General features: G+C 35.9%; 38 protein-coding genes, 1 tRNA gene, 1 other RNA gene, 3 pseudogenes and 1 other annotated feature (2 of these 44 cut by a window edge). Of the genes and pseudogenes, 6 read left to right on the top strand and 37 right to left on the bottom strand.

The annotated features are described in order from the left end of the window. From recD2 to gndA, 5 genes are all read right to left on the bottom strand, one after another. Positions 1 to 2,124, bottom strand: partial view of an SF1B family DNA helicase RecD2 gene (gene recD2 / locus CYJ72_RS00455; RefSeq protein ID WP_101812995.1) — the 5' portion only. The gene continues 477 nt to the left of window position 1, outside the view; 2,124 of the gene's 2,601 nt are visible here — the first part of the coding sequence; the start codon lies at positions 2,122 to 2,124; its stop codon lies off the left edge, out of view. A 1,311-nt stretch (positions 2,125 to 3,435) separates the two neighbouring features. After that, complete coding sequence (locus CYJ72_RS00450; protein ID WP_101812996.1) at positions 3,436 to 5,586, bottom strand: ATP-binding cassette domain-containing protein; 2,151 nt, start codon at positions 5,584 to 5,586, stop codon at positions 3,436 to 3,438. Between the two features lie 136 nt (positions 5,587 to 5,722). Beyond that, complete coding sequence (locus CYJ72_RS00445; RefSeq protein ID WP_284630069.1) at positions 5,723 to 7,240, bottom strand: sensor histidine kinase; 1,518 nt, start codon at positions 7,238 to 7,240, stop codon at positions 5,723 to 5,725. Between the two features lie 2 nt (positions 7,241 to 7,242). Then, on the bottom strand, positions 7,243 to 7,944 hold the full coding sequence (locus tag CYJ72_RS00440) for a response regulator transcription factor (protein ID WP_066126449.1): 702 nt from the start codon (positions 7,942 to 7,944) through the stop codon (positions 7,243 to 7,245). A gap of 169 nt (positions 7,945 to 8,113) precedes the next feature. Further along, entirely contained in the window at positions 8,114 to 9,559 is a 1,446-nt protein-coding gene (gndA, locus tag CYJ72_RS00435; RefSeq protein WP_066126448.1) for an NADP-dependent phosphogluconate dehydrogenase, read from the bottom strand. Positions 9,560 to 9,708: 149 nt separating this feature from the next. On the opposite strand from gndA, the gene CYJ72_RS00430 reads away from it, so the two are divergent. Further along, the gene (locus tag CYJ72_RS00430) at positions 9,709 to 9,846 is read left to right on the top strand and encodes a DUF4044 domain-containing protein (protein WP_141749294.1); all 138 of its coding nucleotides are present in this window, start codon (positions 9,709 to 9,711) and stop codon (positions 9,844 to 9,846) included. A 45-nt stretch (positions 9,847 to 9,891) separates the two neighbouring features. Here the strand turns inward: CYJ72_RS00430 and CYJ72_RS00425 are convergent, their stop codons facing one another. The 23 genes and pseudogenes from CYJ72_RS00425 to pepT all read right to left on the bottom strand — a co-directional run bounded on the left by CYJ72_RS00425 (position 9,892) and on the right by pepT (position 36,088). Next, positions 9,892 to 10,449, bottom strand: coding sequence for a TIGR01440 family protein (locus tag CYJ72_RS00425; protein ID WP_284630064.1), 558 nt, complete (start codon positions 10,447 to 10,449; stop codon positions 9,892 to 9,894). Positions 10,450 to 10,464: 15 nt separating this feature from the next. Continuing rightward, complete coding sequence (locus CYJ72_RS00420; RefSeq protein ID WP_066126446.1) at positions 10,465 to 10,971, bottom strand: ECF transporter S component; 507 nt, start codon at positions 10,969 to 10,971, stop codon at positions 10,465 to 10,467. Next, positions 10,961 to 11,758 carry a hydroxymethylpyrimidine/phosphomethylpyrimidine kinase gene (locus tag CYJ72_RS00415; protein ID WP_284630062.1) on the bottom strand — a complete coding sequence of 266 codons (798 nt, stop codon included), beginning with the start codon at positions 11,756 to 11,758 and terminating at the stop codon, positions 10,961 to 10,963. The genes CYJ72_RS00420 and CYJ72_RS00415 overlap by 11 nt, the downstream gene beginning before the upstream one ends. 362 nt (positions 11,759 to 12,120) lie before the next feature. After that, positions 12,121 to 13,479, bottom strand: a complete 1,359-nt coding sequence (gene tnpC / locus CYJ72_RS00410) for an IS66 family transposase (RefSeq protein WP_431606499.1) — start codon at positions 13,477 to 13,479, stop codon at positions 12,121 to 12,123. Beyond that, positions 13,430 to 13,645 (bottom strand): IS66 family transposase, encoded by a 216-nt coding sequence (locus CYJ72_RS00405; RefSeq protein WP_101814107.1) that lies wholly within the window; start codon positions 13,643 to 13,645, stop codon positions 13,430 to 13,432. The genes tnpC (CYJ72_RS00410) and CYJ72_RS00405 overlap by 50 nt, the downstream gene beginning before the upstream one ends. 55 nt (positions 13,646 to 13,700) lie before the next feature. Further along, positions 13,701 to 14,045, bottom strand: a complete 345-nt coding sequence (gene tnpB / locus CYJ72_RS00400) for an IS66 family insertion sequence element accessory protein TnpB (RefSeq protein ID WP_234982891.1) — start codon at positions 14,043 to 14,045, stop codon at positions 13,701 to 13,703. Positions 14,046 to 14,358: 313 nt separating this feature from the next. Next, complete coding sequence (locus CYJ72_RS00395) at positions 14,359 to 16,059, bottom strand: hypothetical protein (protein WP_348651910.1); 1,701 nt, start codon at positions 16,057 to 16,059, stop codon at positions 14,359 to 14,361. Positions 16,060 to 16,064: 5 nt separating this feature from the next. Beyond that, positions 16,065 to 16,808, bottom strand: coding sequence for a hypothetical protein (locus CYJ72_RS00390; RefSeq protein ID WP_284630058.1), 744 nt, complete (start codon positions 16,806 to 16,808; stop codon positions 16,065 to 16,067). A 273-nt stretch (positions 16,809 to 17,081) separates the two neighbouring features. Continuing rightward, complete coding sequence (gene trxA / locus CYJ72_RS00385; RefSeq protein ID WP_066126997.1) at positions 17,082 to 17,393, bottom strand: thioredoxin; 312 nt, start codon at positions 17,391 to 17,393, stop codon at positions 17,082 to 17,084. Positions 17,394 to 17,828: 435 nt separating this feature from the next. Next, positions 17,829 to 19,469 (bottom strand): peptide ABC transporter substrate-binding protein, encoded by a 1,641-nt coding sequence (locus tag CYJ72_RS00380; protein ID WP_284630055.1) that lies wholly within the window; start codon positions 19,467 to 19,469, stop codon positions 17,829 to 17,831. Positions 19,470 to 20,003: 534 nt separating this feature from the next. Further along, a complete protein-coding gene (locus CYJ72_RS00375; protein ID WP_284629705.1) occupies positions 20,004 to 20,966 on the bottom strand; it encodes an IS30 family transposase in 963 nt (320 codons plus the stop codon). A gap of 360 nt (positions 20,967 to 21,326) precedes the next feature. Then, positions 21,327 to 22,127, bottom strand: coding sequence for a formate/nitrite transporter family protein (locus CYJ72_RS00370; protein ID WP_066127308.1), 801 nt, complete (start codon positions 22,125 to 22,127; stop codon positions 21,327 to 21,329). A gap of 591 nt (positions 22,128 to 22,718) precedes the next feature. Continuing rightward, a complete protein-coding gene (locus tag CYJ72_RS00365) occupies positions 22,719 to 23,492 on the bottom strand; it encodes a DUF937 domain-containing protein (RefSeq protein ID WP_284630050.1) in 774 nt (257 codons plus the stop codon). An 83-nt stretch (positions 23,493 to 23,575) separates the two neighbouring features. Next, positions 23,576 to 25,318 (bottom strand): ABC transporter ATP-binding protein, encoded by a 1,743-nt coding sequence (locus tag CYJ72_RS00360; protein ID WP_284630048.1) that lies wholly within the window; start codon positions 25,316 to 25,318, stop codon positions 23,576 to 23,578. After that, on the bottom strand, positions 25,315 to 27,045 hold the full coding sequence (locus CYJ72_RS00355) for an ABC transporter ATP-binding protein (RefSeq protein WP_284630046.1): 1,731 nt from the start codon (positions 27,043 to 27,045) through the stop codon (positions 25,315 to 25,317). Before CYJ72_RS00355 ends, CYJ72_RS00360 begins: the two co-directional genes overlap by 4 nt. Positions 27,046 to 27,442: 397 nt before the next feature. Next, the gene (locus CYJ72_RS00350; RefSeq protein WP_284630044.1) at positions 27,443 to 28,405 is read right to left on the bottom strand and encodes an IS30 family transposase; all 963 of its coding nucleotides are present in this window, start codon (positions 28,403 to 28,405) and stop codon (positions 27,443 to 27,445) included. 348 nt (positions 28,406 to 28,753) lie between these two features. Next, positions 28,754 to 29,452 carry a ribonuclease III gene (rnc, locus tag CYJ72_RS00345; RefSeq protein WP_284630042.1) on the bottom strand — a complete coding sequence of 233 codons (699 nt, stop codon included), beginning with the start codon at positions 29,450 to 29,452 and terminating at the stop codon, positions 28,754 to 28,756. Positions 29,453 to 30,109: 657 nt separating this feature from the next. Then, complete coding sequence (locus tag CYJ72_RS00340; RefSeq protein WP_284630040.1) at positions 30,110 to 31,285, bottom strand: M20 family metallopeptidase; 1,176 nt, start codon at positions 31,283 to 31,285, stop codon at positions 30,110 to 30,112. Positions 31,286 to 31,304: 19 nt separating this feature from the next. Beyond that, a complete protein-coding gene (locus CYJ72_RS00335; RefSeq protein WP_284630038.1) occupies positions 31,305 to 32,159 on the bottom strand; it encodes a transporter substrate-binding domain-containing protein in 855 nt (284 codons plus the stop codon). A 22-nt stretch (positions 32,160 to 32,181) separates the two neighbouring features. Further along, positions 32,182 to 32,916 carry an amino acid ABC transporter ATP-binding protein gene (locus tag CYJ72_RS00330; RefSeq protein ID WP_284630036.1) on the bottom strand — a complete coding sequence of 245 codons (735 nt, stop codon included), beginning with the start codon at positions 32,914 to 32,916 and terminating at the stop codon, positions 32,182 to 32,184. Then, positions 32,909 to 33,619 carry an amino acid ABC transporter permease gene (locus tag CYJ72_RS00325; protein ID WP_284630034.1) on the bottom strand — a complete coding sequence of 237 codons (711 nt, stop codon included), beginning with the start codon at positions 33,617 to 33,619 and terminating at the stop codon, positions 32,909 to 32,911. Before CYJ72_RS00325 ends, CYJ72_RS00330 begins: the two co-directional genes overlap by 8 nt. Positions 33,620 to 33,686: 67 nt before the next feature. Next, positions 33,687 to 33,916: a binding site (T-box leader), on the bottom strand. Positions 33,917 to 34,062: 146 nt separating this feature from the next. Beyond that, positions 34,063 to 34,830, bottom strand: a complete 768-nt coding sequence (locus CYJ72_RS00320; protein ID WP_284630032.1) for a hypothetical protein — start codon at positions 34,828 to 34,830, stop codon at positions 34,063 to 34,065. A gap of 16 nt (positions 34,831 to 34,846) precedes the next feature. Next, a pseudogene (gene pepT, locus CYJ72_RS00315) lies at positions 34,847 to 36,088 on the bottom strand (peptidase T). Positions 36,089 to 36,673: 585 nt separating this feature from the next. Here pepT and CYJ72_RS00310 point away from each other — a divergent pair. Together CYJ72_RS00310 and CYJ72_RS11615 are read left to right on the top strand one after the other, a co-directional pair. Beyond that, on the top strand, positions 36,674 to 36,892 hold the full coding sequence (locus CYJ72_RS00310) for a hypothetical protein (RefSeq protein WP_284630031.1): 219 nt from the start codon (positions 36,674 to 36,676) through the stop codon (positions 36,890 to 36,892). A 358-nt stretch (positions 36,893 to 37,250) separates the two neighbouring features. Then, positions 37,251 to 37,448 (top strand): annotated as a pseudogene (locus CYJ72_RS11615) (tyrosine-type recombinase/integrase); the annotation flags it as partial. A gap of 34 nt (positions 37,449 to 37,482) precedes the next feature. On the opposite strand, the gene istB reads toward CYJ72_RS11615, so the two are convergent. Together istB and istA are read right to left on the bottom strand one after the other, a co-directional pair. Then, complete coding sequence (gene istB, locus CYJ72_RS00305) at positions 37,483 to 38,241, bottom strand: IS21-like element helper ATPase IstB (protein WP_284630029.1); 759 nt, start codon at positions 38,239 to 38,241, stop codon at positions 37,483 to 37,485. Next, the gene (gene istA, locus CYJ72_RS00300) at positions 38,238 to 39,704 is read right to left on the bottom strand and encodes an IS21 family transposase (RefSeq protein WP_284630027.1); all 1,467 of its coding nucleotides are present in this window, start codon (positions 39,702 to 39,704) and stop codon (positions 38,238 to 38,240) included. Before istA ends, istB begins: the two co-directional genes overlap by 4 nt. 385 nt (positions 39,705 to 40,089) lie before the next feature. Here istA and CYJ72_RS00295 point away from each other — a divergent pair, with 385 nt between their 5' ends. Beyond that, positions 40,090 to 40,461: a transposase family protein gene (locus CYJ72_RS00295; RefSeq protein WP_284630025.1), complete on the top strand. Its 372-nt coding sequence runs from the start codon at positions 40,090 to 40,092 to the stop codon at positions 40,459 to 40,461. 38 nt (positions 40,462 to 40,499) lie between these two features. Then, positions 40,500 to 41,531 (top strand): annotated as a pseudogene (locus CYJ72_RS00290) (ISL3 family transposase). A gap of 181 nt (positions 41,532 to 41,712) precedes the next feature. Here CYJ72_RS00290 and tnpC (CYJ72_RS00285) read toward each other — a convergent pair. From tnpC (CYJ72_RS00285) to CYJ72_RS00270, 4 genes are all read right to left on the bottom strand, one after another. Then, entirely contained in the window at positions 41,713 to 43,254 is a 1,542-nt protein-coding gene (tnpC, locus tag CYJ72_RS00285) for an IS66 family transposase (protein WP_284628775.1), read from the bottom strand. A gap of 67 nt (positions 43,255 to 43,321) precedes the next feature. Then, positions 43,322 to 43,672 (bottom strand): IS66 family insertion sequence element accessory protein TnpB, encoded by a 351-nt coding sequence (gene tnpB / locus CYJ72_RS00280; protein WP_084801928.1) that lies wholly within the window; start codon positions 43,670 to 43,672, stop codon positions 43,322 to 43,324. Between the two features lie 199 nt (positions 43,673 to 43,871). After that, positions 43,872 to 54,245, bottom strand: a complete 10,374-nt coding sequence (locus CYJ72_RS00275) for a Cna B-type domain-containing protein (RefSeq protein ID WP_284630024.1) — start codon at positions 54,243 to 54,245, stop codon at positions 43,872 to 43,874. A gap of 595 nt (positions 54,246 to 54,840) precedes the next feature. Then, positions 54,841 to 55,779, bottom strand: a complete 939-nt coding sequence (locus CYJ72_RS00270) for a DDE-type integrase/transposase/recombinase (protein WP_284630022.1) — start codon at positions 55,777 to 55,779, stop codon at positions 54,841 to 54,843. Between the two features lie 674 nt (positions 55,780 to 56,453). On the opposite strand from CYJ72_RS00270, the gene CYJ72_RS00265 reads away from it, so the two are divergent. Continuing rightward, positions 56,454 to 56,576 (top strand): hypothetical protein, encoded by a 123-nt coding sequence (locus tag CYJ72_RS00265; protein ID WP_284630021.1) that lies wholly within the window; start codon positions 56,454 to 56,456, stop codon positions 56,574 to 56,576. Between the two features lie 62 nt (positions 56,577 to 56,638). Here the strand turns inward: CYJ72_RS00265 and ssrA are convergent. The 3 genes from ssrA to CYJ72_RS00250 all read right to left on the bottom strand — a co-directional run. Beyond that, positions 56,639 to 57,004: a transfer-messenger RNA gene (gene ssrA / locus CYJ72_RS00260) on the bottom strand. A gap of 75 nt (positions 57,005 to 57,079) precedes the next feature. Then, positions 57,080 to 57,152 (bottom strand) — tRNA-Lys (locus tag CYJ72_RS00255). 337 nt (positions 57,153 to 57,489) lie between these two features. Further along, positions 57,490 to 57,671: the end of an APC family permease gene (locus CYJ72_RS00250; protein WP_284630019.1), read on the bottom strand. 1,210 nt of this gene lie beyond the right edge of the window; 182 of the gene's 1,392 nt are visible here — the last part of the coding sequence; its start codon lies beyond the right edge, outside the window — the gene reads right to left on this strand; it ends in the stop codon at positions 57,490 to 57,492.

The raw sequence follows: 57,671 nt of genomic DNA, 5'->3' as shown, positions 1-57,671 counted from the left end.
AGTGATAGCTGTATAAAGAAGGTCCCTTCTCAACATCCTTGAATACATATCAACCAATGGGAGAATAACTAAGGGATATTCACTCCCTTGTGATTTGTGAATTGAACAACAGTAAGCTAAAGTTAATTGATCTAAATCACTACGCTTATAAGTTAATTCACGTTCATCAAAGGAAACAATGATCTCTTCTACATTTGAATCTGTTTCTGCCCCGGTCATGATAGCTGTTATTTTACCAATATCACCATTATACACATCGGCTTCAGCATTATTAACTAATTGTAAGACCTTATCGCCTACTCTAAACACCGTATCGAAATATTGAATTTCTCTTTTACCTTTTTTAGCCGGATTCATAATGGCTTGTAATTGAGTATTTAATTCATTAATACCGGCTGCTCCTTTATACATCGGGGCCAGCACTTGCATATTAGTGCCATCAAAATGTTTATTTTGGGCTTTCGCAACAATTGTTTGCACGACTTGTGCTACTTGGTCGGGTTGACAACGAATAAAAGAACGATCATTTTGCTTTTCTAAAAAGTTATCCGGTAAAGCACCATTCTTAATACTATGGGCTAATTCAACAATTGTACTGCCCTCGTTTTGCCGATAAATGGTATTGAGTTGAATCGTAGGTAAACATTTAGAGTCTATTAAGTCATTAAAAACTTTCCCTGGACCTACTGATGGCAGTTGGTCTTTATCTCCTACGAAGACTACTTGCATATTATATGGTACTGCTTGCAGTAACCAATTCATTAACCAAGTATCGACCATCGACATCTCGTCTACTATCAAAAGATTGCCTTCTAACTCTTCTTGGGCTGAAAAGTCTTCATAATCAGAATCGCGATTGAATCCCAACATACGATGAATGGTCATCGCAGGTAAATCTGTCATCTCATTCATTCTTTTTGAAGCTCTTCCCGTAGGTGCCGCTAATAATATCGGGGCAAAATCTGGTTTATGTTTCAAATCTTCTAATGAATACTCATGTAAGGTAGCATGAAGATGAATCAATCCTTTAACAAGCGTTGTTTTCCCTGTTCCAGGACCACCGGTAATAATAGACATTGGTGAATTAATCGCCAATTTTAACGCCCTTTGTTGTTGTTCATCGTATTGAATGGCATTTAACTCCATCACTTCCGCTAATGCTGAATCAATATCCGCTTCATCAAAATAATCAGTCATTGAATATTGTAAATGATTTGATAATTTAGACACAATGCCAACCTCAGCGTAATATAAACTGGGTATCATAATGCCTTCAGCTAAATTCATTAAGCGTTTTTCTAAAATCGCTTTGTCTAAGGCTAAATTCATTAAACTGTCATCTAATAAAAAAGGACGAGCACTTTCTAACATTTCCCGACTCTTCATTAAACAAGCCTCGCGCTCAACATAGGTATCGCCATTATTATTACAGTGTTCATTAACGACCGTATAAATGCCGGCGATGATGCGATCCACAGAATCCGCTTCAAATCCTAATTTTTCAGCCAAATTATCGGCTTTATTAAAGCCAATCCCCTCAATGGATTCAACCAGCTCATAGGGATTTTCCTTAATCTTTTCAATCGCTGAACTTTTATATTTTTGATAAATCTTATCTGCTAATTTAGGACTAAAGCCCCACTCAAATAATTGCATAAACACGCGCTCAGTGCCTTGGTGTTTGAGTAAGTTTTCTCTTAAAGAAACTTGAACTTTTTGGTTTAAACCTTTGACCTTTTTCAAAGCATTAGGATCCGCAACAATAATATCAATGGCATCCATACCTAATGCATCCACGATATTTTTAGCCAGCTTAATCCCAATACCAGGGAACCGTTCACTAGATAAATAATCAATTAAACCTTGCTCTGAGGTAGGGGCTAATTGTTGATAACGCGTCACAGCGAATTGTTCACCGTACTTTGGATGGTTTGTAAAATGGCCATAGAACTCATAATTCGTATCATAATGTAGTGTCGCAAATTGACCGGTAATAACTAATTCTTCTGCTGTCAAAGCATTTGACAATTCATCGTCTACGTTAATACGAACCACTTTATATAAATTACTTGGGTTTTCAAAATAAATAGCGTCTATTGTCCCAACAATTAATACTTCGTCCATCATGCACCTCCTCATATAAGCCATATTATAACATATCTATTAGTAAAATTAAGAAAGAAATATTTTTGGATTGCCTAAGAAGTAACAATTCGATTATTTTTGGCTTCGTCACTCCAGACACAAGCCCATGAGTATCTCTTAACCTAGGAATTAGGACACAGATTGAGACCACTCATCACCGTTTATCATTTAAACCTATTTAACTTCTGTCGTTCTTTTTCCACTAAATATTTATAGCCTATTTATTATGAGTCCACACAAAAAGTTGTAGAGCCTATATGTTTAGCAAAATATTGGTATTACAAATGCTGATTAGATAAAAAATAGAGGCTGGACAAAAACTTTTTAAATTCTGTTCAGCCATATCTATTTAATTCAAAGCGCAGTGGTTGAGTGGTCTCAAACTGCGTCTTAACGAGATTGAACATAATCTTGAAAAATCCAGTCAAGTCATTGCTCGATACTTAAAAGCGCAGTGGTTGAGTGGTCTCAACCTGCGTCTTGCGACTTGTTTGAGGCCTACTCAACTGTGCGGGGGTGGACAGACGAAGCGAAAATTATTCAATTTCTACTTCTGGTCCACTCCCAACTGTGCGGGGGTAGGCCGACGAAGCGAAAATTGTTCAATTTTCTACTTCTGGTCTACTCCCAACTGTGCGGGGGTGGGCAGACGAAGCGAAAATTATTTAATTTTCTACTTCTTGCCCACTCCCCAAAAATTCTGTGATCCACACCAATTGACAAAGAGCCAACTCCGTGACCTACACCATTTAAAAAGAACCATTATTACCCTCTAATACTGATTACATTGGACCTAGCATCTGCCCTACAAATATGATGAGCGGCAGTATTAAAATTAAAAGTAGATTTAACACTATAAATAACCCGTCATTTTCTTTAATCCCCAATATTAAACCTACCAGGCCAATCATTGGGCAGATAAAGATAGAAACCAGTCCAGTTGGTCTTAGATTAGTGTAAGTTTCAAAGATGTCTATTGGCAGTAAGTAATAAATCAACAAAATTTGCTATTCCCAGTAGAAACATTTTCCTACTTAAATTCTTCATAAAACATCCGCCATTATTTAAATTATCTTCTCTCTCTACAATACAATTTTAATTAAACTTTTCTTCAAATTTGTCAGTATAAATGATTGCGATGATGATATCAACAAGGTTCAGTTAAAATACAAAACCATTGCTTGTCTTCCCTGATGGAGTCACAAATTAAATAATTAAGGGCTAATCCTTTCAAAATACAATTCACCTCTTGAAAAAACTCTCAATTTATTCATGGAAAGCTTTTGCATTTTATTTTCCTAATAAAGAGTTATACAATTGTTTTTCTTTCACTCTGGTAACATTCCATATTAGCGCAACCAGTAAACATATGTTGACTAAATAAAATAATGTCGCAATCACAACGGGATTAAATAATTGATTGATGCCATTTAAATATAATGTATTTTTAAAGTGAATTAAATAGATGACGCTTGATAAGATATACGCTACTACAAAACCAATGTAAAACAAAATTAAGTGTTCGTAGATGAGTATCCGTTGAACTTCACCACGTGAATAACCTAAACTAAATTGTATCGCCAATTGGTCGGTATGTTTCTTAAAACATTGACGATTAAACAGACTTAATAATAAACCTAATATTAAAGATACTAAGCTAGAAATACCAATTAATATAATTTTCTCCCTTTGATAATCTTCAGCGATTGTTCCGTTTTTAAAACTATATTGACTTAATTGAACGTATTGAGGAAATAATCTTTCTAATTCTTCCGTAATTACTTGCTGATCAGCATCAGATTCTAACTCAATAATCATGGTGGCATAACCTGATCCATAAGCTTTTTCAAATTCCTCAAATGAATTGAACATTTCAACAGTACTATTTCCCTTCACCAATCCACTCGAATTATACATCATCTTTAACGAATTATAATAATCCATCAGATTATCTCTTTCAATATTAATAAGAAAATGACTCCAAGGAACATAGATAGGAAAGTACAGGTCACTTGTATTAGCAGTATCTAAATGATAAACACCAGAAATAATGTAATCACTCTTTTTGACATCCAATTGATTATCTACTGCAACGGTCTCAAAAGAGACGGTTTCTCCCACCACTTTATTATAATCTTGATGTTGGAAATAAGATTGGATAAATATATCTGGTACTAAAATTTGGTTAGAATCATCATCTGGGTATTCCCCTTCAATAATGGTTAACTTTTCGGGATTAAAGCTGCTACTGGATTGTTTGGGTATCGTGAGCATTTTAAAGCCAAAACCAATATAAAATTCGCCCTTTTTATATTTAAATTGATCTTTTATTTGGTCGGATAATTGATCTTGATTATAGATTAAATTTAATCCATAACCATCACGATCTTTTTCTAAAAATAAATTCTTATCAGTATTATCGACTGATTTGACTCCTTTGATATTTTTTACAATATCAATATCTTCGTCAGAAAAGTATAGTTTAGATCCATCCGAAAGTTTTGACGTTGTTCCTTTACCAAGCAACACCCTTTGAGCATTGGGAATTAATTCCCCCGTATCAATTACAATCGTATTTTCAGTTACCGTTGTAAAAAGGCGTTCAAAACGATTGGTTATGCGACTAAATTGAAAACTAAACAGCATAAATAATAGCGAAAACACCACTGCTACTGGAATTAACATTAAAATATTTTCAAGTTTCTTGGCTTCTAACAGTGAACATGCTTGTAAATAAGGTGTTTTCTTGACAATGTTTGCTTTTTTACACGTTTCAGCAATAGGTTGTGTCGCCTCATCACTAGATTTAATTTTAACGATTTTCTGGTTTTTAAACTGAAATATATCATCCGAATTTTCAATAATGGACATATTATTACTTAAGATAATAATCGTTAACCCTTTTGCCTTTAAATGATGAATATATTGCATTAAATATTGAATGTTATTCAACTCTAAGCCATTAGTCGGTTCATCTAATAATAAGATTTTGGGTTTAAGTAACAGTGATCGAGCAATGGCTAGTTTCATTCTTTCAGAGGTACTTAGCTCCGAAACCCTTTTATGTTTTACATCTTCTAAAGATAAGGTAACAAGTTGTTCATTAATCTCTTCTTCAGGAAAAAAACCTAATTTTGCCAAGTTATCCCACACTGTCATTAAATCATTTAATTTCTGTTTCTGGTAAACAATTTGCATCTCCTGATTCCTGACACGGTGCCAATCTTCTTCAGAAAAATCATGAACATTTTGATCGAAAAGTAAATAATCCCCTTCAAAATCACTGTCTAACCCAAATAAGATTCCCAATAAGTTATCTTTTTGAGCTTCATCGTCATAATAAATTGTATATATTTTACCAGGGGATTTAATGGAAAAACTAGCGCTATCCAAAAGTAGCGTTTCTTTTTCAGTTTTTGTTACTTTTCGAAATTCAATCATGTTCTTACCCCTTTTTAAAAAGCAATTTCAAATCAATTATAACCTAAATAAATAATTGAACAATAACTTTTGATAAATAAAATAAATGAAATCACTTCCACTTATATTTTAACAGAAAGTTATTGTTCACAAGATACTATAATGTTTTTCGAATTGCTTTTTGTTTACTCTTATAAATTTGACGTTGGTCGGTTAAGATTGGAAATGTGACATAAAAAATAGAGCCATGACCTAGTGCACTTTCGACTTTAATTGAGCCCTTGTAGCTTTTTACTAATTGTTGAGCAATACTTAAGCCGAGTCCATTACCACCTTTATCACGCGATCGTGCTTTATCAACACGGTAAAATCGGCTAAAAACGCGCTCTTTGTCTTCTTCAGACATTCCTTCCCCAAAATCTTGAACGGCAATTTCAATTTCGGAAAGACTAGTACTGACTGAAAGATGGATTTCTTTACGGTCTTGACTATATTTGACAGCATTATCAATCAAAATAATGAGCAGTTGCTCAAAGTGATTACGAAACATTTTAATATACAAATCATCAGGATTCTTTTCACTATCTAAGTAAAAATTAAATTCTGGGTAAAGCATCACAAAATTGCTGTGAATCTGTCTGATGGTCGAATAGACCTCCGTAATTTCGTCTTTATAATCCATTTCTGCGTGATCGGCCCTCATCAAATCAAGCATTTCTTGCACAAGGCCCTTCATCCTTGATATTTCTTGTAAAGAAGCAGAAATCGACTCTTCTAATATTTCTGGATCATCCTTGCCCCATCGATTTAATAATTTTAAATGGCCTTCCACTATTGCGACCGGTGTTCTTAACTCGTGAGAAACATCTTCTACGAATTGTTTTTGATTTCTGACATACAAATCGATTTTATCTAGCATACGATTAATATGTAAAGTCAAATCACTCCATTCATCCGTCGAACGTGGGCGTCGCATGCGCATTTCAGATAAATTTTCTTCTTCTACCAAATCTAAAGCATTATTTAAATAATTTAGCGGTCGTAAAAATAGACGCGATAATACAAAGGCAACTAAAGCTGCTACCAATAACAGCACGAGTATTGAAATAAAAAAGATATGTCTTTGATTCTTTTCCAGTTCAATTAAGGCTCGTGGTTGCACAATATATTCTAGGACACCTAAATTTTCTCCTGTTTGGGTCGAACGGATTGTAGTACGACCAACATAACTGAGGACATCTTTGATTTGAGTTTCCACTAATTGTTTGTTACTCTCTACCGTTGGGACATCCAAATGTCTATTGCTGAAGATTAATTGATTGCGCTCATTAAATAAGCGTATTGTTAAATCATCATTTAAACCGGTGCTAATATACTGGTACAATTCTTTCGAGATGTTTTGTGATTGTTGATTGTTATTAAGTGGTTTATTATCTAAATCAGTACTGGATGGTCTTTGATATAGGTGATCAAAGGCTTGAATATATTCAGTCATGCGGTCAAAATTTTCTTGATAAACGGCTTTGATCGCTGAGCGTTGTTCTTGATGATAATAATAATAATTAAAATTTAAGGTCGTTAACGCGACAACAAAGAAACCTAAAAATAATAAAACGCCCCATTTCCATTTTAGGGAAATGGGTTGTTCTCTTTTAAACCATTTTCTAATATTCATCTTTACGTTCTCATAACATAACCAGTACCACGAACTGTTTGAATATAACTTTCCTTATTTGGTAAGTCAATTTTATTACGTAAGTAACGGATATAAACATCCACCACATTGGTTTCCACTTCTGATTTATATTCCCAAACTTCATCTAATAAAACTTCACGTGACATTACCATATTCAAGTTTTCCATTAAGAATAATAATAATTCATATTCACGTTTAGTCAGATCAATTACTTCATCACCACGACGCACAATCCGATTAGCTTTTTCGATGACTAAATCACGATAGGTAACCGTCGGTTGTTGAGGTGAACGTTGTTCCTCTTCTGATTCAATTCGACGGAATAATGCACGTAAACGAGCCAATAGTTCTTCAATCGCAAATGGTTTTACGATATAATCATCCGCCCCTTGATCTAAACCAGATACACGGTCCATAACAGAATCACGGGCAGTCATAATAATAATTGGCGTATCTTTTACTGGTCGAATACGACGACATACTTCAAGGCCGTTTAATTCTGGTAACATTAAGTCTAATAATATAACATCCCAATCTTCTTCTAAGGCTGCTTCTAATCCACTGCGACCATCATTACAAATTTTGGTCTCGTAGCCTTCATGTTGTAATTCTAAGTCAACAAAGCGTGCAAGATTCTTTTCATCTTCAATAATTAAAACACGTTGTTTTTTATCTTCAGACATACTATGTCCTCCTTATCAATTTTTAATCTCTTCGTCTTTATATTACACAAATTTGTAGCAAAATTCCACCATTTATTACTGAAAACCTAAGATTTTCTAATAATTAAGCGCATAATACTAATAAAGGAGTCCAAATTATCTAATTTGGACTCCCAAGAGTTAAAAATAATTAATCTTCTAATTTTTCTTCGCGCACTTCATTCCAGTGGAAATGGAAAGTACCTGGTTTATCAACACGGTTATAAGTGTGAGCCCCAAAGTAATCACGTTGTGCTTGGATTAAGTTAGCCGGTAACACTGCTGAGCGATATGAATCATAATAAGCAATCGCTGCAGAGAAGGTTGGAACTGGAATTCCAGCTGCAATCGCCACTGATACCACATGACGAACCGCTTCATGATTTTTAGAGACAATCTCTAAGAAATAGTCGTCTAACATTAAGTTTGGTAATTCAGAATTATTCTCGTAAGCATCGGTAATTTTTTGTAAGAATTTTGCACGAATAATACAACCTGCACGGAAAATACTTGCGATTTCGCCATAAGGTAAATTCCAGTCATAGGTTTCACTTGCTTCACGCATTTGAGCAAACCCTTGAGCATAGCTCATAATTTTACTAAAATACAATGCTTGACGAATGGATTCAATTAATTCTTTACGAGCTGTTTCATCTAATTCCAATTTAGCATCGACATTTGGAATAATCGTACTTGCATGCACACGTTGGTCTTTTTGACTTGAAATAAAGCGTGCAAACACTGATTCTGTAATTAATGATAAAGGCTCACCTAAATCTAAAGCACTTTGTGAAGTCCATTTACCAGTTCCTTTATTACCCGCACGGTCCATAATGACAGAAACCATTGGTTTACCTGTTTCAGGATCATTGGTTTTTAAGATTTGAGATGAAATTTCCATTAAGAAACTATCCAACTCACCTTCATTCCACTCTGTAAAGATATCTCCTATTTCAGCAACTGATAAGCCTAAACCACGGTGTAAAATATCAAATGATTCCGCAATTAATTGCATGTCACCATATTCGATACCATTATGCACCATTTTAACATAATGTCCCGCACCATTTGGACCAATGTAAGTCACACATGGTTTGCCATCTTCTTCAGCTTTAGCTGAAATTTGTTCTAGGATTGGCGCTACTAATTCATAAGCTTCTTTTTGACCACCTGGCATAATTGAAGGCCCTTTTAATGCCCCTTCTTCACCACCAGAAACTCCAGTACCAATAAAGTTAATGCCAGAGTTCGCTAAATACTCACTACGACGAATCGTATCTTTATAGAAAGTATTTCCTCCGTCAATCAAAATATCCCCTTTGTCTAAATGAGGTAATAATGATTCAATAGTTGCGTCTGTCCCTTTACCGGCTTGAACCATTAATAAAATTTTACGAGGCTTTTCTAATGAATCAACAAATTCTTCAACCGAATAAGTTGCTTTCAAATTTTTCTCAGGATTTTCTTCAATGACTGCGGTTGTTTTTGAACCCGTACGGTTGAATAGGGCTACTGAATACCCTCTGCTTTCAATATTTAATGCGATGTTACGTCCCATTACGGCCATACCTACGACACCAATTTGTTGTTTTGACATGTAATTGCCTCCTAGTTATTATTTCTCATTTATTTTACCAAATTTTCAGTAAATATTAAAGCTTAATGCAAAATATCCAACTTTAGTTGGTTTATATTTTTAATCGTTTATAATATAATAGTACTGTCATTAATAAAGGAGATCATATTATGTTTCAATCAAATAAAAATAAGAAAAAATTATCGAAAATGGATCGAATTGTCCGCTTTATTTCAATCGCAATGGTATTAACGATGTTAGTTTCGCTAATTATATCATTTATTTACAGTTTAAATAGTTTCTTCTAAATATAAAGACCTTCTGATCAATCGTCAGAAGGTTTTTACTTTCGCTCATTTTATTTCTATTCCCTCATAAATGGCTCTAGGACCGCCAACATATCGTGGACGTGAAGTGACTGCCGTTACATGAGCATGTCCTAAAGTTTTAATTGTCGGTCTAATCGGTACTTGAACGGATTTAACATGCATCCCAATAAAAGTATCGCCAATATCAACGCCGGCTTTTGCTTGTACTGCCATCACTTCAATCGGATTTTTAAATAATTTAAAAGCTGATACCGAAGCAGCCCCTCCGGCATGAAGACTTGGTCTTACCCATACTTCTTCATAGCCTTTCCGTTCAGCTACCACTGACTCAATAACTAATGAGCGATTTAAATGTTCGCAGCCTTGAACCGCTAAATGAACGTTTAATGGATTTAACTTATTTAAAAGTGTTTGAACGATCAACTCACCAATTTCTAAACTAGAATGTTTACCAATTTGATGCCCCATCACTTCACTTGTTGAACATCCTAAAACAAAGACATCATTTTCTTTTAAATTTGCCTTTTCAATAATATTGTCCATAATTTCATTTAAGTTTTCTTGTAATTGTTCTAAGTTCAATTCTGCTCCTTCTTCCTAATGAGAGTATACTTTTAATATCGATAAAAATTTATTTTTTACAAGCATCACAACGACGCTACCAAAACCAACTTGTACAATGTTACTTGGGATTGAAACCCATCCTACACCGCCACCATATAAGAATTCATTGGCCATCGCATAGCCGCCAACCATAATCAAGCCAGCGATTGCTAAAGCAAACAACATGCTTTTATTGTCGTTTCCATATTTTTCAATAATCAAGCCATAAACCAATCCTTGTAATCCATGAATGACAAGTGAGAATGGTGCCCAAATAGTATATCCTGAAATTATATCGATTAATAAGCCAGTGAGTCCCCCAACGACTCCCCCACCTAATGAACCGAAGGCTAAACCTGCACAATAAATTCCGGCATCTAATATTGTAACAAATCCATTAGTAGCAGGAACTGGTATAATAATTAATAATGACAAAACTAAAGTTACTGCTGTAATGACTGCTAAATATGTTAATGTACGAACATCAAATTTATTTCTCATTTTTATCCCCTATTCTATTCCAAATATTTCCCCCATCACCGGATGGTAAAGACAAACCTTGATTGATCCCTTGATATACAAAGTGTTTAGCATTTTTGATTGCTTGCTCGAGTGTTTCATTATTTGCTAATTGAGCTGCAATCATTGAAGATAATGCACAACCGGCTCCATGTATATTTAAGGTATCTAATTTAGGTAATTCAAAAAAGTGTATCTTTTTGCCATCAAATAAAACATCCACTGCTTTTTCACCTGGAAAGCGCGCACCACCGGTAATCAATACTGGAGTTTTCACAATTGAGTAGATATTCTTAGCTTCATCTGCCAGCATCAATTGATTCTCAATGTCACCACTTTCACAAATAATCTTTGCTTCCGTTAAATTAGGTGTAATGACGGTCGCTGATTTCATTAAGTCAATCATTTCTAATCTAATTTGCTTGATTTCCTTCGATGACTCCTTAAAAGCCATTACAGGATCAATTACAATCGGACAATTTTGCGTTTCAATAAATTCTTTGACTATCGCAATCGTAATGGCATCGTTTAATAAACCAATCTTAATGGCTGATAATTGATAAGTGTTCGCAATCGTTTGAAGCTGTTGCTTAATTAAACTAGCAGGCAAAGAAACAATTTCAAAAGAACTATCACTACTCTCAACTGCGATACAAGTAATCACATTAACCGCAAAACTTCCTGCTTGTTCAATGGTCTTGATATCTGTAGTAATACCGCCACCACCCCAAGTATCCGAACCAGCTATTGTTAAGACTACTGTATCCATTTTCTCCCCCCTTTGTAAATAATATTTTCATTATAGCACATTTTCTTTTAAATGAACTCTTTTTAAAAAACATTCATCAATTATGTTAATAAATGTTCCTCCAAATAAACTTTATTTCGTTTATTAATATTTCCACTCATTTTGAATAGTGAATCTATGTGAAATGACTTTTTTAAAAGATAGATTACTTAAAAAATCATGAGCAGATTTAACCGATAATCAAAATAATAGTGGAAGCATCGTATTAGAATAACAATACCAGCTATCTAAAATTAATGTAAGCGTCCTATATCAGAGTATCTTGATACTTAAAAAATCCACTTCCAAATTTTTTAATCAAAGATGGAAGTGGATTTACTTTTTTATTGGACACTTAACTGGCAATGTCGTTGGACTAATTCACTCCATGGCAAATAAGCCTCTAAGACCTCATTTTTTTCAAAAATCGGTTCATTCGGTAAGTGGGTCAGTAAATAATTGATATATTTTTCTGAATCAAGCCCATGTCGTTTCGCTGTTTCAATTATTGTTAGAATGACAGCGTTCGTTTGAGCCCCTTCAAAACTCTTGGAGAACAACCAGTTCTTTCGACCAATCACCAAGTTCTTTATCGCTCGCTCCGCTAAATTATTCGATAAGACTAAATGACCATCTTCCAATACGGTTTTAAAAGTATTTTCATAATTTAATGCATATTGGATGGCTTTACCGAGCTTGAACCCTGGCAATACTTCTTGGGTGCGACACCAATCGAAGAAGGCTTCCATAACAGGGCGTAACTCTGACTGTCGTTTGACAAGTCTTTCTTCTGGTGTGAGTTCTGCCCATGCTTCTTCTAAGCGGAATAGCTGATTACAATAGTCTAAACCAACTGCTCCCAAACTCTCTTTCGACTGCTTGGGTGTCGCTTCGTAGAATTTTCGTCGCACATGGGCCCAACAACCGACTAATTTCGCATTCTCGAGTTGACGATAAGCCGCATGCATATCACAATGAACATACCCCGAGTAGTCGCCTAAGAGTTCTTTTATCACCTGTCCACTCCGCTTAGCATCGTGATGGTAGAGTGTGATGCCTCTTTCTGCGTCTTTACCAGAAGCAATGACCCAATAATAAGTTTGATTCGTTTTACTCTCTAAGACTCGATACGGTGTTTCATCCGCATGTAGATGCGTTTGCGATAACAGCTCTTGTGTCAACCGCCGATAAAGGGGTAGAAAATATTGTTCACTCACTTTCATCTGCCAGTGAGTCAATTCTTTTCGGGTGATGGGAAGGGATAACTTCACCCAATCTGTTTCTTGTCGATAATTAGGGACTTTTAAATTGTATTTTAGATGAATGGAATGCGCAATAATCGAAGCGGAGCCTAAACTATGGTTCAAGGGAGCCTTCGGTACCGTGGATTTAATAATGACATCTTGATCCTTCAATTGACTACAATGCTCGCATTTATAGGCATGTTGAATATGATCCACCCGTTTTATTTGTGCAGGGATAAAGACTAATTCCTGACGATAACAGTGCGAACCGATTTCTTTTAAATGATGTTGACAATCTGGGCAGTGGCAAGCTTCTCCTTCAAGAGCATAGTGTTTTTCTTCAGCAGGAAATTGATCGAGTGTGAGTTGGCGTTTTCCGGACGATTTCTTTCGTGTATACTGTATCGTTTCAATCTCGCCTGGGAGAGTCCGGCATTTGTTTTGCCGGTTCATTTTCATCTTCGAAGAGAGAGAGTTGACCATCAGGAACGATAATCTTCTCGGATTTTTTCCCATAGAGCAGTTTTAATAAATAAGCATTTTGTTCACGAAGTAAAGCAATTTCATTATTAAGTGTTTCGATTAAATTGAATTGTGATTCTAATTGTTTTTCTAAACTGTTCATATGCCTTACTCCGTTCATTAGTATAGGTATAGTATAAAACAGGAGAGAGCGACTATCAATAGAAAGTTCGCTGATTGGCCACCTTAATTTTGGGTTCGATCGAGAACCCTTGAAGTAACCAGTTCACTTGAGTTTCATTTAATTTTATTATGTCATCATTATGAGAAGGCCAAGTTAAACGGCCGTTTTCGAAACGCTTATAGAATAGCCAAAACCCTTGACCATCCCAATAGAGAATCTTAAACCGATCTTTTTTTGTCCCACAGAATAGAAAAAGTTTTTGTGAAAAAGGATCCAATTGATACTTTTCTCTCACGAGTGATGCAAGGGAATCAATTCCTTGGCGCATATCGGTTTTTCCTGAGATTAGATAAACTTGACCTAATTGATTGATATTCATTTTCAAGATAACACCCCTAAAATAGTTTGATTGTCACTATTTTAGGGGTATTATCCGATTATTGATAGATACTCTGTTATGGGACGCTTACAAATTAATTTATCTCCTTTTGCCATTCAACTCCTTTCTAATGGAATCTTACTGTGACTAATATTTTCAGCCATTAATAAAACGTACTCTTAAAGTTTTTTTCCATCAAAAGTGTCCCCTTCTAGAAGAGCAACCGCAACATCAAATGCATAATAAAAATAGGAATAACGTTAGTAAAACGAAAGCATTTTACTATCAGTCATTCCTATCTTTCACCTTTACATTATTCGGTTATTACATTCTCTTTTGCATCATCCCATTCAATAGAACGGACTTCTCCTGATTCACTGACTCCCATTTTCACTTCTGTACCATCATTTAAGAATGGTAAGGAATCGTTTAGCTGAATGGGTGCTTGATATACTTTGCCATCAATCATGAAATAATAAACTGTATTACCACTTTTAACGACAGCCTGTACCTGTTCAACGGCACCTACAACTTCAAGTAACGCTTCTTCAGATTCTAGTTCTTCAATGTTAACAGGATTTTCCGCTGCATAACTTAACAATAATTTTTCAACACTATTTTCGACGTATACTTTTTGATAATTTTGCACATCGACGATAGCATAGGCTTTAATCAACCCTGAAGAATCTTTTAATGAAAGTATATAAACAGGCTTACCACTTAAGTTAATTAATAATGGGAAGGTCGCTGTATAACCTTTTTCTTGCACGCTTCCTTCAGCTGAACTCATCGCAGAAAATTCTTCAGCAGCACTGATTGGGTACATTTTGGCTTCTTTGGTTCTTAAGTTAACTAAAACAAACCCAATGTTTGATTCATCTGCATTAATCGAGGTAATCCCTGTATAAAGATATAAATCATCATCCATTGGTAAATAGTTATATCCTTCAGTTGGTTGTGTCACACCTTCATTGGAAAATAAAGTATTCCAAAAACCATTCACATATTTTCCGTGCATCTGCAATTGATGTAAAATTAAATCGGCACTGTAAACACGATCAACCCATTGTGGTATTTCTTCTAATGAGTAATGTTTGGATTCACCAGTTGAAGCATTCACTACCACTAACCCTGTTACTTCTGGTTCAAATAAGAAGAAATTACGACCATATGTTGAAGCAATATAGTAAGGAGTCCCCTCATCGTCTATCTCAAAACTTGGTTTACCAAATATAGTAAAGGGATATTTGAATCTTAGATAACGATTAATATTACGCCAAAATTTATCGGCATAGGAATATTTAATCGGCGCTTCAGGTGTTTCAACCGTGACTTCACCAGTAACATTATCTACCTTTAAATAATGTGGAATTCCTTCAGAAAAATTATTTAACCATTTAAAAAAACCAGCATACTCTAATGGGGTCACACGATAAGGATAATTATTAATATTTATTTGCACATATTCAGGACTCGCAACAAACTGGGATACTAAATTAGTCAGGGCACCAAGCTTACGATTTCCTAATCTAACTGCGGTATCTCGGTCAATTAATGGTATCTGGTTGACATCGGTTTCTGAGAATTCTGTTTCAAAATCAGCCTGTGCTACTGGTAACATATCACGATATGAGGAAGCCATAAAAAATGGTGAAAAGATAGCTGAACTTACTAACCAAATAACCAGAGCCACTGGTAAAATACCAAATAAAACTTTATATTTAATCGACATGTTTTTTAACTGTGTACTGGTATTTTGACTACGATTAAAAACAAAATCAGAACCATCTTTTAATACTTCAATTATGATAATCCCCACTATGATGAGTCCTAGGAAAAACCAAAATTCAAAAGCAGCATAATGTATTGGTGGTAAAGCAATATAATAATAAACAAAAGCTAAAATTAACAATACAAGATATAAAGAATTTAAGCCCATACGACTTATAAACGACAAAAATTTATTATGAGAATCTTTATCATGTTGTTGACTACTATTCGTCACATCTTTCACCTAAATCACTCCTTAAAAAAATGTTTAAATTTGACATTGGGATAGTATTTTTTATTTTGAACGGATTTCAATTGACTGGTAACATACATTGAAAACTCATCATTGAAAGCAAATTCATCATATATTAGACCATATTGAGGGGCATAATAAAAATGCTGTGTAACATCATTCGTTTCTTGTTTTAATGACAATACTAAAACATCATGATAAGTCTCTTGATTGACAGTAAAATCATCTAAAATGTTAATCACTTCATACTCCTGTTCTTCTTGATAGCCACTAAAAAAAGTATCCCCAACTCCCATCTCTAATGGCATAATTAATGAAGTTGAATCATCTAAAGTATCTGGATGGTTTCTAAAATCTGTATTATCATAGGTTTCTGGAAAATAACTCAATTCAATAATGCCCTCCGGAGTTAATTGATAGACAAAAGCGATAGACGTACCGGCACCATCACGTCTAAATTGATAAATCCCTTCTTCATTTAAAGGATATTGCAGTACCACTTTAAAACCAGCAAATTCATTACCAGAACCAATATAATCATAATTATCATAATATAAGAAAGGTGCATAATTAATTGTTTGAACTTTTTCCTCGCTTTTATTTTGATTTTCTTTTGAAACTTGATCTTTTACTGGAGGATTATTGTCATTAATTGAAGCAACCTTAATTGGCGTTAACCAAAACATTAACAAACAAACGGACGAAAATAAACTAAAAAAAATAATATTCCTTTTCTTCATATCATAATCCTCCCCTTTATCTTATTATACCTTAATTTATAGCCGATATAAATAAGAATCAGAGTAAAACGATAAAATCAGTCTTTAGACCTAATGAAATTAATCCATACAAAAAATGATTGTCATCAGGACATCTACGATTATAATTTTACGATTATTTTTGGTTTTAATTGGTATTTATAATTGATTCACGTACATTAAAATGACAATAAAAAAACGAGTCAAAATAATAACATTCTGACCCGCTTTTAAATAGATTATTGAATTATTATATTACATATGGCGAGATAAAATTTCGTTTAAACGATTTTTATCATGGAAACCAACTAATTTTTCAACAACTTCGCCATCTTTTTTAACTAATAAAGTTGGAATTGACATGATGCCAAATTCACGAGCTGTTTCTTGCTCTTCATCAACATTCATTTTGTAAAAATCAACTTGTCCAGCTAATTCTTCAGATAATTCATCGATAACTGGTGATTGCATACGACATGGACCACACCATGGAGCCCAGAAATCAACCAATGTTAACCCTTCTGCAGTTTCTTGGTTAAATTGTGCATCTGTTAAAACTTTCGTCATAATGACACTTCCTTTTTATTATTTTGATTTAATCTTAACATATCTCTCAATACTTCACTATTTTTTTGCTTAGAAAGGGAGTGGACCAGAAGTAGAAAATCAAATGATTTTCGCTTCGTCGGCCTACCCCCGCACAGTTGAGTAGGTATCAAACAAGTCTTTAAGATGCAGTTTGATGCCACTCAACCACTGCGCTTTGAATTTATAAGCACTAATTTGACTGAATTTTTCAAATTTATGATCAATCTCATAAAGACGAAGTTCGAGGCCACTCAATCACTGCGCTTTTAATTACCGAGCACACACTTGATTGATTTTTCAAGTTTATTTTCAGCTACATTAAGACGCAGATTGAGGCCACTCAACCACTGCGGTTTGAATTAAATAGATATGCCTGAACAGAATTTTAAAAGGTGATGCCCAGCCTCTTAAAAATTATTCAGCTGCGCGATAAGTGGTACGTAAATTAATCGTACGTCCAAATGGCATAATTTCAAAGTTTTTAACATCTGGACTTAATAAGTAAGACGTAGAAACTTGATATAATGCTGAAGTGATAGCATCTTCTTCTACAAAGATTTTTTCTGCTTGCATTAAAGCTTCACGACGTGCCACAGGATCATTCGCTAACTCATGACGTGTTTGATCGACTAATTTATCTACTTCTTCGTTAGAATATTTAGCAAAGTTAATCCCACCATCAGTCGTTAATTGTTCAACAAAGTTTAAAGCATCTTGGTAATCAGGCGCCCATGTACCATAATAGAAATCATAGTCTAAACTTCTTTGAATTTCTAAACGGTTTTGTAAAGGAACGGAACGAATAGTAATCGTCAATCCTGGTAAGTTTTCTTGGATTTGAGCTTGTAAGTATTCAGCTGTACGACCTGATAAATCAACATCAGATACTAATAACTCTAATGATAACTCTTCGACACCTAATTCTTCTTTCGCTTGTTCCCAATCTTTTTGAGCTTGTTCAACATTATAAGTTAGGATATCGCCTGCCGCTTCACGGTAGTCATCCCCTTCTTCATCCACATCAAAACCAGTTGGAACAAATCCATTCGCTGGTGTAGAACCATCTTGAATCACTGACTCAGCATATAATTCTTTATCAAATGCTTGAGAAACTGCACGTCTTAAGGCAGCATTATTGGTAGGTTCTTTGGTATCGTTAAACATAATATAACCTAATGTTGCACGAGGAACTGTATTAAAATCTTCTGCCCCTTCATATTGACCAACAAAGGCATCTGATAAAATAGCATAATCAATTTCACCCGCGTCATATAAGTCTGCACCAGTACCTGTTTCTTTAACAACCGATACTAATACATCTGTTAAATGAACATTTTCAGCATCCCAGTAATTTTCATTTTTATTTAAAGTCCACTCTAATTCAGTACCTGTCCAACCTGTTAAAGTAAAGGGTCCATTCGTTACGATATTTTCAGCAGAAGTACCGTAAGCATCCCCTTTTTCTTCAACAATATTTTTAGAAACCGGCATAAAACGACTACCTGTTAATAATTTTGGTAAATAAGGTGCTGGATATTCTAATGTAATTTCTAATGTTTTATCGTCAAGTGCTTTAACACCTAATTCATCTAATTCCATTTCACCATTACGGATGCTGGCCGCATTTTTGAAAATTTCAACAGATGAAGTCGTATTTTGTCCATTTGGATCCACTAAACGTTGATAAGTAAACACATAATCTTCTGCTGTAACGGGTTCACCATTACTCCAAACTAAGCCATCACGCAAAGTAAAAGTATAGGTTAAACCATCTTCTGAAACTTCAACATTCTCAGCTTGACCCAATTCGACTTCAGTACCAGTAGAAACACGATATAAACCTTCGAAAATTTGGCCAATCATATCTGAACTTGGCGTATCATTATATAAAGCTGAGTCCAAAGTTGCTAACTCTCCAATTGTCATAATACTTAATGTTTGTTCAACTGAAAGATCAATCTGTGCCTCCTCTGCTAAAGTAACTGGCAAACTACCAGTGGCTAATGTTAAAGCAGCTGCAGCTGAAAGAAAAGATTTTGCAAACTTTTTAAACATTTAAAATCTCCTATCTATTATTAATTTAAGATTAACATTCTAATCTTGATGAGACCATCGTAACACGTTTACGTTTGTAACTCAAGTTTTATGCTCAAGTTTTTTAATAAATAATATTTCTCAAAACGTTATTATATCAAGCTTTTCAAAGATATATATATTAGTTGTTTTCTTTTTTTGATTGTCAAATTAAGCTAGAATTTTTACCTAACACATAATACGTTGGCTTTTGGTCTAATTGATAATTTAAATGTTTGTTCGAAAGTTCAAGTATAAATTAGCTACTGACTTTAAGTTTTTCACATAGTTAAATTTGTGGCAGGTGTAGTGAGTCAGATTGATGCATTAAATCGTTAGAGCTTTACTTGGATGCTCCGGTATGATACTCGCGGATAGCGAGTTGGGGAAAGGATTTGGGTAGGAGACCCAAAAAGCATCCCCAAATCATCATGCCGGGCTAGGCACCAAGTCAAGCTCTAACAATCAGGTGCCGTACGTAATGGATTCACTGCCTTAACAAACACATTGTGTGCATTAGAAAGCATCTAGCCATCCAAGTTCCTTACAACAATCGATAAAAACTTCAATTGGCGTTCGATAACCTAATGATTTTCGTGGAATTTCATTGCGGAAATGGGCTGTTTGGCTGAGTGTTTTCTGCGATATATCAGTAAAATCCATCCCCTTAGATAACCCATCTCTTCGAAGAAGTCCATTAGAGTGTTCATTTAAACCTCGCTGTGACGGACAACCGGGATCAGCAAAGTAAATATTGATGTCATTGACATTTGAAATGGCTTGCCAATCAGAAAATTCTTTTCCACAATCAAACGTAATGGATTTAAATATATTTCTCGGTAAATAAGCAAACCAGTTATCACAAGCGATTCGCACATCACTTGCTTTGCGACTGTTAATTTTTATCGGGATGATGAGTTTACTGATTCTTTCGACCAGTGTTAGGACTGCACTCTTATGGTCTTTTCCGACAATAGTGTCACCTTCTAGATGTCCAAATTCTTTCTCATATTGTGGATTTTCTTTTTGACGATCTTCGATGGTGCGTCTAAAGTGTTGTTTACCTCTTTTTTCCTGATACCCATTAGGTTTTCTCTTACCTTTCATCGGTAAAGTTGAGGGATCAAAGAGTTCCGAGTCTTTAAAACGACGATAAAGTGTTCGAGCTGTACATCCTAATGGGAGTTCATTCCGACCAATGATGACGTCAGGAGACCACCCCTGGTCCACTTTTTTCTTAATATATGTGATTTGTTTAGTGTTAAAGACCTTCTTTTTGGCACCACAGCGTGATTTATTCTCTTTATATTGATCGTAGTATTCCTGAATATTACCACTATTTTTAAGAAAATTAACGACGTTATAAATGGTTTGGATGGCCCGATTTAATTTTTTAGCGATATCCGTTACTTTTTTACCGCTATCGTAATAATTTTCTATCCAAATCAATTCTTTCATGGTAAGATGTGTATAAGCCATTTGTGTGTACTCCTTCCTTAGCATGTGATTTTATGTTTAGGATACCATACAAATGGCCTATTTATTTTTCTAGCTTAATTTTACTATCCAAGTTTTTAAATTTGGAGCAGACAAAAATGAAATAATTAGAATTTTATGCTTCTTTGCCCAATCACCACCATTTAATAGACATTAAATTAGGCTTCAAGACGCAGTTTGAGGTCACTTAACCCCTGCGCTATTAATTAACGAACAATATTTTTGACTAAATTTATCAAGTTTATGCCCAGCCTCTGAGTCTAACAATAACACAACTCATTTTAATCAAAAATAAAAGAGCCTTGAAAGAACTCTTCATTCTATCAAGACTCTTTTATAAAATTAATCGAAGTATAACTCACTTTTATTATTTAACCAACTATAAACTAAACCGATAAAGATTCCTCCACCGACGTAGTTACCTAAACCAGACCATAAGAAGTTAGATAAAACTGAAAGTACAGTCATACCTTCAACAGGTCCACCATTGGCAAAGAACGACAATGCAAAAGTTGAAAAGTTAGCAATAACGTGCTCAAAACCTAAGAATGCAAAAATGAAAATAATAAAAATCATAGCAAATACTTTTCCGGCATCGTCTTTCATACGAATACTACAAAATACAGCGGTATTAACAATCACATTGGCAAAAATACCTTCAGCAAATTGTTGTAGTGGTGATTTAGCTAATTTAGCTGTAGTAGCTACAAATAAATAATGATCAGGTTCTAAAGTGCTATAAGCTTGTGTAAATGACATAATAAAGCTCGCAATAACTGCACCAATTGCATTAAATAAAATACAAGTTAATAAAATTTTTAAAGCTTTAGATACAGGTAAAATTTTACGATGCATGGCAACAGTCATATACATCATATTAGAGGTTCCAAGTTCAGCATTCATATAAATAATCATAATCAATGACCAACTGAACATAAATGAATAGAAAAATTTCCCCATATTTGGCACTAAAGCATCTGCTTTTCCTGCGATAAAACTGGCGATAGCTACCCCCATTGTTAAGAAAAGACACGCTAGCATCGAACGCACCATATAACGCGCAATACTTTTATCAAACAACTCTTCTTTCTTGTTAATACTATGGGTTATACTTCCAATTAAACCACGATTTTGTACTTCCATTTCGTCACTCCTATTTATATCATGTCAATATTATAGCAAATGTACCCTGACAATAAAAGTGAGTTTTGATAAAGTAAACGTTCCCATCTACTATTTTTTAAGGTAAATTGAAAACACTATGAAAATGTAAATTTATTTGTTAATTATTTGTTTTATTACAATAAAAAAGAGTGGACCAGAAGTAGAAAATCGAATGATTTTCGCTTAGTCTCCCCCCAGACACAAGTTGGTAATTCGCAAATTAGTCTCTGGAAGCATCTCGAGTTCACTCAACCATGGGCTATAAATTAAACAGATGAAACCAAACAACCATTTTTAAAACTGTGCCCAATACCACTTCACAAAACGCGCTACAAATAAGCCTTCGTCAAAACACAAAAATAGGCCTTTCCTCGTTCGCAGACTAAAAGTCTTAAGCAAGGAAAGGCTTGTTCAAATTTATAGGACGCCTAATAAAAATATGTGGATTGCTAGAATTGTCAAAAAATTTCTTACAATATTTGAAATTCTGATACACAAAACCTAAAAACTAACTATTGTTTCAAAGGAGTTGGTCAAGAATAAAAGCGTAGCAATCCTTAATAGTCGATGTTAGAAAAATGAATCGAGAATGGATTCAACAATTGATTTATTTTGTTTTTTTGGTGCTTGACTCACTTGACCTCCACCTTTTTGTGATGTTTGTTCAATTAGACTACCTAAGATACCGCCAAAGGCCCCATCATTAGCTGTTGAGCTACCTGGTTGTTGTGGGATTTTAGGAATATAATCTTCACGACGTTCAGTTTGTTGTGTAACTTTACCTTGTTGTTGTGCTTGTTGTCTTTTTAATTGTTCAATTTGTTCTTCGTAACGTCTAATTTGTTCTTCGTACTGATTCTGTAATGTTTCTTCTTCAGCTTGTGCTTGTTTGCGAACTTCTTCAGCTGTTAATTGTTTGTTTTTCTTATTATCTGCCATGTATTTAATTAATAATGGCGCAACTAATACTAACACACGTTTTACAGCTGCCGGGCTTAATCCTAAGGTGTCGGATATTTTTTCAATGATACCTGTTTTATTGCCAAATAAATGGTTTAACATTTTATCGCCATCTTCGACATCAGCTTTTTGCGTATAATCAGCAACTGAATCAAAATGAGTATCATTGGCATGGTCTTTTAAGGCATTGTCAAAAGCAATTAAGCCTTCTTCAGTTGAAGTATTATTATTAATTGCTTTTAAAATTAATGGTAATGCCATCCCTACAATTGAACTCGCTTGAGACGCATCTATTCCTGCACGATCAGAAATTGCTGTCACATCATTGCTATCTACATTTGATAAAATATCCATTAAACTACCGGCTGTATCAAATAATCCCATAATTATTCTTCCTCTCAATTTGTATTGTTACTTTAATTTAACATAACATCAATGAAAAGAATAATGAAACGCCTTACAATCGATTATATTTTTTCTTGCATACGATGCATATTGGCATAACGTCCATCTAATGCTAAGAGTTCCTCATGGGTTCCTCGTTCAACGATTTCCCCATTATCTAAAACTAATATTTGATCCGCATCACGAATAGTTGAAAGTCGATGGGCAATAATAAAGGTCGTTCGACCTTGCTTCACAATATTCATGGCTTTTTGGATAATGGCTTCTGTTTCAGTATCAATATGGGATGTTGCTTCATCTAAAATAAGGATTTTAGGATTACTAGCTAAAGTTCTAGCAAAAGCAATAAGTTGTCGCTCACCACTTGAAAATGCATTTCCTTTTTCAATAACCGGTTCTTCAATCCCTTTATCCAAACGATTAAGCATATCTTTAGCGCCAACCTTTATTAAAGCATCCATTATCATTTCTTTGGTAATCGTCGCATCATCCATCGCGACATTTGAAGCGATAGTTCCGGTAAATAAATACGGATCTTGTAATACGATTCCCATTGAACGGCGAACTGATTCACGATTATATTCAGCAATGTTTTGTCCATCGATTAAAATTTCACCTAGCTGTGGATCATAAAAACGGAATAATAAATTAATTAAAGAGCTTTTTCCACTACCAGTATGCCCCACTAAGGCAATTGTTTGCCCTTTTTTAGCTTCCAAGTTAATATTTTTTAAAACATATTTTTCATCTGTATAGCCAAAGGAAATATTGTTAAAGACGACATTGCCTTCATCGACCGTAAGTTCCTTTTCAGTTTCCACTTCTTTAGGTGCATCTAATAATTCCATAACACGTTTCCCTGTCGTTAATGAACGTTGTAACTCAGGAAACATTCGCACTAACATCCCCATATTATTAAACAAGCGATCGATATAATTAATATAAGTTAAAAGTAAACCAGCGGAGACGGTCACATAACCACCTAAAAATTGATACCCAGCCCAAGCCAATACACCAAAGAATACAATTCGTTTAAATAAGTCTACTAAACTCCAAGAGATAGTGGCGTGAACATTAATCATCTTTACATCGGCTTGGTACATCTTTTCGATAATGGTATCAAATCGTTCAATCGCATCCTTTTCTTGATTAAATAATTGAATAATTGCACTCCCCGTCATCATTTCATTGACCTGCGTGTTCACTTCACTTTGCATTTCATAATAGGTAGTCAGTTGACTTTCTGTACGTAATTGCCATAGTCGTTGCCACCCTATAAAAACTGGCATTAATAATAATAAAGCCAGACCCATTTTATAATTAATGAAAAAGATAATAACATAAACACTGATGACACTCATCATTAAGACTAAAATATTGGATAACAAACTACCGTAAAATTGCGCTCTTAAGGTTTCGGTGTCATTGACAATACGAGCAGAAATCTTGCCTGCGGGTTTATCATCAAAATACGCGACCGGTAAATTTTGCATTGTTTCATAGGCTTCATTTCGCAAATGAGCCGCTACTTTATTAGCACAATACATTAATATACGAATAGCAATATAGCTTATAATACTCCCAATAATGGACAAACCGATATAAAAAGCTAACCAGATTAATAACTTGCTTGAATCTATAGTAGCCCCCTTCGTTAATGGCGTTAATAAATTGTCGATAATATATTGGACAATAAGTGGCGCTGCTTGTAGAGCTCCACTGGAAATAAGTAATAATACTAAACCTAAAATAAAAGGTAAGCGAACTATTTTTAAATAGGATAAAAGTCTCAATACTAATTTCATTCAGTCACCCCCCTTTTACTTTGTTGTTTATAATACTGCTCAGCATACCAACCCTTTTGTTGGACTAACTCTTGTGGCGATCCTTCCTCAACGATTCGGCCCCCTTCTAATACAATTACCCAATCGGCATGATTAACCGCTGATAATCGGTGGGTGATAATAATATTCATTTTGCCTTGTCGTAATGTTTGAATGTTTTCAATAATAATGCGTTCCGTTTTAGCATCGACCGCTGATAAGGAGTCATCTAAAATTAATAAATTAGGTTGCTTGATCATCGCTCTAGCAATCGAAATCCGTTGTTTTTGCCCTCCCGAAACAGAGACCCCTTTTTCACCGACTAACGTATCATAGCCATTAGCCATACGTTCCAAATCTTGAGTGAAAGCTGCTACGGCTACCGCAATATCTAATTCTTTTTGGCTAGCATCTTTTTTACCAACTTTTATGTTATCAGCCACTGAACGTGAGAATAAGACATGTTCTTGCGGCACATAACCTATCTGCTGTTCAATTGATTGTCTTTGGTAATTTTCAATTGGGTGACCATTGATTAATAATTGGCCTTCTCCTACTGGATATTGACGCAATAACTGGCGTACAAAAGTCGTTTTGCCACTACCTGTTTTACCAACGATACCAAGGGTTTGTCCTTTTTCAAGTTTTAAATTGACATGGCTCAATCCATCATAATCACTATTAGCATATTTAAAGGAATAATCCACTAATTCCAATGAATCTAATTCCTTTAATTCAATCGAACCATCCGCTTCTAAATCATCCCCCGTTTCAATGATTTCATTGATTTTTTTGAAAGATAATTCTCCTGTTTTATAAACTAAAATAAGATCCGATAACATCCACATAGGATCTAATAAAATCCAACTATACATTTGTAAAGCCACAATATCCCCAATTTGCATCTGGCCTTGACTCATAACTAGCCCGCCTAAGCCCAAAATGATAACGGTACTCAAAGCAAGAAAGACATTGGCTGCACGTCCATATAGCGCTTGGTAGACCATAATATTATCAGCTCGTTGTCTAAGATGATCGGTTTTTTCAGCAAAACGCGTAGCGCCTAAACGACTATTACCATAGGCGCGTGTTACCCGAATCCCTTCAACTACTTCTAATACTTCATTACTTAAGGCAGATACAGCTTCACGGTTTGCTTCTACCATATCATCTTGTTTTTTCCCGATATAATAGACAATAATTCCCAAAATCACTAATGGAATCATGCCCAACAGTGAAATCCACCATGAAATCATAAACATTTGCGGAATAATGATGATAACCGTCCCAATACTATATAGAAAACTCATCGTACCATAACCTAATAATTCGGAAAGACTCGCAATATCACTAGTAAAACGAGTCATCATATCTCCACTACGAAATTTATCATAAAAAGGAATACGCATTGAACTCAATTTATGAAATAACTTTCTTTTTAATTCTAATTCATAATGAGCTCTTGCCGAAAATAGCCATTTAACCCAGAAAAATCCTGCAATATAGGTTAATATCGCTGTCACTAAAATTAAAATTAATTGAAAATTTAAAATTGTTTGAGTGAGCGTATTATTGGAAATTTGATTGATAATTGTTTGTGTCACTTTAGTTGGTACCACTGAAAATCCATATTCAACAAATAATAAAATTAGGATGGCAATGTACAACCATTTTCTTTGAATAATATAATTCCAAATTTCTTTAAGCATCATTGACCTCTTTTCTATTTTTTATTTTTTGATTGTCAAATTAAGCTAGAATTTTTACCTAACACATAATACGAGTCATAATACGTTTGCTTTTTGTTTAATTGATAATTAAAATGCTTGTTCGAAAGTTCAAGTATAAATTATCCACTAACTTTAAGGTTTCCACAACGTCAGATTTGTGGCAAGTGTAGTGAGTCAGATTGATGCATTAAATCGTTAGAGCTTTACTTGGATGCTCCGGTATGATACTCGCGAATAGCGAGTTGGGGAAAGGGTTTGGGTAGGAGACCCAAAAAGCATCCCCAAATCATCATGCCGGGCTAGGCACCAAGTCAAGCTCTAACAATCAGGTGCCTTACGTAATGGATTCACTGTCTTAACAAACACATTGTGTGCATTAGAAAGCATCTATCCATCCAAGTTCCTTACAACAATCGATAAAAACTTCAATTGGCGTTCGATAACCTAATGATTTTCGTGGAATTTCATTGCGGAAATGAGCTGTTTGGCTGAGTGTTTTCTGCGATATATCAGTAAAATCCATCCCCTTAGATAACCCATCTCTTCGAAGAAGTCCATTAGAGTGTTCATTTAAACCTCGCTGTGACGGACAACCGGGATCAGCAAAGTAAATATTGATGTCATTGACATTTGAAATGGCTTGCCAATCAGAAAATTCTTTTCCACAATCAAACGTAATGGATTTAAATATATTTCTCGGTAAATAAGCAAACCAGTTATCACAAGCTATTCGCACATCACTTGCTTTCCGACTGCTAATTTTTATCGGGATGATGAGTTTACTGATTCTTTCGACCAGTGTTAGGACGGCACTCTTATGGTCTTTTCCGACAATCGTGTCACCTTCTAGATGTCCAAATTCTTTCTCATATTGTGGATTTTCTTTTTTACGATCTTCGATGGTGCGTCTAAAGTGTTGTTTACCTCTTTTTTCCTGATGCCCATTGGGTTTTCTCTTACCTTTCATCGGTAAAGTTGAGGGATCAAAGAGTTCCGAGTCTTTAAAACGACGATAGAGTGTTCGAGCTGCACATCCTAATGGTATTTCATTCCGACCTATGATGACGTCAGGAGACCACCCCTGGTCCACTTTTTTCTTAATATATGTGATTTGTTTAGTGTTAAAGACCTTCTTTTTGGCACCACAGCGTGATTTATTCTCTTTATATTGATCGTAGTATTCCTGAATATTACCACTATTTTTAAGAAAATTAACGACGTTATAAATGGTTTGGATAGCCCGATTCAATTTTTTAGCGATATCCGTTACTTTTTTACCACTATCGTAATAATTTTCTATCCAAATCAATTCTTTCATGGTAAGATGTGTATAAGCCATTTGTGTGTACTCCTTCCTTAGCATGTGATTTTATGTTTAGGATACCATACAAATGGCCTATTTATTTTTCTAGCTTAATTTTACTATCCAAGATTTCTGATTTTTTGCACAAAAAAACCACCTAGCCCATCTCGAGGTTGGTGGTTAAATCATCACAAAAAAACTGTTATGATACAAACAGTACATGATTATCCCCAGGAGATGGCACGAATTGATTGTTAACATTACTGACTACTAATAATTTCATGATTCATTCTCCTTTCTTTCGATAATCAATATAGTAGGAATTATAACATAGTTTACAAACGTTTTCTAGTCATATTCTCATAATTTTTCCGAAAATTTAATTTATTTTAAGATGTTACCCTTCTCATCAATAAAATTTAAGGCACTTTCCGCTGCCGATATTTCTGCTTGCTTCTTACTACGCCCCTTGCCAATAGCTAAAGGAACACCGTCTACGCGCACTTCCACAGTAAATTGGGTATTATGAGCTGGACCTTCTTGTTTGATGACTTTATATTGAATTTTAACGGTTCCTTTTTGTTGAACCAACTCTTGCAGATGCGTTTTATAGTCTTTACTTACGGAAGTGAGCATCTGTTGATGTTGCTGTAATAAAGTTAAATTGATAAATTTAGTCGCTAATTCGATTCCTTGATCTAAATAAATCGCCCCTAAAATCGCTTCATAGGCATCGGAAATAATGGATTCTCGCTGACGACCACCACTGGCAATCTCTCCTTTACCTAGATAGATCGCTTGGTCAATTTTAAATTGACGCGCTACATAGGCCAGACTGGCTTCTTGAACTAATTGCGCACGCATTGTCGTTAATTGTCCCTCAGGCAACTTAGGATATTGATGATATAAAAAATCACTGACGATAATTTCTAAAACCGCATCCCCTAAAAACTCTAAACGTTCATTGGATTGTAATTTAAATTTTGGATTTTCATTAACGTATGTTGTATGAAATAGTGCATTTTCAATAAGTGATGGTTGATTGAATTTTACTTCTAATAATTGTTCTAGTTCAAAAATCATTAAACCCCTTCTTTCTATTTAATAAACTATTTCATTTGTTATATCCTTACAATTCGAGACAATTATCCGGATATAACAAACCAAATAAAAAAATGTTGGATTGGGCCAAAAGTAGAAAATTGAATGCTTTCCACTTTGTCTACCTATCCCCATAAAATAGGGACTAAACCAGAAGTAGAAAATCAAATAATTTAGCTTCTTCTCTGACTATCCCCGCGAAAATGAGACTGGACTAGAAACAGAAAAATCAAGTGATTTTAGCTTCGTGTGCCCACCCCCATGCAGTAGAATAGGACTCAAACAAATCAATAATACGCAGGTTGAGACCAGTCAACCACTGTTCAATAAGTTAAACAGTGGAAGCAAATGGTATGTTTAAGTGATTCCCCAGCTTCACTACTCTTCCTATTTTACACTATTTAACAATAGAATGGGAGTAACAAGCTGTAGAAAATTTGATGCGTTTCGTTTCATCTACCCACTCGGTCTAAATTAGCTCCTATAGCTTTGTCCGGTATGTATTTAGATGAATTTTCTTCAACAGGTCACCCCAACAATAGAATAAGCATCAAACCAGTTTTAAATCACCGTTTGATGCTATTCATCCACTAAACTTTTCATTAAGGAGCAAGTTTTTAACTTATTTTACCAAATTTATCATAATAACTTAGATAAGGTTTCAGTTTGTTCTTTTTGAACCTCAGCAAAGGTTTCTGGTTCTTCTAATAATTGCAAGGCTACTAGAGCGATACCTTGAGCGGCCTTAATTAAGCCATCTTTACCAGCAGATGAAATGGTTGCATCCGCCATTTCTTTAGAATGTCCTTGCACCCAATCTTCAGCAATTTTTATATAGCCTTGTATGGTCGGACATTTATAACTTACCGCTCCAACATCAGTTGAACCAGTGGCAACCTCATCAACGGGCTCAATATCTGTTAATCCTAATTCTTGGTATTTTTCAGTTAATAATTCAGCTAATTTGTAATTAATAACGGTATCTTCATAAGGGCACTCATAGACAGATGTTTCAACCGTCGTATCATTTGCCATCGCAATGCCTTCAGCAATTTTTTTCGCTTTTTGCGCAACTAATTTAGCATAAGCAAAATTAGGTGCTCTAAAGTAATAATCAAGAGCAGCATACGCTGGTATCACATTGGCAGCTTTTCCCCCATCACTAATCACACCGTGAATGTAAGTGTGGGGCGCCACAAATTGTCTTAATAAATTAATTTGCACAAAGGACATGACAGCGGCATCCAAAGCTGAAGCACCTTCTGACGGACGACAAGCATGAGCATTTTTACCAAAAAATTCAAACTTCAAAGGATACAGTGCATTCGAACGGCCACCTACTCCATTTTTTGTACCAGGATGAACCATTAAGGCGACATCAACATGATCAAAAACTCCTGCTTCTGCCATTGACACCTTGCCACCAAAATTCTCTTCAGCAGGCGTGCCAACCACTAATACCTTACCGCCATATTGATCAATCACAGCTTTTAGCGCTTCTCCAGCAGCCACACCAATCGCCGCAATTAAATTATGACCACAGCCATGACCGACTTCAGGTAAAGCATCATACTCACACATAAAGGCAATGGTAAGACCAGGCTTGCCCGAGTCATAAGTCCCTAAAAAACCGGTAGGCACGACATATCCTGCTTGCGTTTCAAAACCCGCCTTGGTTAAATAATCAACCAATAAGGCCATTGTTTCAAATTCTTCATTACCAATTTCGGGATTATCATATAATGATTGGACGATTGTCATATAATCGTCAATCTTTGCTACAACCGATTGTTTAATTATTTCATTCGCATACATTATAGCGCCTCCATTCTTTTTATTCTTCAATGGCTTTGACACTTAAAGCTTTCGCTTCCTCTTCCCATTTAGCCATTTGACCACTGTCAATCGCTTCTTTAATGACTTTATTGACCACTTCTAATAATGCGGTATTGTCCATGTTTTTCGGGAAACCAATCACATTTTGTGCATAAATGTTTTCTGGGTCTAAATCAAAGCCATCTTTTGGTAAAATCACTAAATTATCAAATGATTTTAATAATGGTTCCGCAGAAGAAGTTGCTACAACCATTCCTTGAATATCACCTGCATTTAAAGCTAACACTTCTGCATCCATTGTGCCATATTGCTTCACATTCGTTGGCGAAGTAATTTTTAAGGCCATTTCATATTGGATAGAGCCACCTTGCGCCCCAATCGATAAATTAGCCGCTTTTAATTCATCTAATGTTTTAAATTTTTCAGCTGTTTCTTTAGTAACTAAAATCCCTTGGTAACCACCATTATCACCTGTTTCTTGAGAGTAACCATCTGAAAAATCCATTACTGCAGCCCGACCTTCAGTATATGAGAAACCTGCAATCCCCATGTCAATCGCACCAGATTGAATGTTCGCAATTACTCCATTAAAGTCAGTGGTCACTAATTTCATTTCCACACCTAATTCATCCGCAATCGCTTGAGCCAATGCCATATCACTACCGGCAATTTCTTTTTCACCTTTATCATTAATAATATAAAATTCACGTGGTGGATAGTCTGGAGAAGTCCCGACTAAAATTTCTCCTTTTTCTTTAATTTTAGTTAGACTGTCCTCGGCTGCCAACACTTGATTGATTGATAAAGAACTGACAAATATTAACGCCACTAAAAATGATATAAATTTTTTCATGATATTTCCTCTTTTCTATGTATTAGTAATTGATTTGATCTAAAAATTGTTTCGTCCGATCCATTTGTGGATGATCAAAAATTTCTTGGGGTGTCCCTTGTTCAACAATATTGCCATCAGCTAAAAATAGCACCCGGCTAGCCACACGTTTAGCAAAATTCATCTCATGGGTGACAATAACAGTCGTTAAACCTTCTTGGGCTAATGATTGAATAACTAATAAAACTTCTTTAACCATCTCTGGGTCTAAAGCAGAAGTCGGTTCATCAAACAACATCACTTCTGGTTCCATTGCCAAGGCTCTGGCAATCGCTACCCTTTGTTTTTGACCACCTGATAATTTATTTGGGTAAACATCTTTTTTATCTAATAAGCCGACCTTTGTTAATAGTACTTCTGCTTTTTTGTCTGCTTCTTGTTGCGACATTTTATTTAATTTTACAGGGGCTAAGGTAATATTTTGCTTAACGGTTAAATGGGGAAATAAATTAAAATGTTGGAAGACCATCCCGACTTTTTGTCGTAATTGGTCGATGTTTTTTTCAATTAATTTATTTTCATTCACTAATTGTTCTTTAAAATATACCTCACCCGCTGAAGGGATTTCCATTAAATTAAGGCATCGGATCAATGTTGATTTACCGGAACCAGAAGGCCCAATCAACGCGACCACCTCCCCTTTTTGGATTTCTAGATTAATTCCTTTTAGAACTTCTAAATCACCAAAATTTTTCTGTAAATTTGTCACTTTAAGCATAGACACCTAACCTCTTTTCTAGTAATTTCATCAACTTCGTTAAAACAAATGTTAAGACAAAGTAGATAACCCCAATCAATACTAAGGGTTCAAAAATCGAATATGTAGCAGCCTTAACAATATTTTGTGCATACATGACATCGAATACTCCTACTGTCGAGACAATCGAAGATTCTTTGATCATCGTAATAAACTCATTACCTAAACCTGGTAAAACAACCCTTGTTGCTTGAGGAATAATGATGGAAAATAATGTCTCGCGTCGACTTAAACCTAAAGCACGTCCGGCTTCCATTTGACCTTTGTCAATGGACTCCAATCCTCCACGGAAAATTTCACAAATATAAGCGCCCGAGTTAATCGACAAAGCTACCACAGCTGTTAAAAATTCACGCGACCCGTAAACATTTCCTAAAGCTGGAATAGCTTGAATACTAAACCCAATTAATGGAAACCCATATAACCATAAAAATAATTGTAATAACATCGGCGTCCCGCGGACGACTTGTGTATAAACATTGGCAATCCCTTTTAAAAATTTATTTTCCGATTGCTGTAATACAGTTGCTAACAGTCCGATAATCGTTCCTAATAACACCGTTGCTAATGATAGAAGAACCGTCACCATAGTCCCCTCCCAGAAGGTAGGCAACCATGGTCCTAACTTTTTAAAATCGACAGCAATACTTAATATACTCAACATCTCATTACTCCTTTACATTCTCTATTTTTGAAATAAAAAAAACCGTCTCCACACTTACAATTGTAAGTATAGAGACGAGTTGCAAATAACATACCCGTGGTACCACTCTAGTTAACGGGAAATAAAATAATATTTCCGATTCACTCATTTTGATAACGCTCAGACAGCGAAACTAGCTACTTGATTCACCAGTTTGTCTCTTAAGTGCGGTTCAATTATCGCATCATAATAGGCTTCCACTCTGTCCTATCTCGCTGTAATCAACTAATAATTTACTCTCTTAATCATCGACTAATATTAAGTTGAATAAACTATAACACTGAATTTTAATAAATGCAACACTTTTATGAAAAAAAGATTAAAATTTTTCCTGTTTGTTGCCTTAAGTGTTCCATTTCCTTGTTAATATGGGCTTTTTAAAGTAAAAATAATAGCCGATATGCTCATTCCTTTATCTTGCGAAATAGTTTAAGCGTCATCTGCGGCCATTCAGCCTGGATTTTTTCGAATGAATTGATCGCCCAAAAATCATGAAATGTTTGACCATTCTTATTAAAACATAAGCTGTCCGTCACCATATAACAGGCGTGTTGCAATGTATGTTGCATATCATAAAAACAAACGACATCACCTGCTCGATAGTCCATATCTTTTACTGGATAATACTGATTGCGTTTTAAAAAATTCAAAAAAGTATTGGCAAACATCCATTCAAAAATAATTTGGTCGTTATTAGTTAGACAATAGATGACTGCGGAATAGCAATTTGGTCCATGAATGTGCGGTATTTGATTATGATATTGAACAATTCTTTCTGGAATGTCATCAGGTACTAGAACATCGCTAAATGAATCGTCTAATCCAGTGATCATTTCATCTTGCCAACTCTTAGGCATACGATGCCAAAAGTTAATCGTCACTAAATTGTCTTTATACATCATCGCATTATGGTTACGTCTTTGTTCATTTAATAAGTCATATTGTAAATTTTGTGGTAAATCCTCATACCAACCTGCTTGTTGAACCATCACATAATCAAACGTTATTTTCCAAGTTTGATAGCTTGAAATCGCATGAATACTTGAGTAAATAGGATGTTGATAATAATCTAGTTTAGGTAAAATCAACTCTTCCTTAAAATCTAGTAGGTGTTGATCATAAAAATCTTGTCTAATAAAAAACAAATCATAATCTTGCTCTAGTGTTCTCATATAACTCCTTATAATGTTAAGCCTCTTTTTCAAGACTTAGCTCAATAATCGTTAAAATAATATCCGTTACTTTCTCCATACTTTCAACGGTTACAAACTCATAACAGCCATGAAGATTTTCGGCCCCTGTACAAATATTAGGGGTTGGAATACCTTTATAGGTTATAATACAGCCATCTGTTCCTCCTCTAAATGGTTGTATATCAGGTGTAATCCCGTTCGCTTCATAAGATTTAATCGCCAGTTGCACGGGCAGTGATTCTTTAGAGATTTTATTGGCCATATTATAATATTGATCCTGAATTTCATACTTAATGCGCGGTCGATCAAATTGCTGATTAAACTGTGTTAATTGTTCAGCGATCCAATTTTTTCGGGCTTCAAATTTATCCCAAACATGATCGCGAATAATATAGGTCATTTGTGCCTTATCTAGTTGACCACTAATATTACTTAACATATAAAAACCTTGGTAACCCTTGGTTTTTTCAGGCACTTCATCTTTAGGAAATAATTGATGAATATCAGCAGCAATACTTAAAGCATTGACCATTTGACCATAAGCTTGTCAAGGATGGACGGAAGTCCCTTCAATTTCAATGGCTAAGCGAGCTGCATTAAATGTTTCATACTCTAATTTTCCGATTACGCCACTGTCAGCAGTATATGCGAATTCAGCTGGAAATTTGTCCGTTTCAAAACGATGAGCGCCCTTACCAATTTCTTCATCGGGACCAAAGGCAAACCATAATTCACCATGTTTAATTTCCGGATGTTCTATTAGATATCTTCCGGCTTCAATGATTGAAACCATCCCCGCTTTATCATCAGCACCCAGTAAAGTCGTTCCATCAGTCGTGATTAAGGTTTGACCAATATAATTTTTTAAGTTTGGAAATTCTTCCGTTGTCATCCAATGATTGGTCTCTTTATTTAATAGGACATTTTCACCATCATAGTTACTGTGAACTTGTGGATTGATATTATCAGCCGGATAATCAGCAGTATCAATATGGGCAATCCAGCCGATAGCAGGTGGTTGGGAATCCCCTTCTATGTTGGAAGAAATTTTAGCCACAACATACGCATCACGTGGATCTAATTGTACGGCTTCAAATCCTATTGCTGTTAATTCTTCCACTAACATTTCCGCAAATTCCCATTGACTGGGAGTAGACGGAATTGCATCACTATTAATATCACTACGAGTATTGATTTTAGCATATCGTAAAAAACGTTCTAAGTGATTATTATTCATTTCATAACCTCCACTAGCAAAATATAGCAATATTATAACATAGTTAAAGATAAATAATGAAACAATTAAAAAGATATGTGCTGGTGAAGTAATACAGGTTTAATATGTTATTACAAATTCAAAATGAATGCTAAATTGAATGCCAATGATAGAAAATACTAGCTAATGTTAGACAAGTAAAAATCTTGCAAAATAATAATTTTAAAAGTATGTAATATAAATGGCATAAAGTATTGATGTTATAACGGTTAACCGTTATAATTAGGATAGAAGGTCTGGGAAGAAGTTGATAATGTAATCACAAAAAGAATGAAAAGAAAACCAAAGAGAAAAGAGACAAAAAATTAACGATAGAGTGAATTTAGTACTCGTCATACTAAATATTATCTCACCAATCGCTAATCTGATAAAACTTATAATGAAATAGTTTTTAGAGGAAGGTTGGCATTCCCTTCCTCTGAATTTTAACTAAAATATAGAAGGAAATCAAATGAAAAAAGACAATAAGAAAAACATTACGTGGACAATTATTTTATCTGTGCTGTTGGTATTGAACATTATTTATTTTATATGGGGGTAATAATAATGAGAAAAAACATTGAAAATTTAATTAATAGTGATATTAGTTCATATAGAATATCAAAAGAAACTGGGATACCATACACTACTGTTAATGAATTGAAAAATGGAACACGTTCAATCGACAAAGCAAACTTCTTAACAATTGAAACTTTATCAAATTACTGGGAGGATTTAAATATGAATTTAAAAGAAATTAATTTGAAATTGAAAAGCGATGAATAAATAAAAAATCCCACTCCTTGAACTTTGGCGAGAGCAGGAATGTGACAAGGTGAACTACTTGCTCTGGAATGGAGTGACATTGATTTTACAAATATGACTGTCGATATTAATTAAGCTTTAACTAGAGTGATTGGAAATATATTAATTATCCAATTTCCTAAAAGTGATACTTCGATACGTACTATATCATTAGATCAAACTACTATGGATATCTTAAAACGCTGGCAAATTGAACAAAAATCAATTTTAATGTTAACTGGTAATCGTTCTAAAAAACAATTAGTTTTCCCTGTGAATTCCACCAACAAATTTATGACAAGTAGCCAACTTAGAAAAAATATTCTAAAAGCTCAAAAAAAAAGCAAATCTTCCACAGATTACTGTACATGGTTTAAGACACACACATTGCTCATTACTTTTTGACGCTGGTATAAGTATAGAAGTTGTTAAAGAAAGATTAGGACATTCTAACATACAAACCACAGTGAATATTTATACTCATGTAACTGTTAATCGTAAGTGTATATGTCAAATGAAAAAGGGACTACTTTGCTGACGAAAAAGGGACCACCTTGCAGTGGTAATAGGAGCTAATCTTCTCCTTTCTCTAGTCCCTTTTTCCATAGGCTTGTTTGCTTCATTCTGTAACTTTCTCCTCGCATATCTACCACATGGGCTTTGTAAGCGAGACGGTCGACAAGCGCTCCTGTTAAAGTAGGATCTTTAAAGCATTCTTGCCAACGATCAAATGTTAAATTAGTGGTAATAATCACCGATCCCTTTCCTATCTGATTCGATAATAAATTAAAGATAAGTTCAGCCCCCGATTCATCGAAGGATAAATAGCCAAGTTCGTCGATAATCAATAAATCTACCTTCTTTAAGCGCTGCTTAAAACGATAAAATTGACTCTGAGTGACGGCCTCTTTCATCTGGATGACTAGATTAGGGGCGTTGACAAATAAGACATTATAACCCTTTAAACAAGTTTCCATCCCTAATCCAATACTGTAATGGGTCTTACCCGTTCCTGGATTTCCTATAAAAATGGCATTCTCCTTTTCTTCAATAAATTGTAACGTCTTTAAGTTCCGTAGTTCCTTTCTAACAGGCTCCTGAAAGACTGTGTCATCAAAGTCCACCAAATACTTCTTCTGATTAAATTTAGCCGCTTTGATTCGCCTTTGATGACTACGGTCCCGTCGATGCATCACTTCTTCATTCAACCATTCTTCGATGGCCTCTTCAATGTTCAATCCTCTGGCTTGATACTCTTTTATTAATTGCTGGTGATTCTCTTTAAGAAAGGCCAATTTTAGCTCATTAGCTGCTTCAACAATCTTCATCATATGACTTCCTCCAAACCGAAAAGGTCATTGAATTGATGAAGAGTCTGCTGAGTCTGCTGGATGATGGCATCTTGACTCGACTCCATTGAGGGCTCTTCTAGTGAAGAAAGAAGGCTGGCTTCAATGGTTTGAATGCGAACCTCAGGATTTAAAACTTGATATTTTTCAAGTAGTTCTAGGAAATCTCTTGGTTTATCGCTATAATATTTCTCATAGAGGATTTTCAAATCAGGGTTATACTTCAATGCATGTGAATGCTTTAATGCCCCCGGCTTCTTTTTCAAAGTTTTGATATAGTGGAAGATATCGAGACAGAAGCCTTGAGAACCCTCTATTTTTTGATGCCTAGCGACCTCTTGATCATTAGAATAGATAACTAAGCGGTCATGATAGGCTTTCACTTGGACAGTTTTTCCAACTAGGTAATCGGGTACTGAATACTGATTGCGTTCATAATGAATAGCGGAATAACGATTTACCTTTAGTTCATGGAAATCTGCTAATTCAAAAGGTGGGCGATAAGATAAGAGCTGTTCCTTTTCGGCTTCTATTTGGCTACTTTCATTTAGTTTTACCAGTTGGGATTGGAGATGGTCACAAGCTGTTTCTAAACTATCGAACTGATAGACTTTGGTGAAACAAGCTTGACGCACCTTTTTAACCCTGCCTTCTACTGTTCCTTTCTCATTACCGCTGAAACAATTGGTGACGTTGATATCAAACCCATAATAAGTAGCTAATTGAATCAGACGAGCATTCAACTCCTTTTCACTTTTGCCAATAAATCTTGAAACAACGTTACGCATATTATCATAGACAACTTCTAAATAAACACCTCCTACCTGTTCAAAGAAGCGAACATGTGCGTCTTGAAAAACATCTTGTTTCTGATGGGTATATAAATAAGCCCAATAATAATCGGAAGCTGGGCTGGCAAAGACCGCTAGGTAAAGTGTTGTCACCTTTCCATTGATTTCCAGCTTAACTTCTCCAAAGTCAAATTCAACTCGGGATCCTAATTCATACTCTTGGCGTATAAAAGCCTCCTTAGCCTTTTTATTCAATTGTCCCCAATAGTGAGCGACCGTTCGATACTTAATATCATAGCCTTCCTCATTGAGTATTTCAGCGACAGCTACGGCAGTTAGAGCTTGTTTATGTGAACCTAATCTTTTTGTTTTCTCTTTTTCTTCTTCAAGCAACTCCTTCATTCTTGCCTCTACTTCTGGAGTAAAGGCTGTTTTCTTTCGGTTAGAGCTATCATACTTTCTCTTTAACACTAATTCCTTTGTGGCACGTTCAAGGGCTTGGTCGTCTTCAGCTTTGCCCAGTTTAACTAGCGTCTCGTCATAAGCATCACAAATTTTTCTGACTGTTTTTCTATCTACCTCCAGTTTACGACTAATTCCTCTTTTAGTTTCTCCTCGACGATAACAACTGATAATTTCAAATTCAAGAGTCATACTTAACACTCCAAGCAACCTCCACTATAAAAATTCTATCTAAATATTATAGCGGATAATTGACTGCAGGTGGTCCCTTTTTCGGCTGCAATTCTTTCGATTTTTGGCCCCTTTTTAGAATACAATAAACAGTAAGATTGAAACAGCTGAAAAATTTGCTGAATTCATGAATGGTTATAATTTAAACTTATTATTATAAATTCGAAATGACTACCAAATTGACTACCATCACTAGCAAATATTAGCTAGTGCTAGACAAGTAAAAAAAGGTTCTATAATTTTTAGTGCTGGTGGCGAAATCACCAGCACTATTTTTATATACAAAAAGCCCGTGATTTCCTCTATAATTAAGTTGCACACAAAAATATAGAAAGTAGGAAATCACATGGCTACATACAATAATACTAAAATTTTACTAGGAATGGAAGACCTTAATATCAATATAGAACAGAATGATTTTGAAGAAGAATGCTATTTCTCCGTTCATCAATTTAAAAGTTCTACTAAAAAAATGCTTCCTGTCTCAAAGGCTTTTAAAAAAGTATTAACCATTACAGGAACTCTAAAAAATCCGCCTAAAGCGTGTCCTCATTGTGGTTGTCGTAATAATGGAACGAAAGATATGATTGATTATGGATCTTATAGGACCGTCATCCTAATTGGACAATATAACCTTCAACCGGCTTATCTTAAACTGACTAAACAACGATACCTTTGTAAACATTGTCAAAAACAACGATTTCTCAAACCAACTTAACCAAACAGTACTGTACGATTTCATCACCCTTAAAGGTAATGATTCTTCAAAAATTAGGTAAAACGAAACCCATCAAAGATATTGCTGAAACCTGGAATGTTTCGTCTCATACGGTACTACGTCAATTGAAAACCTATAGTTATCAATATAATACCAAGCCCACATCACTACCCAAACATACAGCGATTGATGAATGTAAATCCGTGAAGAATGTGAAGACGGCTATGTCGTGTATTTTAATGGATAATCACAAACATATTGTAGTGGATGTCTTGGAAAACCGAACACAAGCTTTTTTATATGACTATTTTATGCGTTTTTCTAGAGCGGAACGATTGAAAGTTAAAACCATCACGATGGATATGAACGGGGCGTTTAAAGACTTTCTTCCCTCGATTTTTCCAAATGCCGTCGTGGTCATCGACCGTTTTCATATCGTACAGTTGGTGACAAGGGCTTTAAATCAACATCGGATATAAGTGATGAATCGTATAAAATCGAAAAACAAACCTGATGCGAATAAGTTTAAGCGATATTGGAACCTATTATTAAAAGATTGGAATGAGTTGGCGTTCGAAGAGTATAAGAAATATTCATTATTTAAGCAAGCGATTCATGAAAGAGGCATTGTCGATTATTTATTATCAAAAGATTCAACCTTAAATCTCTGTTACCGTTTGATTCATGAAGTAATGGATGCTATTAAGGAACATTCCTATGATCAATTCATCCATGTATTAGAGGAAAGCAAGAAATATCGCCTCCCTAGAAAAATACGAACGGCATTTAATACTTTATATCATTATCGCCATAATATAAAGAATAGCTTAACCTATACGCTATCAAACAGTTGTGTGGAAGGAACAAATAATAAAATTAAAGTCATTAAACGAATCAGTTATGGATATCGAAACTTCTACCACTTAAGAAGTAGAATTATATTATCGACTGCTCAAAATAAGGTGAAGAATGAAGCTTATCGTCCGCTGTTATTTACTGAAGAAGATGCCATTAAAAAATATGAAGAAGAATACCAAAAACAATTAGAAATGCAAAATAAGATAGCTTAATTTCAGTAAAAAAAAGCACTTGAACAAGCGTTCAAGTGCAACTATTACCATTTACCAAAATTACTTGGCTTAGAGCCACTAAATTATAGTAGAATTGTAAGCGCCCAATAGCCAAGTATATAGAAACCGGCCCCTCAACACTCTACAATAGGTGTTGAAGGGCCAGTTTCAGTCTTTTTAATTATTTAATGGCCTGACAGGCTTCCTTGACCTTCGAAGACCAAGGCAAATAAGCCTCGAGTGCTTCAAAATTTTGCACCGGAAGTTCAGGAAGCTCCTCAAGTAAATATTGAAAATAAGACGGAGGATGGATACCATTAAGCTTCGCACTCTCATAGAGACTGAGGATCCCCCCAGCCGCTTGGGCTCCCTGAATGCTTTGGCTAAACAACCAGTTCTTGCGCCCAATTACCAGTGGCTTGATTTGTCTCTCCGCTCGATTATTGCTCATCTCTAGTCGACCATCTTCAAGAAATTGACGGAAGAAAGGCTCATGTTTGAGAGCATAGGAGATGGCCATTCCCAGCTTGGTTTGAGGTAAGGCATTCAAAGTCTTGACCCAATCAAAGAACTCGTCAACTTGTCTTTGAAGGCAAGTTTGGCGCCAAGTCAAGCGTTCCTCAGGCGTCAGCTCCTTCCAATTCTGTTCGAATTGGAAAAAGGAATCGCACCATTTAACCGCCTGATAAGCAGGATGATGCTTAGACACTTTAGCTGGCAGGGCTTCAAAGAATTTCCGCCTTAAATGCGCCCAACAGCCACTGACTTTAACTTTCTCCTTGCATAGGTTGACATAGGCACCATACATATCTGCATGAAGGCTGCCTTCAAAATCTGGACCCAATAGGTCAAGAATGACTTGGCGTCCTCTGCCTTCATCAAATTGATAAATAATTCCCTGTTCTGGGGTGTCCTTGCCACTCATGAGAAGCCAAAAATAATTCTTCGCTTTTTGGCTCTCTAATACCCGATAGCTGGTTTCATCTGCGTGGAGAACTTCTTGTTGACGGAGCTTGTTTAAAAGTAAGTCACAGAGGTTCTGGAAATAATATTGATAGGTGCGAATGTGCCAACCGCAAATCGTATCCCGACTTAGGGGCAGATTCATTTGTTTCCATTCCTGTTCTTGACGATAAGCGGGTAACTTCAAGCCATATTTTTGATGAATCGTTTGAGCGATCAATGATGCAGACCCCAAGCTATTGTTGAGGGGAGCTTTAGGAACGGGAGCCTTCACGATTTTGTCATTGGCCCCCTCTTTTTGAGTGCAACCCTCGCATTTATAAGAAGCTTGTTTATGAATGATTCGTTTCATATGAGCAGGAATGAAGACAAGCTCTTCACGAACAGCACTAGCCCCTATCTGTTTCATCGATTCCCCACAGTCTGGACACTGGCAGTTTGAAAGTTCGTGTAGCTTTTCTTCGGCAGGGAACTGGTCGAGAATCGCCCGCTTGATCCCTTTATTCTTCTTTGCTTTACGCTTATGAGCCTTCACTTCTTGGACGATCTCTTCTTCTAGTTCTAGGTTGTCTAGAGCTTCCTGCCAATCCTCGAACAGACTGGTTTGTCCAGGTTGAGGCGCTGTTTCTTTCTTGCGACCAAACTGTTGGTTCATCATCAAACGAAGCTGTTCTTTCAACCATTCAATTTCACGTTCTTGTGTTTCAATAATATCGATTAGTTGTTCAGGTGTCTGCGTCTCGATGGATTTGATGTCCATTCCCGGACCTCCCTTCTGTTCAAATTTCTTTGATTATAAACCATGTAAACGATTTAATCAAGTTTTTTCACATTGTGTAAGATCCTTCCAATGATTGAACGGATGGTTCGATCAGAAAGCCATCCATAAGCTGAATGAGTTGGTGACGGTCAATTTCCTTCAGTGATTCCTCCTGTCTAGGCCAATGAATTCGGCCAGATTCATAGCGTTTATACAGTAACCAGAAACCTTGGCCATCCCAATAAAGAGCTTTAAAGCGGTCAAGCCTGGACCCGCAGAAGAGAAAGAGATTCTTTTCAAAGGGATTTAATTGATAATCATTTTGAACGAGAGCAGCCAGAGAATCAACTCCCTTGCGTAAGTCTGTCCGACCAGTCATAATGTAATAGCGTTTAGCAGCATCGAGATTAATAATCAATCAACCACCTCCATAAGTTTTAACTTAATCATACAGGAGGTGGTTGGGCTGTGATACGTACCTGGTTATTCGGCGCTTACGTAGAATTCAATGGCATATTCATTTGATGCGTAAAAAAAGATGTCAGTGAGATTTACTCACCAACATCAAAAACTGTAGAACCCGTTTTATAAAACTTATCTACTTATTCAAGTGCTTGTTACTCTTTATTGCGTTTGAATTTAACTGATAATAAGAAACTTATACCGATTACTAAGGTCACAACTCCAAACCACATAAATGATTCTTCACCTGTTGCTGGTAAATTTGAACCTGGTTTTGAAGGAGTTCCTGGTTCTTCCGATTCATCCGCGTCAACAGTGTTAACAAAGACTGGAATATCCCCATTAGGTGTATGATAAGTGATATTTGCGATTAATTCTTCGCCTTCACTTACTACTTCAACTGTGACTTTGTACTCACTATTATCATAAGTGACTTCGTCATCATTACCTTGTAACTCACGGATTGTGTACTCATAAGTACCAACCTCTGTAAATCTTATCGAATTAAATTGAACGCTTCCGTCTGCCGCATTATTAGCAGTTCCAATCACATTACCATCTTGAACAACGACAAACTTAAATTCATTATCTTTTAGTTTTCTTCCTTCAAGTTCTTTATGAGCTTGTAGGTTAATAGTAACAGATGGTTCTGATGGTTCTGATGGTTTGTACGTATTCGTGATCACTACTACTCCATCTACTAATTTAGTAGTTTCTTCGTAGCCCTCTGGAACACTGACTTCTGCAACTGTGTAGACAACAGCTTCACCACTCGCATTCACTGCTAGATCTGTCCATGTATATGACCAGTTGTTTGCTTCATCAAGGACTACTGGGTCGCCGTGATTTTGACCATCTGCGATTAATTGTACCTCGATACTGTCTGGTCTTAAACCGTCACGGTTTTCTTCATCGTTCCATACTTTATTCACCGTTAAGTCTCTAACTTCTGGTGTATAAGTATTTGTCAGAATGATATTTCCATGATCGTCATTATTGACTGTGACTTCATATCCTTCTGGTGTATCTATCTCAACAACTGAATATTCAATAGCTTTGCCGTCAACTTTTAATGGTAAACCTTCCCAGGTTGCTGTCCAGTTATTCTCAACATTCAATTCAGCTGTTTGACCTTCAAGTGCTACGCCATCAGCTACCAATTGAACTTGAATTTTTTCAGGACGATTACCGTCTTGATTATTACCATCTTGCCACTCTTTAGTGACCGTCACAGAGGTTTCTTCTGGTGTGTATTTATTCGTTATCATACCTTCAACAATTTCTGTTGAGTAATTTTCGACTGTGTCTTCTGTAATCGTGTATGTAATTTCTACACCGTTTTCGAAGACAGGTAAGTCTGTAAAGACATGTGCCCATTCATTTGCTTCTGATAATTCAACAGAATCAATTTGAGTTCCATCCGCTAATAAATTAGCTGTGATACTATCAGGTCTTAAACCATCTTGGTTATTCGAATCGTCCCAAACTTTACTTACTGGGATATCAGTCACTGCTGGTATATGAGTATTCGTTATAACATTCACACCATCCACAACTTCTTGGGTTGCTTCATAACCTTCAGGAACTTCTGTTTCTTCAACCGTATATTCAATGGCTGTTCCTGCGGCATTGACTGGTAATTCTGTCCAAGTGTGTGCCCATGCATTTTCTGCATTTAATTCAACGGGTTCACCTAAAGCTTCGCCGTCAGCCAATAGTTGAACAAGCACACTTGTTGGACGTAGACCATCTTGATTGTCTGCATCATCCCATACTTTTCTAACGTTTATATCCTTGACTGCTACATTATGAGTATTCGTTACCGTAATGGTATTCTCTTCAATTGGACTAATTGTTGATGTATACCCTTCTGGTAAGTTAACTTCTGCAACTGTGTAGACAACAGCTTCACCACTCGCATTCACTGCTAGATCTGTCCATGTATATGACCAGTTGTTTGCTTCATCAAGGACTACTGGGTCGCCGTGATTTTGACCATCTGCGATTAATTGTACCTCGATACTGTCTGGTCTTAAACCGTCACGGTTTTCTTCATCGTTCCATACTTTATTCACCGTTAAGTCTCTAACTTCTGGTGTATAAGTATTTGTCAGAATGATATTTCCATGATCGTCATTATTGACTGTGACTTCATATCCTTCTGGTGTATCTATCTCAACAACTGAATATTCAATAGCTTTGCCGTCAACTTTTAATGGTAAACCTTCCCAGGTTGCTGTCCAGTTATTCTCAACATTCAATTCAGCTGTTTGACCTTCAAGTGCTACGCCATCAGCTACCAATTGAACTTGAATTTTTTCAGGACGATTACCGTCTTGATTATTACCATCTTGCCACTCTTTAGTGACCGTCACAGAGGTTTCTTCTGGTGTGTATTTATTCGTTATCATACCTTCAACAATTTCTGTTGAGTAATTTTCGACTGTGTCTTCTGTAATCGTGTATGTAATTTCTACACCGTTTTCGAAGACAGGTAAGTCTGTAAAGACATGTGCCCATTCATTTGCTTCTGATAATTCAACAGAATCAATTTGAGTTCCATCCGCTAATAAATTAGCTGTGATACTATCAGGTCTTAAACCATCTTGGTTATTCGAATCGTCCCAAACTTTACTTACTGGGATATCAGTCACTGCTGGTATATGAGTATTCGTTATAACATTCACACCATCCACAACTTCTTGGGTTGCTTCATAACCTTCAGGAACTTCTGTTTCTTCAACCGTATATTCAATGGCTGTTCCTGCGGCATTGACTGGTAATTCTGTCCAAGTGTGTGCCCATGCATTTTCTGCATTTAATTCAACGGGTTCACCTAAAGCTTCGCCGTCAGCCAATAGTTGAACAAGCACACTTGTTGGACGTAGACCATCTTGATTGTCTGCATCATCCCATACTTTTCTAACGTTTATATCCTTGACTGCTACATTATGAGTATTCGTTACCGTAATGGTATTCTCTTCAATTGGACTAATTGTTGATGTATACCCTTCTGGTAAGTTAACTTCTGCAACTGTGTAGACAACAGCTTCACCACTCGCATTCACTGCTAGATCTGTCCATGTATATGACCAGTTGTTTGCTTCATCAAGGACTACTGGGTCGCCTTGATTTTGACCATCTGCGATTAATTGTACCTCGATACTAACTGGTCTTAAACCATCACGGTTTTCTGCATCGTTCCATACTTTATTCACCGTTAAGTCTCTAACTTCTGGTGTATAAGTATTTGTCAGAATGATATTTCCATGATCGTCATTATTGACTGTGACTTCATATCCTTCTGGTGTATCTATCTCAACAACTGAATATTCAATAGCTTTGCCGTCAACTTTTAATGGTAAACCTTCCCAGGTTGCTGTCCAGTTATTCTCAACATTCAATTCAGCCGTTTGACCTTCAAGTGCTACGCCATCAGCTACCAATTGAACCTGAATTTTTTCAGGACGATTACCGTCTTGATTATTACCATCTTGCCACTCTTTAGTGACCGTCACAGAGGTTTCTTCTGGTGTGTATTTATTCGTTATCATACCTTCAACAATTTCTGTTGAGTAATTTTCGACTGTGTCTTCTGTAATCGTGTATGTAATTTCTACACCGTTTTCGAAGACAGGTAAGTCTGTAAAGACATGTGCCCATTCATTTGCTTCTGATAATTCAACAGAATCAATTTGAGTTCCATCCGCTAATAAATTAGCTGTGATACTATCAGGTCTTAAACCATCTTGGTTATTCGAATCGTCCCAAACTTTACTTACTGGGATATCAGTCACTGCTGGTATATGAGTATTCGTTATAACATTCACACCATCCACAACTTCTTGGGTTGCTTCATAACCTTCAGGAACTTCTGTTTCTTCAACCGTATATTCAATGGCTGTTCCTGCGGCATTGACTGGTAATTCTGTCCAAGTGTGTGCCCATGCATTTTCTGCATTTAATTCAACGGGTTCACCTAAAGCTTCGCCGTCAGCCAATAGTTGAACAAGCACACTTGTTGGACGTAGACCATCTTGATTGTCTGCATCATCCCATACTTTTCTAACGTTTATATCCTTGACTGCTACATTATGAGTATTCGTTACCGTAATGGTATTCTCTTCAATTGGACTAATTGTTGATGTATACCCTTCTGGTAAGTTAACTTCTGCAACTGTGTAGACAACAGCTTCACCACTCGCATTCACTGCTAGATCTGTCCATGTATATGACCAGTTGTTTGCTTCATCAAGGACTACTGGGTCGCCGTGATTTTGACCATCTGCGATTAATTGTACCTCGATACTGTCTGGTCTTAAACCGTCACGGTTTTCTTCATCGTTCCATACTTTATTCACCGTTAAGTCTCTAACTTCTGGTGTATAAGTATTTGTCAGAATGATATTTCCATGATCGTCATTATTGACTGTGACTTCATATCCTTCTGGTGTATCTATCTCAACAACTGAATATTCAATAGCTTTGCCGTCAACTTTTAATGGTAAACCTTCCCAGGTTGCTGTCCAGTTATTCTCAACATTCAATTCAGCTGTTTGACCTTCAAGTGCTACGCCATCAGCTACCAATTGAACCTGAATTTTTTCAGGACGATTACCGTCTTGATTATTACCATCTTGCCACTCTTTAGTGACCGTCACAGAGGTTTCTTCTGGTGTGTATTTATTCGTTATCATACCTTCAACAATTTCTGTTGAGTAATTTTCGACTGTGTCTTCTGTAATCGTGTATGTAATTTCTACACCGTTTTCGAAGACAGGTAAGTCTGTAAAGACATGTGCCCATTCATTTGCTTCTGATAATTCAACAGAATCAATTTGAGTTCCATCCGCTAATAAATTAGCTGTGATACTATCAGGTCTTAAACCATCTTGGTTATTCGAATCGTCCCAAACTTTACTTACTGGGATATCAGTCACTGCTGGTATATGAGTATTCGTTATAACATTCACACCATCCACAACTTCTTGGGTTGCTTCATAACCTTCAGGAACTTCTGTTTCTTCAACCGTATATTCAATGGCTGTTCCTGCGGCATTGACTGGTAATTCTGTCCAAGTGTGTGCCCATGCATTTTCTGCATTTAATTCAACGGGTTCACCTAAAGCTTCGCCGTCAGCCAATAGTTGAACAAGCACACTTGTTGGACGTAGACCATCTTGATTGTCTGCATCATCCCATACTTTTCTAACGTTTATATCCTTGACTGCTACATTATGAGTATTCGTTACCGTAATGGTATTCTCTTCAATTGGACTAATTGTTGATGTATACCCTTCTGGTAAGTTAACTTCTGCAACTGTGTAGACAACAGCTTCACCACTCGCATTCACTGCTAGATCTGTCCATGTATATGACCAGTTGTTTGCTTCATCAAGGACTACTGGGTCGCCGTGATTTTGACCATCTGCGATTAATTGTACCTCGATACTGTCTGGTCTTAAACCGTCACGGTTTTCTTCATCGTTCCATACTTTATTCACCGTTAAGTCTCTAACTTCTGGTGTATAAGTATTTGTCAGAATGATATTTCCATGATCGTCATTATTGACTGTGACTTCATATCCTTCTGGTGTATCTATCTCAACAACTGAATATTCAATAGCTTTGCCGTCAACTTTTAATGGTAAACCTTCCCAGGTTGCTGTCCAGTTATTCTCAACATTCAATTCAGCTGTTTGACCTTCAAGTGCTACGCCATCAGCTACCAATTGAACCTGAATTTTTTCAGGACGATTACCGTCTTGATTATTACCATCTTGCCACTCTTTAGTGACCGTCACAGAGGTTTCTTCTGGTGTGTATTTATTCGTTATCATACCTTCAACAATTTCTGTTGAGTAATTTTCGACTGTGTCTTCTGTAATCGTGTATGTAATTTCTACACCGTTTTCGAAGACAGGTAAGTCTGTAAAGACATGTGCCCATTCATTTGCTTCTGATAATTCAACAGAATCAATTTGAGTTCCATCCGCTAATAAATTAGCTGTGATACTATCAGGTCTTAAACCATCTTGGTTATTCGAATCGTCCCAAACTTTACTTACTGGGATATCAGTCACTGCTGGTATATGAGTATTCGTTATAACATTCACACCATCCACAACTTCTTGGGTTGCTTCATAACCTTCAGGAACTTCTGTTTCTTCAACCGTATATTCAATGGCTGTTCCTGCGGCATTGACTGGTAATTCTGTCCAAGTGTGTGCCCATGCATTTTCTGCATTTAATTCAACGGGTTCACCTAAAGCTTCGCCGTCAGCCAATAGTTGAACAAGCACACTTGTTGGACGTAGACCATCTTGATTGTCTGCATCATCCCATACTTTTCTAACGTTTATATCCTTGACTGCTACATTATGAGTATTCGTTACCGTAATGGTATTCTCTTCAATTGGACTAATTGTTGATGTATACCCTTCTGGTAAGTTAACTTCTGCAACTGTGTAGACAACAGCTTCACCACTCGCATTCACTGCTAGATCTGTCCATGTATATGACCAGTTGTTTGCTTCATCAAGGACTACTGGGTCGCCGTGATTTTGACCATCTGCGATTAATTGTACCTCGATACTGTCTGGTCTTAAACCGTCACGGTTTTCTTCATCGTTCCATACTTTATTCACCGTTAAGTCTCTAACTTCTGGTGTATAAGTATTTGTCAGAATGATATTTCCATGATCGTCATTATTGACTGTGACTTCATATCCTTCTGGTGTATCTATCTCAACAACTGAATATTCAATAGCTTTGCCGTCAACTTTTAATGGTAAACCTTCCCAGGTTGCTGTCCAGTTATTCTCAACATTCAATTCAGCTGTTTGACCTTCAAGTGCTACGCCATCAGCTACCAATTGAACCTGAATTTTTTCAGGACGATTACCGTCTTGATTATTACCATCTTGCCACTCTTTAGTGACCGTCACAGAGGTTTCTTCTGCAGGAAGTGTGTGGACAACTGAATTGCTAGGTGATAAAGGTTCTCCTGAATAACTAACATAGAATTGATTTAGAGCGCGGGCACTGAATAAATCAGCGTCAAATTCAGGAGCCTCCATCGGAATTAAAACCTCTAAATTTGTATACGACGGTAATTCAAAATCACCCGTTTGTTCTACCTTTACTGCCGTGACTTCTGACCAATTATTAACCGATGTCGACCATCCTAAGCCATCCCATGCCGCATTCGCATCATTTGTCGGCTGAGGATCAGTTGAATAATAAACATTAAATTGATTAGTAACATCCTCACCTTGAATTTGAATAGAGACCGGCCCTGTGACACTACTGCTAAACTCAGACCCTAAAGAATCACCCACATATGGTAACGGGTCATAAATTTTAAGTTGTGTAATCGGACTGTTATAGAAGTTTCTCACTTGTAAATTGTATGCAAAATTTCCATCATTCGAATCCGGTGCAGCAAAATAAGTTTCAATCTCATCCACCCAATTTCCACCGCTTCGGTCTTCTTCTGAACGAATAAATTTTCTACTTGTAATCGAATCTGGAAGTTGACCTAAAACTTTTGATTTTGCGTGTAGGATTAAGTCATCTGTTCGACCATTTTGATTGATATCATAAATATCAGTGACAAAATTATCTGAATTAATTTCATTCATAAAATCATCCGGTGTATCAAGGTAGAAATAAATATGATTGTCATTATTCAAATTACTTAATGTATTTCCCGCAGATTCAACTTCAGCATTTGATGGAATGATTTCATCATTAAGAAGTACATTTCTCAGGTAAATATTGAACCCACCTAAATCTCCAGCCAGATGATCTTTGAATCTGATAACTATCGCTGTACGTCCCGTATTCGCATAGTTATCAATGACTTCATATGATTCGATAAAAGGAGGCGTGTTATAAAATCCAGTAACAGTCAATTTTTCATCGACAGTTAACCCAGGTGGTAATATATCCACAAGTGTTGGGTTAATCATCGGACGTGCTAGAGAAATGTTAGAACTATTTACAGAAAGTCTAAAGTTAATTCTTTCCCCCGGTGTGCCTGTCTGTTGATTCTCAGTAGCTTTATTTATTGTCATTGATTCAGACAATGGAACAAATCGATGCTGTGCACTTGAACTAAAATCAATTTGCTGTGTATTTCCAGATTGATGTTTATAATTCCCAGTCACATTAGCTACATTATTAATATCTGTCTCTTCAGTATATGGAACATTATAAGGGTCTTTAAACTTCATATGAACTTCAAAATCAACATGTAATCCTGGTACCAATTCGTACTCTGGCGGCAGAATTATCTTATGCCTAACAAATTCCGGTGAAACTTCAGGCACATCATTCATAGTCATCGAGCCATTCTGAACAGCTGTTACATATCCTTGGATGGCTGCATCTGTTGATTCGTTAACATCTATTGTACCACCATTATGGGTAAAGTCTTGATACGATCCATCAGCACGAAACGCCCGAATCGTTACAGGTAAAGTTTTGGCATCTCTTAATCCTCTTTGAAAAACAGTTGTTATACTATGTAAATAAAGTCTACTATCATAATTCTCACTATCTTCGTCAAATTCGATGTCTCTAATTGGAGACGATAATTTATTTGCTAAACGCACATTATATTTAATGTCTTGAGAGAATAAGCCGTTGCGATCGTGTGGGATAGGTCCCCCTATCGCCCTCTTAGCGAACATCCCAGCTCCAAAAAATTCATTCCCACCTAATTGAAATTGAATCTCATCTTCTAAAACATACTCTTCTTCCCCATTCATTCCGGGATTATATGGAATAGCGGTCACTTGTACTTTATTAGTCACACTGTCTTCAGTGTTCGCCGGGAAACCTGGAAATGATAGATTTAAGCTAATTGTTGGATACACCTCATTGGCAATATCAGATCGGTAATCCTTTTGCCAAATATTTTCCCCGTATTCAGCAGTGTAAGTGACACTGTGATCCTCTTCATTATAAACCCAACCCGGGTTTGCTTCTGGGTCAAACTGAGCATAAATTGTTTCCCCATTTTCATTTGTATAAGATGGTAGGTAATCTTTAATCGTCGTACTTTCAATATGTCGACCATCAACACCTAAACCATTAAGTGAGTAAAAGAATGGAACAAGCTCAGCCTCTCCGTTTTTGATAGTCATAGTCTCTTGATCTAGATTTCCACCAAATAGTACTTGATTATCTCGATTATTCGCTAGATCACGACCGCCAGCATACTTTGTGACGCTCATTTCATTATATGTAACACCATATTCATGGTCTACTTTACGACTTAGCTCGTTAGATTCACTATCATAAAGAACGGCATAAGGTTCGATTGTATAATCAATCGGTGTGAGTCGATCTTTAAAACTAAAAGAGTAAGGAATCTTAATTCTTGTTGTACTATCGATATCATCGAAATAAACTCTAATAATGCTTTCGCCATTCTCTTCACGTACAGGCTCTACTTTTTGGATAATTCCAGTTCCTCTTGGAACTGAAAAATAGTCTAGAAATGTCTTTTGATCAAGTGGGAGTTGACCTTCACTCAACTCAGCTGGAGCATGAATATCTAAGTAGGCACCGACTAAAGTTTCCGTTAAGTTACTTCCATCAATAACAATTTGAGACGTAATCGTCTCCGTAGGATTATAAGTTGTCTTGCTTGGAGACTCAATAGATAAGATATTAGCTTCAATCAGTTGAGCTAAACTTTCGGGTGATTCAGAGCCTGGGTTAATCTCAAATATTTTTGAATTATCACTTTCTAATTCACGTTGAGTAAGAATTGCGATAACTCCAGCGGTATTATTCCCAAACATACTTTGAGAATACTGAACTGTTGCGCCTGAATCTGTACTTTCGGTGATACTGATGAGTGGAGTATTTGAAAAAGCTCCAGCTCCTATATGGGAAACAGCTGAATCAATCACTACATATTGGATACTTGAATTATAGAACGCATAATCCCCAATAGATTGAATTAACCCACTGATTCTAACTTCACGAAAATCCACATTTTCAAAGGCATTATTAGTAATACTTGTGACACTATCAATATTAATGATTAAATCTGTGTGGACTTGTGATTTCTGAATTCCTTTCTCTGAAAATCCAAGAATTTGACCACCTTCAATAATAAAATCCTCTGTTTGGAAAGGTGCAGTTAAGTCATATTCTTCAGTTTCTTCTGATTCACTTGACTCTTCTGATTCACTTGACTCTTCAGATTCGCTCACACTCTCCGACTCTGGATTTTCAACGGGCGGTTCACTTTCATAAGAAGTTTCCTCTTTTTCAGGTAGAACAACTTCTTCCCCTATGTCACTATCGAATTCCTCAGTGCTTTCACTTTGAGGCTCACTGTATTCAAGTTCAGTGCTCGTTTCAAATAACGATGGACTCTCAGTATATTCTTCAGCAGCAACAAAAGCTGGTAAGATTATATTTAAAATCATTATTAATACAATAAAAATTTGCATCATTATACCCCATGTGGATTTATTGCTTTTAACACTTTGTTCATTAAATTTCATATCCAAACTCCTCTCTTTAATTTTCTTTTTATACTAATAATTAAGCTGCCTAGTTCCATGTTAGATGATTAAAGAAATTGTCCTTCTGGATCTTCTCTCTTTATATTAGCCCCCTTCCTTTTAGACATATTTGAATATGTTATATGCTATATTCAGATTTGATTATGATTTAAAAACGCTATCATTAATAAGCAAAAAACATTACATTTAAATAAATTGATATTAGCGTATAGCTATATTCACATGAACGCATTCATTAGTTTATTCTGTCGTTCATTATTATTAAGCCATATTCATATTGAAATTGCAATAGTAAAAAAACTTTTTTACTCAGATGAAGTTAATATATATCTACAATTAAATGATTGAGCCTTGATGAATCATATCATTATAGATTAACACAGAAGTTTGACAATTTCAAATACAAAAAGTTCTGCTAAGCCTATTGTAATGTACAGAAGTCAAACATTTGTGACAATCGCTTATAAAGAGTTGCTTAATCAGGATAGCGAATAGCCATCAAGTTCATTTAGCCTGTCAAGGACATCCTTTTCCTTGATAGGCTAAATGAACTTGGTATAATGGCTCGCTATGATTAAGCGACTTTCTGATATTCTTCTACCACTTGGTTTGGACTCTTAAACCCAAGTGTCTTCGTAACGACGTTATTCTGACGTCGATAATAACGTTGATGCGCTTTAACTAACTCTTCCACACTTCTGAATTCCCGCTTTTGATAAAAACGTTCCGTATCCATTCGATGACTTCGTTCTACTTTACCATTCTGCCACGGATTATACGGACGTGTCTTCAGAGACTTAATGCCTTTTGATGCCAGAATATTTTCGAAAATGGTCTTGGGTGCACTCGAATCATCACCATTCGTAAATTCTTTCCCATTATCCGTTTGAATACAGTCGATCTTGAACCCCAATCCTGCTTCTAACTCGAGTAAAAAATACGCTGTATGCGTCACACTTTTCTCGTCTACAATCTTACAGTATCGCTTTCGTGAATACTCATCGATTGCCGTTATCTGATAATATCTAATCCCTCGTGTATCAAACTTTAAGCATTCTCTTGGTACATACTTAATATCAATCTGTACTTTCTCCCCGGGATAACTCACCTCTATCGGTTTCCATTTTGATTTGGGATACCGTTTGACTGCTTCTTCCGTGTTTTTATGCCATCCTTGTTTGCGGATTATTTTACACATCGTTGTATAATGTCGATGATAACCTTGCTTCTGGCATTCGACATACACTTGAGCCAAGCCTTCGTGACCGTATCGTTGATACTTTGTTCGGACTAACTGAAGTTCCTCAGCTGTATGTTGATTAGGATGAGTTAGAGGGCGTCTACTTTTCGCTCGAAGACTCTCCCAACTCCCATCATAACGCTCAACCCATCTTGAGATTTGTTGGCGAGAGGTATGATAACGACGCGCTGCTTGGGCATAGTTTCCGCATTTTACCGCATATTTCACGGCGTTCTTTCTATATCGCATTTCTTCTGTTATAATTGATTTCATAGAGAGCTCCCTTTACAATGTTGTGTCCTAACTTTATTGTATCAGAAGCTCTCTTTTTTGTTTATTCTTTTGTCACATATGTATGATATCCTAACAAAAAGTTCTGCTAAGCCTATTGTAAGGCTGTTTTTTGTCAATTCACTCACTTTGTTGTTGCGTACAATTCGAACAATGTGTTGTAAAATCACTAAAGAATGTGATTGTATGCGTGTGAAAACAGTAAAATCAACCAACGGGTCTATTTCCTATTTGATCATTTGGGATATCACGAAAGCGGATGGTAAACGGTCCACAGAAATCGTAAAAATTTTAGGGAATCATTAGACAGTGAAGAAGCTGCAACCTGAGTGAAGCCTATGGACTATGCCAAACAGGTAGCCAGTGAAAAGACCGAGGCTGAGGCTAAAGGGAAAGTCCCCATCTGTATATGTTAACTTAAAAGTGAGCCACTTTTGATAGAAAATAACCCTATTAAATAATAAATAGGGGGGAATATCAGAAGTGTTTGAATTGAAAGAAAACAAACGATTATAAAACTCTACCTCGATGGGTTAACCAAAAGAAAAATTGCTTTACTCACGAAGAAATCTAGAAATCCTGTTGATAAATATATCCAGGAATATAAAAGAAGCAAGAATGAAGATGTTCGTGATCTTCCTATTGCAGAGGATATTGTGAAACGACCAACTTATAAAAAAAGAGTCGGTAGACGCAGAGTATTATCAGAATCAATTGAAGTGATGTTACGTGATATCTTACGTGGTTTAATTACAACAATTTCATACAAAATAAAATAACTACCGCACAAAAGCCTATTGTATCAAGCTTTTTAACAGTAGTTATTTTGTAATATATTAGAAAGTGGAGATGAGGAGATTCGAACTCCTGTCCAAATATCTCGTCACCAACGAGTCTACGTCAATAGTTTATCCATTTAAGATTTAGCTACTGCATAGCCGACAAACAGGCATCCGCTATCGCGAGTCTGATAATCTCTTTTTAACTTACAGACGGAAAGTTAAAACGTATCCCACTAAATTTGAGACCACGATCTGAGTACATGGGCGATACCAGGGTGATCTTCGCTGCAGGTTTTTAGGCTGCTAAAGCGAAATTATTGTTTTGATTGTTTGCAGTTATATTTAACTGTAGCGTTTTTAGGAAGTCGCTGCCTTCCTGACGCTTCATTAGCTCGAACAATACCTGTCGAAACCATGACATCCCCTTAATATTATATCTTTATTATAATACATAAAAGCAAAAAAGTCAATTATAGTCAAATTGGCTTCTGTGCTAAGACTGGGCTGTGAGGGGATCGAACCCGCGACCCACTGATTAAGAGTCAGTTGCTCTACCGACTGAGCTAACAGCCCGTTACAAAAATATATTATATACCTCTAAGCTATCAATTGCAAGTTCTTTTTTAAAAAATAATTGTAGTTAATATAATCACATTATCTGATATAAAGAAACTGGGCAGAAAAGGTAGAAAATCATTCGATTATCACTTCATCTGCCCACTACTGCATATTTTGAAACCACTCAACCTCTGCGCTTTTAATTAACGACAATAGTTTGACTAAATTTATCCACTTTATGTTCAACCTCTACACTCACCCACTTGAAGGCCCAATTTGAGTTCCCTCAACCACCGCACTATAAAAAATTGGAACTAACGGTATTTTTTAATTGGTCCAACTTCATCGTCTATCAACATTGGTAGCTTTGTTGTCGCTTAGCGTATGACCAAAATAACAATATAAATAAGATTCCCACTATCGACGTAATCAAGGCCGCTTTAAAATTTAGAATAAAATTACCAAGTACGATTACTAAAATGCCTAAAGTCGCAAATAATGGTGCGATGATTCCAAAAAATTTATTTTTAATTT

Source organism: Globicatella sanguinis (assembly GCF_002847845.2).
Classification (GTDB): domain Bacteria; phylum Bacillota; class Bacilli; order Lactobacillales; family Aerococcaceae; genus Globicatella; species Globicatella sanguinis.
The sequence above is the reverse complement of the archived record's forward strand: the minus strand, read 5'-3'. Positions and strand labels throughout refer to the sequence as shown.

Bases quoted from the DNA above. Each gene is read 5' to 3' on its own strand.
- CYJ72_RS00450 (WP_101812996.1), bottom strand. From the start codon at position 5,586: ATGATTGAATTTCGAAAAGTAACAAAAACTGAAAAAGAAACGCTACTT.
- CYJ72_RS00445 (WP_284630069.1), bottom strand. From the start codon at position 7,240: ATGAATATTAGAAAATGGTTTAAAAGAGAACAACCCATTTCCCTAAAA.
- CYJ72_RS00440 (WP_066126449.1), bottom strand. From the start codon at position 7,944: ATGTCTGAAGATAAAAAACAACGTGTTTTAATTATTGAAGATGAAAAG.
- gndA (WP_066126448.1), bottom strand. From the start codon at position 9,559: ATGTCAAAACAACAAATTGGTGTCGTAGGTATGGCCGTAATGGGACGT.
- CYJ72_RS00430 (WP_141749294.1), top strand. From the start codon at position 9,709: ATGTTTCAATCAAATAAAAATAAGAAAAAATTATCGAAAATGGATCGA.
- CYJ72_RS00420 (WP_066126446.1), bottom strand. From the start codon at position 10,971: ATGAGAAATAAATTTGATGTTCGTACATTAACATATTTAGCAGTCATT.
- CYJ72_RS00415 (WP_284630062.1), bottom strand. From the start codon at position 11,758: ATGGATACAGTAGTCTTAACAATAGCTGGTTCGGATACTTGGGGTGGT.
- tnpC (WP_431606499.1), bottom strand. From the start codon at position 13,479: ATGAAAATGAACCGGCAAAACAAATGCCGGACTCTCCCAGGCGAGATT.
- CYJ72_RS00405 (WP_101814107.1), bottom strand. From the start codon at position 13,645: ATGAACAGTTTAGAAAAACAATTAGAATCACAATTCAATTTAATCGAA.
- tnpB (WP_234982891.1), bottom strand. From the start codon at position 14,045: ATGAATATCAATCAATTAGGTCAAGTTTATCTAATCTCAGGAAAAACC.
- CYJ72_RS00390 (WP_284630058.1), bottom strand. From the start codon at position 16,808: ATGAAGAAAAGGAATATTATTTTTTTTAGTTTATTTTCGTCCGTTTGT.
- trxA (WP_066126997.1), bottom strand. From the start codon at position 17,393: ATGACGAAAGTTTTAACAGATGCACAATTTAACCAAGAAACTGCAGAA.
- CYJ72_RS00380 (WP_284630055.1), bottom strand. From the start codon at position 19,469: ATGTTTAAAAAGTTTGCAAAATCTTTTCTTTCAGCTGCAGCTGCTTTA.
- CYJ72_RS00375 (WP_284629705.1), bottom strand. From the start codon at position 20,966: ATGGCTTATACACATCTTACCATGAAAGAATTGATTTGGATAGAAAAT.
- CYJ72_RS00370 (WP_066127308.1), bottom strand. From the start codon at position 22,127: ATGGAAGTACAAAATCGTGGTTTAATTGGAAGTATAACCCATAGTATT.
- CYJ72_RS00365 (WP_284630050.1), bottom strand. From the start codon at position 23,492: ATGGGATTATTTGATACAGCCGGTAGTTTAATGGATATTTTATCAAAT.
- CYJ72_RS00360 (WP_284630048.1), bottom strand. From the start codon at position 25,318: ATGAAATTAGTATTGAGACTTTTATCCTATTTAAAAATAGTTCGCTTA.
- CYJ72_RS00355 (WP_284630046.1), bottom strand. From the start codon at position 27,045: ATGCTTAAAGAAATTTGGAATTATATTATTCAAAGAAAATGGTTGTAC.
- CYJ72_RS00350 (WP_284630044.1), bottom strand. From the start codon at position 28,405: ATGGCTTATACACATCTTACCATGAAAGAATTGATTTGGATAGAAAAT.
- rnc (WP_284630042.1), bottom strand. From the start codon at position 29,452: ATGATTTTTGAACTAGAACAATTATTAGAAGTAAAATTCAATCAACCA.
- CYJ72_RS00340 (WP_284630040.1), bottom strand. From the start codon at position 31,285: ATGTATGCGAATGAAATAATTAAACAATCGGTTGTAGCAAAGATTGAC.
- CYJ72_RS00335 (WP_284630038.1), bottom strand. From the start codon at position 32,159: ATGAAAAAATTTATATCATTTTTAGTGGCGTTAATATTTGTCAGTTCT.
- CYJ72_RS00330 (WP_284630036.1), bottom strand. From the start codon at position 32,916: ATGCTTAAAGTGACAAATTTACAGAAAAATTTTGGTGATTTAGAAGTT.
- CYJ72_RS00325 (WP_284630034.1), bottom strand. From the start codon at position 33,619: ATGTTGAGTATATTAAGTATTGCTGTCGATTTTAAAAAGTTAGGACCA.
- CYJ72_RS00320 (WP_284630032.1), bottom strand. From the start codon at position 34,830: ATGAGAACACTAGAGCAAGATTATGATTTGTTTTTTATTAGACAAGAT.
- CYJ72_RS00310 (WP_284630031.1), top strand. From the start codon at position 36,674: ATGAGAAAAAACATTGAAAATTTAATTAATAGTGATATTAGTTCATAT.
- istB (WP_284630029.1), bottom strand. From the start codon at position 38,241: ATGATGAAGATTGTTGAAGCAGCTAATGAGCTAAAATTGGCCTTTCTT.
- istA (WP_284630027.1), bottom strand. From the start codon at position 39,704: ATGACTCTTGAATTTGAAATTATCAGTTGTTATCGTCGAGGAGAAACT.
- CYJ72_RS00295 (WP_284630025.1), top strand. From the start codon at position 40,090: ATGGCTACATACAATAATACTAAAATTTTACTAGGAATGGAAGACCTT.
- tnpC (WP_284628775.1), bottom strand. From the start codon at position 43,254: ATGGACATCAAATCCATCGAGACGCAGACACCTGAACAACTAATCGAT.
- CYJ72_RS00275 (WP_284630024.1), bottom strand. From the start codon at position 54,245: ATGAAATTTAATGAACAAAGTGTTAAAAGCAATAAATCCACATGGGGT.
- CYJ72_RS00270 (WP_284630022.1), bottom strand. From the start codon at position 55,779: ATGAAATCAATTATAACAGAAGAAATGCGATATAGAAAGAACGCCGTG.